The 57,671-nt window shown below is 50.8% G+C and carries 51 protein-coding genes, 2 other RNA genes, 4 pseudogenes and 1 other annotated feature (1 of these 58 only partly in view); of the genes and pseudogenes, 40 read left to right on the top strand and 17 right to left on the bottom strand.

Annotation, left to right across the window (positions count from 1 at the left end; translation table 11 throughout):
* Both F3G95_RS03285 and F3G95_RS03280 read left to right on the top strand, forming a co-directional pair.
* Window positions 1-43, top strand: partial view of a heavy metal-associated domain-containing protein gene (locus F3G95_RS03285; protein ID WP_149793795.1) — the end only. The gene continues 215 nt to the left of window position 1, outside the view; the window shows 43 of its 258 coding nt (coding positions 216-258); its start codon lies off the left edge, out of view; the stop codon is at window positions 41-43.
* A 46-nt stretch (window positions 44-89) separates the two neighbouring features.
* Window positions 90-1,064 carry a 2-dehydropantoate 2-reductase N-terminal domain-containing protein gene (locus F3G95_RS03280; RefSeq protein WP_149793794.1) on the top strand — a complete coding sequence of 325 codons (975 nt, stop codon included), beginning with the start codon at window positions 90-92 and terminating at the stop codon, window positions 1,062-1,064.
* Between the two features lie 428 nt (window positions 1,065-1,492).
* Here F3G95_RS03280 and F3G95_RS03275 read toward each other — a convergent pair whose 3' ends face one another.
* From F3G95_RS03275 to F3G95_RS03265, 3 genes are all read right to left on the bottom strand, one after another.
* Window positions 1,493-3,976: an ATP-dependent DNA helicase gene (locus F3G95_RS03275; RefSeq protein WP_149793793.1), complete on the bottom strand. Its 2,484-nt coding sequence runs from the start codon at window positions 3,974-3,976 to the stop codon at window positions 1,493-1,495.
* A gap of 251 nt (window positions 3,977-4,227) precedes the next feature.
* A complete protein-coding gene (locus F3G95_RS03270; protein ID WP_149793792.1) occupies window positions 4,228-5,319 on the bottom strand; it encodes a hypothetical protein in 1,092 nt (363 codons plus the stop codon).
* Between the two features lie 367 nt (window positions 5,320-5,686).
* Entirely contained in the window at window positions 5,687-6,253 is a 567-nt protein-coding gene (locus tag F3G95_RS03265; protein WP_015563746.1) for a uracil-DNA glycosylase, read from the bottom strand.
* A 188-nt stretch (window positions 6,254-6,441) separates the two neighbouring features.
* Here F3G95_RS03265 and pta point away from each other — a divergent pair, with 188 nt between their 5' ends.
* Window positions 6,442-7,467 carry a phosphate acetyltransferase gene (gene pta, locus F3G95_RS03260; RefSeq protein ID WP_149793791.1) on the top strand — a complete coding sequence of 342 codons (1,026 nt, stop codon included), beginning with the start codon at window positions 6,442-6,444 and terminating at the stop codon, window positions 7,465-7,467.
* Between the two features lie 128 nt (window positions 7,468-7,595).
* The gene (locus tag F3G95_RS03255) at window positions 7,596-8,192 is read left to right on the top strand and encodes a hypothetical protein (RefSeq protein ID WP_149793790.1); all 597 of its coding nucleotides are present in this window, start codon (window positions 7,596-7,598) and stop codon (window positions 8,190-8,192) included.
* A 92-nt stretch (window positions 8,193-8,284) separates the two neighbouring features.
* On the opposite strand, the gene ssrA is transcribed toward F3G95_RS03255, so the two are convergent.
* The 7 genes from ssrA to F3G95_RS03220 form a co-directional block, all read right to left on the bottom strand.
* Window positions 8,285-8,633, bottom strand: a transfer-messenger RNA (tmRNA) gene (gene ssrA / locus F3G95_RS03250).
* Between the two features lie 68 nt (window positions 8,634-8,701).
* Window positions 8,702-9,184, bottom strand: coding sequence for an SsrA-binding protein SmpB (smpB, locus tag F3G95_RS03245; protein WP_149793789.1), 483 nt, complete (start codon window positions 9,182-9,184; stop codon window positions 8,702-8,704).
* A gap of 272 nt (window positions 9,185-9,456) precedes the next feature.
* Window positions 9,457-10,056: a recombination mediator RecR gene (recR, locus tag F3G95_RS03240; RefSeq protein ID WP_015563752.1), complete on the bottom strand. Its 600-nt coding sequence runs from the start codon at window positions 10,054-10,056 to the stop codon at window positions 9,457-9,459.
* Window positions 10,057-10,071: 15 nt separating this feature from the next.
* On the bottom strand, window positions 10,072-10,410 hold the full coding sequence (locus F3G95_RS03235) for a YbaB/EbfC family nucleoid-associated protein (RefSeq protein ID WP_149793788.1): 339 nt from the start codon (window positions 10,408-10,410) through the stop codon (window positions 10,072-10,074).
* Between the two features lie 26 nt (window positions 10,411-10,436).
* On the bottom strand, window positions 10,437-12,308 hold the full coding sequence (dnaX, locus tag F3G95_RS03230) for a DNA polymerase III subunit gamma/tau (RefSeq protein ID WP_149793787.1): 1,872 nt from the start codon (window positions 12,306-12,308) through the stop codon (window positions 10,437-10,439).
* A gap of 79 nt (window positions 12,309-12,387) precedes the next feature.
* Window positions 12,388-12,487: signal recognition particle sRNA small type (gene ffs / locus F3G95_RS03225), an RNA gene on the bottom strand.
* Window positions 12,488-12,584: 97 nt separating this feature from the next.
* A complete protein-coding gene (locus tag F3G95_RS03220) occupies window positions 12,585-13,268 on the bottom strand; it encodes a sigma-70 family RNA polymerase sigma factor (protein ID WP_149793786.1) in 684 nt (227 codons plus the stop codon).
* Window positions 13,269-13,421: 153 nt separating this feature from the next.
* Between F3G95_RS03220 and F3G95_RS03215 the strand changes: the two genes are divergently transcribed.
* Window positions 13,422-14,024: a Type 1 glutamine amidotransferase-like domain-containing protein gene (locus F3G95_RS03215; protein ID WP_015563755.1), complete on the top strand. Its 603-nt coding sequence runs from the start codon at window positions 13,422-13,424 to the stop codon at window positions 14,022-14,024.
* A gap of 140 nt (window positions 14,025-14,164) precedes the next feature.
* Here the strand turns inward: F3G95_RS03215 and F3G95_RS03210 are convergent, their stop codons facing one another.
* On the bottom strand, window positions 14,165-14,830 hold the full coding sequence (locus tag F3G95_RS03210) for a Crp/Fnr family transcriptional regulator (protein WP_097772291.1): 666 nt from the start codon (window positions 14,828-14,830) through the stop codon (window positions 14,165-14,167).
* A 99-nt stretch (window positions 14,831-14,929) separates the two neighbouring features.
* Here F3G95_RS03210 and F3G95_RS03205 point away from each other — a divergent pair, with 99 nt between their 5' ends.
* Window positions 14,930-15,649: a 4Fe-4S binding protein gene (locus tag F3G95_RS03205; RefSeq protein ID WP_149793785.1), complete on the top strand. Its 720-nt coding sequence runs from the start codon at window positions 14,930-14,932 to the stop codon at window positions 15,647-15,649.
* A gap of 541 nt (window positions 15,650-16,190) precedes the next feature.
* Window positions 16,191-18,245 carry a TIM-barrel domain-containing protein gene (locus tag F3G95_RS03195; RefSeq protein ID WP_149793784.1) on the top strand — a complete coding sequence of 685 codons (2,055 nt, stop codon included), beginning with the start codon at window positions 16,191-16,193 and terminating at the stop codon, window positions 18,243-18,245.
* A gap of 134 nt (window positions 18,246-18,379) precedes the next feature.
* On the opposite strand, the gene F3G95_RS03190 is transcribed toward F3G95_RS03195, so the two are convergent.
* Window positions 18,380-19,324, bottom strand: a complete 945-nt coding sequence (locus tag F3G95_RS03190; protein ID WP_149793783.1) for a bile acid:sodium symporter family protein — start codon at window positions 19,322-19,324, stop codon at window positions 18,380-18,382.
* Between the two features lie 105 nt (window positions 19,325-19,429).
* Window positions 19,430-19,689: a binding site (T-box leader), on the bottom strand.
* A 156-nt stretch (window positions 19,690-19,845) separates the two neighbouring features.
* Here F3G95_RS03190 and F3G95_RS03185 point away from each other — a divergent pair.
* From F3G95_RS03185 to F3G95_RS03150, 8 genes and pseudogenes are all read left to right on the top strand, one after another.
* Window positions 19,846-19,983, top strand: a pseudogene (locus F3G95_RS03185) (desulfoferrodoxin family protein); the annotation flags it as partial.
* A gap of 124 nt (window positions 19,984-20,107) precedes the next feature.
* Window positions 20,108-21,091: a Gfo/Idh/MocA family oxidoreductase gene (locus tag F3G95_RS03180; RefSeq protein ID WP_149793782.1), complete on the top strand. Its 984-nt coding sequence runs from the start codon at window positions 20,108-20,110 to the stop codon at window positions 21,089-21,091.
* Between the two features lie 89 nt (window positions 21,092-21,180).
* Entirely contained in the window at window positions 21,181-21,663 is a 483-nt protein-coding gene (locus F3G95_RS03175) for a GNAT family N-acetyltransferase (RefSeq protein WP_149793781.1), read from the top strand.
* 64 nt (window positions 21,664-21,727) lie between these two features.
* Complete coding sequence (locus tag F3G95_RS03170; RefSeq protein WP_149793780.1) at window positions 21,728-22,498, top strand: EFR1 family ferrodoxin; 771 nt, start codon at window positions 21,728-21,730, stop codon at window positions 22,496-22,498.
* A 34-nt stretch (window positions 22,499-22,532) separates the two neighbouring features.
* A complete protein-coding gene (locus tag F3G95_RS03165; RefSeq protein ID WP_149793888.1) occupies window positions 22,533-23,159 on the top strand; it encodes an alpha/beta hydrolase in 627 nt (208 codons plus the stop codon).
* A 32-nt stretch (window positions 23,160-23,191) separates the two neighbouring features.
* Window positions 23,192-23,581 (top strand): C-GCAxxG-C-C family protein, encoded by a 390-nt coding sequence (locus F3G95_RS03160; protein ID WP_149793779.1) that lies wholly within the window; start codon window positions 23,192-23,194, stop codon window positions 23,579-23,581.
* A gap of 80 nt (window positions 23,582-23,661) precedes the next feature.
* Window positions 23,662-24,189: an isochorismatase family protein gene (locus tag F3G95_RS03155; protein ID WP_149793778.1), complete on the top strand. Its 528-nt coding sequence runs from the start codon at window positions 23,662-23,664 to the stop codon at window positions 24,187-24,189.
* A gap of 162 nt (window positions 24,190-24,351) precedes the next feature.
* Window positions 24,352-24,918: a CPBP family intramembrane glutamic endopeptidase gene (locus F3G95_RS03150; protein WP_117762285.1), complete on the top strand. Its 567-nt coding sequence runs from the start codon at window positions 24,352-24,354 to the stop codon at window positions 24,916-24,918.
* A gap of 99 nt (window positions 24,919-25,017) precedes the next feature.
* Here the strand turns inward: F3G95_RS03150 and F3G95_RS03145 are convergent.
* A pseudogene (locus F3G95_RS03145) lies at window positions 25,018-25,430 on the bottom strand (transcriptional regulator); the annotation flags it as partial.
* Between the two features lies 1 nt (window position 25,431).
* Here F3G95_RS03145 and F3G95_RS03140 point away from each other — a divergent pair.
* From F3G95_RS03140 to F3G95_RS03130, 3 genes and pseudogenes are all read left to right on the top strand, one after another.
* Window positions 25,432-25,686: pseudogene (locus F3G95_RS03140) on the top strand (low molecular weight phosphotyrosine protein phosphatase); the annotation flags it as partial.
* Window positions 25,687-26,060: 374 nt separating this feature from the next.
* Window positions 26,061-26,747: a cyclase family protein gene (locus F3G95_RS03135; protein ID WP_347562901.1), complete on the top strand. Its 687-nt coding sequence runs from the start codon at window positions 26,061-26,063 to the stop codon at window positions 26,745-26,747.
* An 11-nt stretch (window positions 26,748-26,758) separates the two neighbouring features.
* On the top strand, window positions 26,759-26,989 hold the full coding sequence (locus tag F3G95_RS03130; RefSeq protein WP_347562565.1) for a YbaK/EbsC family protein: 231 nt from the start codon (window positions 26,759-26,761) through the stop codon (window positions 26,987-26,989).
* Window positions 26,990-27,091: 102 nt separating this feature from the next.
* Here the strand turns inward: F3G95_RS03130 and F3G95_RS03125 are convergent, their stop codons facing one another.
* Together F3G95_RS03125 and F3G95_RS03120 are read right to left on the bottom strand one after the other, a co-directional pair.
* Window positions 27,092-28,219 carry an SLC13 family permease gene (locus F3G95_RS03125; protein WP_149793776.1) on the bottom strand — a complete coding sequence of 376 codons (1,128 nt, stop codon included), beginning with the start codon at window positions 28,217-28,219 and terminating at the stop codon, window positions 27,092-27,094.
* A gap of 65 nt (window positions 28,220-28,284) precedes the next feature.
* Window positions 28,285-29,217, bottom strand: a complete 933-nt coding sequence (locus tag F3G95_RS03120; protein ID WP_149793775.1) for an AEC family transporter — start codon at window positions 29,215-29,217, stop codon at window positions 28,285-28,287.
* A 165-nt stretch (window positions 29,218-29,382) separates the two neighbouring features.
* Between F3G95_RS03120 and F3G95_RS03115 the strand changes: the two genes are divergently transcribed.
* Window positions 29,383-29,625 (top strand): hypothetical protein, encoded by a 243-nt coding sequence (locus F3G95_RS03115; RefSeq protein WP_149793774.1) that lies wholly within the window; start codon window positions 29,383-29,385, stop codon window positions 29,623-29,625.
* Window positions 29,626-29,834: 209 nt separating this feature from the next.
* On the opposite strand, the gene F3G95_RS03110 is transcribed toward F3G95_RS03115, so the two are convergent.
* Complete coding sequence (locus F3G95_RS03110) at window positions 29,835-30,029, bottom strand: argininosuccinate synthase domain-containing protein (RefSeq protein WP_243130256.1); 195 nt, start codon at window positions 30,027-30,029, stop codon at window positions 29,835-29,837.
* A 131-nt stretch (window positions 30,030-30,160) separates the two neighbouring features.
* Between F3G95_RS03110 and F3G95_RS03105 the strand changes: the two genes are divergently transcribed.
* Window positions 30,161-30,913 carry a DUF4866 domain-containing protein gene (locus F3G95_RS03105; RefSeq protein WP_149793773.1) on the top strand — a complete coding sequence of 251 codons (753 nt, stop codon included), beginning with the start codon at window positions 30,161-30,163 and terminating at the stop codon, window positions 30,911-30,913.
* Between the two features lie 124 nt (window positions 30,914-31,037).
* Here the strand turns inward: F3G95_RS03105 and F3G95_RS03100 are convergent, their stop codons facing one another.
* Window positions 31,038-32,372, bottom strand: coding sequence for a threonine/serine exporter family protein (locus tag F3G95_RS03100; RefSeq protein ID WP_149793772.1), 1,335 nt, complete (start codon window positions 32,370-32,372; stop codon window positions 31,038-31,040).
* Window positions 32,373-32,575: 203 nt separating this feature from the next.
* Here F3G95_RS03100 and F3G95_RS03090 point away from each other — a divergent pair, with 203 nt between their 5' ends.
* The 20 genes and pseudogenes from F3G95_RS03090 (at window position 32,576) to sfsA (ending at window position 57,641) form a co-directional block, all read left to right on the top strand.
* The gene (locus F3G95_RS03090; RefSeq protein ID WP_149793771.1) at window positions 32,576-32,908 is read left to right on the top strand and encodes a type II toxin-antitoxin system PemK/MazF family toxin; all 333 of its coding nucleotides are present in this window, start codon (window positions 32,576-32,578) and stop codon (window positions 32,906-32,908) included.
* Window positions 32,909-32,968: 60 nt separating this feature from the next.
* A complete protein-coding gene (locus tag F3G95_RS03085) occupies window positions 32,969-33,235 on the top strand; it encodes a hypothetical protein (protein WP_243130255.1) in 267 nt (88 codons plus the stop codon).
* Window positions 33,166-33,861, top strand: a pseudogene (locus F3G95_RS03080) (relaxase); the annotation flags it as partial. The gene F3G95_RS03085 and the pseudogene F3G95_RS03080, both read left to right, overlap by 70 nt.
* Complete coding sequence (locus F3G95_RS03075; RefSeq protein ID WP_149793770.1) at window positions 33,854-34,090, top strand: hypothetical protein; 237 nt, start codon at window positions 33,854-33,856, stop codon at window positions 34,088-34,090. The pseudogene F3G95_RS03080 and the gene F3G95_RS03075, both read left to right, overlap by 8 nt.
* Before the next feature lie 337 nt (window positions 34,091-34,427).
* Window positions 34,428-34,655, top strand: coding sequence for a helix-turn-helix domain-containing protein (locus F3G95_RS03070; protein ID WP_149793769.1), 228 nt, complete (start codon window positions 34,428-34,430; stop codon window positions 34,653-34,655).
* Complete coding sequence (locus tag F3G95_RS03065) at window positions 34,639-36,729, top strand: DNA methyltransferase (RefSeq protein ID WP_149793768.1); 2,091 nt, start codon at window positions 34,639-34,641, stop codon at window positions 36,727-36,729. The genes F3G95_RS03070 and F3G95_RS03065 overlap by 17 nt, the downstream gene beginning before the upstream one ends.
* Before the next feature lie 2 nt (window positions 36,730-36,731).
* The gene (locus tag F3G95_RS03060; protein WP_149793767.1) at window positions 36,732-39,602 is read left to right on the top strand and encodes a DEAD/DEAH box helicase family protein; all 2,871 of its coding nucleotides are present in this window, start codon (window positions 36,732-36,734) and stop codon (window positions 39,600-39,602) included.
* A gap of 26 nt (window positions 39,603-39,628) precedes the next feature.
* Entirely contained in the window at window positions 39,629-40,930 is a 1,302-nt protein-coding gene (locus F3G95_RS03055; protein WP_149793766.1) for a DNA cytosine methyltransferase, read from the top strand.
* Entirely contained in the window at window positions 40,908-43,526 is a 2,619-nt protein-coding gene (drmD, locus tag F3G95_RS03050; protein ID WP_149793765.1) for a DISARM system SNF2-like helicase DrmD, read from the top strand. Before F3G95_RS03055 ends, drmD begins: the two co-directional genes overlap by 23 nt.
* Window positions 43,527-43,539: 13 nt before the next feature.
* A complete protein-coding gene (drmA, locus tag F3G95_RS03045) occupies window positions 43,540-46,878 on the top strand; it encodes a DISARM system helicase DrmA (protein WP_149793764.1) in 3,339 nt (1,112 codons plus the stop codon).
* Window positions 46,879-46,884: 6 nt separating this feature from the next.
* Window positions 46,885-48,630, top strand: coding sequence for a DrmB family protein (gene drmB / locus F3G95_RS03040; protein WP_149793763.1), 1,746 nt, complete (start codon window positions 46,885-46,887; stop codon window positions 48,628-48,630).
* A complete protein-coding gene (locus tag F3G95_RS03035) occupies window positions 48,612-49,268 on the top strand; it encodes a phospholipase D-like domain-containing protein (protein WP_188117502.1) in 657 nt (218 codons plus the stop codon). Before drmB ends, F3G95_RS03035 begins: the two co-directional genes overlap by 19 nt.
* A 19-nt stretch (window positions 49,269-49,287) precedes the next feature.
* On the top strand, window positions 49,288-49,887 hold the full coding sequence (locus F3G95_RS03030; protein ID WP_149793762.1) for a hypothetical protein: 600 nt from the start codon (window positions 49,288-49,290) through the stop codon (window positions 49,885-49,887).
* A complete protein-coding gene (locus F3G95_RS03025; protein WP_149793761.1) occupies window positions 49,884-50,831 on the top strand; it encodes a DUF4868 domain-containing protein in 948 nt (315 codons plus the stop codon). The genes F3G95_RS03030 and F3G95_RS03025 overlap by 4 nt, the downstream gene beginning before the upstream one ends.
* 213 nt (window positions 50,832-51,044) lie before the next feature.
* On the top strand, window positions 51,045-53,303 hold the full coding sequence (locus F3G95_RS03020; RefSeq protein ID WP_149793760.1) for a DEAD/DEAH box helicase family protein: 2,259 nt from the start codon (window positions 51,045-51,047) through the stop codon (window positions 53,301-53,303).
* Window positions 53,304-53,442: 139 nt separating this feature from the next.
* A complete protein-coding gene (locus tag F3G95_RS03015) occupies window positions 53,443-55,404 on the top strand; it encodes a phospholipase D family protein (RefSeq protein ID WP_188117501.1) in 1,962 nt (653 codons plus the stop codon).
* A gap of 89 nt (window positions 55,405-55,493) precedes the next feature.
* A complete protein-coding gene (locus F3G95_RS03010; RefSeq protein WP_097793250.1) occupies window positions 55,494-55,712 on the top strand; it encodes an HFLK protein in 219 nt (72 codons plus the stop codon).
* A gap of 113 nt (window positions 55,713-55,825) precedes the next feature.
* Window positions 55,826-56,353 (top strand): isochorismatase family protein, encoded by a 528-nt coding sequence (locus F3G95_RS03005; RefSeq protein WP_149793758.1) that lies wholly within the window; start codon window positions 55,826-55,828, stop codon window positions 56,351-56,353.
* A gap of 10 nt (window positions 56,354-56,363) precedes the next feature.
* Complete coding sequence (locus tag F3G95_RS03000) at window positions 56,364-56,927, top strand: O-acetyl-ADP-ribose deacetylase (protein WP_149793757.1); 564 nt, start codon at window positions 56,364-56,366, stop codon at window positions 56,925-56,927.
* 48 nt (window positions 56,928-56,975) lie between these two features.
* On the top strand, window positions 56,976-57,641 hold the full coding sequence (sfsA, locus tag F3G95_RS02995) for a DNA/RNA nuclease SfsA (protein WP_149793756.1): 666 nt from the start codon (window positions 56,976-56,978) through the stop codon (window positions 57,639-57,641).
* The last annotated feature ends 30 nt before the right edge of the window (window positions 57,642-57,671 follow it).

Genomic DNA, 57,671 nt, shown 5'->3' with positions numbered 1-57,671 from the left:
GCCGTATGAGAAGAAGGGCTTCTTCTCGTTTTTGAAGCACTGATGACTTCCGGCCCCGGGGTGGGGCCTATATAAGGAGGCAGGCAGAGATGAGGATACTGGTCTATGGTGCAGGCGTGCAGGGCTGTGAGCTGGCCCACCGTCTGCTGCAGAACAAAAAGAATGTCGTCACCATGCTGGCGCGGGGCGAGTGGAAGGAGAGGCTCGACCAAAGGGGCCTCGTCATCCGCCACTGGGCGCAGTGCCGCACCACGGTGGATCGGGTGGCCACCATCGACACGCTGGCCCCGGACGACTGCTACGACCTCGTTTTCGTGACGATGCAGGCCGGGCAGCTGCCCGACGTGCTGCCCATCCTCAAGCAGAACAGGAGCGAATACTTCGTCTTCGTGGGCAATGACCCCCACGCCGTGGAGATCATGCAGGCTATGCAGCGCCCGGCGGATAAGATCGCCTTCGGCTTCCAGAGCAGCGGCGGCCACCGGGATGTGGATAAGGTCGTCAGCGCCCATGTCGGCGTGGGTATGACCATCGGCGGGGCTACCGCGCCCCTTTCGGGCGTCTTCCGCTACCGGGTCAAGACGGCTTTCGAGGGCGCAAAGTACAAGCTGACCTTCGTCAGCGACATGGACGGATGGCTCAAGTGCCACCTCGCCCTCATCCTGCCGGCCTGCTATCTCTGCTACGCCTGCAGCGGCGACCTCTCCAAGGCGACAAAGGAGCAGCGTGGCCTGGTCCTCGACGCCGCGTGGGAGGCCTGCGAGATGCTGAAAGCCGCCCACATCCCCGTGGACGACAAGGAGAACACCGACTGCTACCGTGCCGGTACGCCCGGCCGCCGGAAGATGAACGCCATGGTCCTGGCGCTCTGTAAGACCCCGCTGGGCCGTCTCTGCGTCTCCGACCACGCGATGCATGCTGTGGCTGAGATGCAGTACCTCGATGAGGCTTTCGAAGGTCTGCGCACCCGGACGAGCGTCCGGATGACGGCGTGGGATACCCTGCGCAGCCAGATGCCCTCGTGGGACATCATGCGGAAAAAGACGGCGAAAGCAAAGCGATAAGTGCATGGAAAAAGAGGCAGATGCGAGTCTGCCTCTTTTTTGTGTGGGAAAAACCTCTCAGTCTGCTTCGCAGACAAGGCCGGGTTGCGGCACCCAGCATCCGCTGCGCTTTGCTTGCGTCTTGCTGGCCGCTGCCCCAACAACGACTCCCTGTTTCCGTCACTGGCGGCGGTCGTCGTTGTTGCCCCTGCCGAGGGGAGCCCTTGGCAGGCCGGGCAGCTCTGAGCTGGACGCTTGAGGCGCAATATGGCGCAAAAGGGCGGGCCTTGCTACAGAGGGCAGGCCCGTCTTAGTACAACCTCTCAGTCTCACTTCGTTCGACAGCTCCCCTAGTAGGGGAGCCTCTGGCGAAGAGGGAAAGCTTTACGGAATGCCAAAGCCTCCCCTCGGTAGGGGAGGTGGCACGGCGTCAGCCGTGACGGAGAGGTTCAGCCTTTCCAGAAATCTTCCAGCTTTTTCTTCAACTCTTCCGTATCCCTCAGATACTCCAGATGCCTCCAATGCTTCGGGAAGAGCCGGGCGTACTCGCTCTGGGCAAAGCGGTCGTCGAGGAGCAGCACCACGCCCTTATCTTCCTGCGTCCGGATGACCCGCCCGGCGGCCTGCAGGACTTTGTTCATCCCGGGCCAGCGGTAGGCGTAGTCGAAGCCCGCCCCGTTCTGGGCGTCGTAGTAGCGGCGCAGCATCTCCTGACGGGGACTCACCTGCGGCAGGCCCACGCCCACGATGGCGCAGCCGATGAGCCGGTCGCCCGCGAGGTCCACGCCCTCGCCGAAGATGCCGCCCATGACCCCGAAGCCGAGAAGCGTCTTCTCCGGGCAGGGCGAAAACCGCTCGAGGAACGCCGCCCGCCCGGCGTCGTCCAGACCGCTCTCCTGTACCAGTGTGCCGATGTCCGGGTAGCGGGCGGTGAAGTCCTCCCACACCTGCTGCAGATAGGCGTAGCTGGGGAAGAAGGCCAGATAGTTGCCCACCCGGCTGGACGCCAGCGCCGCGAGGGCGTCCGAGATGGGCCGGATGCTGGCCTCCCGCTGGCGGTAGCGGGTGGAGATGGAGGGCAGACAGTAGAGCCCGAGGTTTTCTGCCGGGAAGGGGCTTTCCAGCGCCACGGCCCGGGCCTCGGGACAGCCGAGGACGGTGCGGTAGTAGCCCGGCGGCGTCAGCGTCGCGCTGAACAGCGCCGCCGCCCGCCCTGCCGAAAGGCTTGCGTCCACGAAGGGGGACGGGTCGAGGCAGAGCAGCTGCAATTCAAGGTCACTGCCCCGGGCGGTGAGCTGGGCGGCAAAATGCTCGTCGTACCGTTCCGCCGCCCGCAGGATGTCCTGCACCTCAAAGTAGAGATCCAGCAGGGCCGCGTGGGCTTCGGCGTCGGGATCGTCTTCCAGCCAGTCCTGCAAGGGAGCCGTCAGCGCCCGCAGCGGGGCCAGCAGGGCTGAGGGAAGCTCCTTGCAGAACACCGTGCCGTCCTGAGCGTAGTCGGCGGCGGGCAGCTCGATGGCGGGCGTCTCCGCAGATCCCAGCAGGGAGGTCTGGCCGCTGTCGTCCTCTTCGGCGGCAGTGCTGCCCCGGCGGGGCGCGAGGGTCGAGACCGCTTTCCGTCCCTCTAAAAAGGCTTTGTCGGCCTTGCTCAGAGCGGTCTTGAGGGTGCTTTTGCCCCGCCCGAGTGCGCGTTTTGCCTCGGTGAGGCTGCTCTTGCAGAAGCGCGCCGAGTACATGGCCCGCGCCCGCTCGGGCAGATTGTGGGCCTCATCCACGAGGAAGAGCCAGTCGCCCGCGCTGTCGAAGAACCGCCGCAGATGCACCACGGGGTCGAAGAGGTAGTTATAGTCGCCGATGATGACGTCGCACCACTCGCTCAGATCCAGCCCCAGCTCGAAGGGGCAGACCGTGAACTGCTTTGCGGCGTCGGCCAGCGCGGCCCGGTCGAAGCGGCCGGTACCGTCGTCCAGAAGGGCTTTCAGGGCCGTGTTCACCCGGTCGTAGTAGCCGTTTGCGTAGGGGCAGAGCTCCGGCAGGCAGGCGGGATGGCCCTCGGCATCCGGGTGGAGGCAGACCTTCTCCTTGGCTGTCAGGGTCACGCTGCGCAGAGCCAGCTTGGGATCAGACGCCCGCAGCCGCGCAATGGCATCCTCGGCGGCGGACTGAGTCGTGTTGCGGGCCGTCAGATAGAACAGCTTCTCGCCGCAGCCGATGCCGATGGCCCGCAGAGCAGGGAAGAGGACGCTCATGGTCTTGCCGATGCCGGTGGGGGCCTGACAGAAGAGCCGGACGCCGCTTTTAGACGGCGCGGCAGTGCAGGCGCGGTAGACTTCGCCTGCCAGCGCCCTCTGCCCGGGCCGGTAGGCCGGGAAGGGGAAATCCAGCGCCGAAAGGCTCACGCCCCGCTGCTCCTTCCACGCCAGCTGACGCTGCGCCCAGGGGGCGTACTGCTCGAGCAGATCCTGCAAAAACGCTTCCAGCTCTTCAAGGGTGAAATGCCGCACGAAGCGGAGAATGTCGTCGGTGTCGATCTGGTAGTAGGTGAGCCGGACGTCCAGCTTTTCCAGCCCCTGCTGACGGCCATACAGCGCCCCGTAGACCATTCCCTGCGCCCAGTGGCAGGGGTTCATGTCCTCGGCGATGTCGTCGGCGGGGACGGCTGTGGTCTTTATCTCGTCGATGACCGTCACGCCCGCCTCGTCGGTGAAGATGCCGTCGGCCCGGCCTTCGATGGTGAAGGGGATGCCCGCCGCCTCCCGCTCGCCGGAGAGGAAGACTTCGGCGGCGTAGCCTTCGCCTGCGGCCTTTTGGAGCTTGCGGTGGATGCGTGCGCCCTCGTTGGCGCGGTCGAAGCCGGTAAAGCGACTGTCGATGCTGCCGGTGCGGAGCAAAAATTCCACCAGCTGGCGGACAGGCAGGCGAAAAGCAGGCATAGCGGGTCACTTCCTTTTTTATGGCATCATCTTGTATAAGGCTCCCCCTTTGGGGGAGCTGGCGCGGGAGCGCCTGAGAGGGCAAGCCCGGCACGATGGAGTCGCCGCACAGCGATAGGCACTTTCTTTGTCAGAGAGATATTATCACAACAGCTGTATTTTTGGCAGCGTGCTTGCCCTCTCCGTCATCGCAAGCGATGCCACCTCTCCCAAAGGGAGAGGCATTCGCACACGACAAACTTTCCCAAAAACTACGCCAGCCCCAGCATCCCGGCGCACTGGGCGGCAGCTTCGTCCACCTTGCCGAAGTCCACGGCGGCGCGGTAGTAAGTCTCCAGCTCGTCGTGGCAGGCTTTGGCCTGTGCCATCAGGTCGGCGGCCTGTTCCAAAAGCTCTGCTGCCGCCCGCTCGTTGAAGCGGAGACGGGCGCGGTAGCCCGCCAGATTTTCCCGGTCCACGAAACGGGTACACCGGACGGCCTGCACGCCGGGCAGCTGCACCGGGTGCCACCGGTTGTCGGTGAGGAAAGCCAGCCGGAGGGCCGGGATGAAGAGATGGTCGATCTTGTCGTCGGGGTGCATGGCGCAGGGGCAGGTGATGATGTGGTAGCCCCGGGCCAGCGCCTCGGCCCGGATGAGCTCGAGAAGCAGGCGGGAGACGGCGCCGTAGTCGTCATGGAAGACCACATACCGGTCGGCCAGCGCCTGTACGGTGCCGCGGTAGAAGACCGGCCCTTTCGGCGTGATGGCCGACAGCAGCCGCAGCTCTTCGCTGGCCGAGGCCCCCTCGGGCAGGCGGGGGAGAGTCCGGGCGCAGAGCCGCTTGACGTAGCGGCGGACTTTCTCGAAGTTGGCACTGCACGCCTCAGCCCGGCGGCTATCCAGCAGCAGGCTCCCGGCGGACGCGATATACCGCGCGGCCCGGCTGCGCAGGGCAGTGTTCTGGGCGAAGAGCCGCTTCACCTCGTCGGCGTGGGCGTGGAGGGCGTCGGCGTCCAGTGTGTGGTACAGGCTCACCACCTGCTCCTCTGCGCCCGGGGCGTCCGGCTCCATGACATGGGGTGCGGTGGCGTCCACGATGGCGGCGCGCTTGTCGAGAAAGATGACGCCGTCCAGACTGTCGGGGTCGCTGGCGCAGTGGATGCGCTGGATAGGCTCCCCCTTCTGCTCGGCCTTGACGGCCAGCCGCTTCATCAGCGTCGATTTGCCGCAGCCCGGCCCGCTTTTGATGAGATACATCTGCATCCCCGGCTCCCGCCGAAGCGGCTCAAAATAGCCCTTGAACCCGGCGGGGGTGGTGGTGCCCAGAAAGAAATCAACAGAATTGCTGCGTACAGCATTCATACTCAAACACCTCACTTTTGTTTTTAGGTTATGCAAAAGTGAAGGAAAAAGTGAGGGGTGTGATGGCAAAGGCTCCCCCTTTGGGGGCAACGGCGACGACCGCCGCCAGCGGCGGAAGCAGGGAGTCGCTGTTGGGGCAGCGGCCAGCAGGATGCAAGCGACAGCGTAGCAGACGCAGGGAGCCGCAACCCGGCCTTGGCGCGAAGCGCCTGAGAGGGCAAGGATGCTGACAAAGAAGCATGGTGCAGCGATAATATGGCTCTGACAAAGAAACTGCCCATCGCTGTGCAGAGGCCTTATCTCGCCGGGCTTGCCCTCTCCGTCACCTGCGGTGACACCTCTCCCAAGGGGAGAGGCTTAGCCCCCATCAGTAGGTATGCTCGCACACCTCGTGTATTTTATCCCGCAGGGCCACAAAGTCGCCGAAAGCCTCCGGCTTGTTCTGGGGCTGACGGAGCAGGGCGGCGGGGTGGAACGTCCCCATGAAGAGGATGCCGTTCTTCTCAATAAAGGTGCCGTGCTCCTTCGTCACCGAAAAGTCGGCGCGTATCATCCGCTGGGCGGCGATGCGGCCCAGGCAGACGACGATCTTAGGCCGCAGCAGACGGAACTGCTCTCGCAGCCAGGGCATACAGGCTTCGCTCTCGGCGGGCAGGGGGTCGCGGTTCTGGGGCGGGCGGCACTTGACGATGTTGGCGATATAGCAGTTGGAGGCACGGTCGAGGTCGATGGCGAAGAGGTATTTGTCCAGCAGCTGGCCGCTGCGTCCCACGAAGGGCAGACCCTGCTCGTCCTCGCTCTGGCCGGGGCCTTCGCCCACGAAGAGCACCTCGGCATTCTCTACGCCCTGCCCGAACACCACGTTGTGCCGGGTGGTGTGCAGCGGACAGCGCTGACAGGCGAGACAGTCGGTTTTCAGTGTTTCCCAATCCATAAGTTCGGTATCCTCTCACAAATTAAATGACATTTTCTTAACAAATTATCGCACGATTTCTTCCTTAAAATATACCACAAAATTCAAGATTTGTCTTGAAGTTTTCTGACTCTGTGCTAGAATAAAAAAGAAGGGCATATCTGTGATGCCCGGGAATAATTGCAAAGTAATTTCGGAGGTAATCAACAATGGCTGATATGTTTGCACCCCTGGTAGCCCAGCTGAAGGCAAACCCCAAGACGATCGTTTTTACCGAGGGCAATGACCCTCGCATCCTGGAGGCCGCAAGCAAGCTGCTGACTGAGGGCGTGTTGAACGTCGTTATGGTCGGCAACGAGGCAGAGTGCAAGGCTGCTGCCGCTGCTGGCAATTTTGATATTTCCGCTGCTGAGATCATCGACCCTGAGAACTACGCCGGCTTCGATGAGATGGTCAACACCATGGTCGAGCTGCGCAAGGGCAAGCAGACCGCAGAGGAGTGCACTGCTCTGCTGAAGAAGTCCAACTACTTCGGCACCATGCTGGTCAAGATGGGCAAGGCTGACTGCCTGCTGGGCGGCGCTACCTACTCCACCGCCGACACCATCCGTCCCGCTCTGCAGCTGGTCAAGACCAAGAAGGGCGCTCATCTGGTGAGCTCCTGCTTCATTCTGGACCGTGACTGCGGCGAAGAGGGCCTGAAGCGCATCGCTATGGGCGACTGCGCCGTCAACATCGACTACACCGATACCGTCGATAAGGCTACCGGCGAGGTCAAGGTCGCTGCTTCTGCCAAGCTGGCTGAGGTGGCTGTCGAGACCGCTAAGACCGCTAAGCTGTTCGGCATCGACCCGAAGGTCGCTGTCCTGAGCTTCTCCACCAAGGGTTCCGGCAAGGGCGGCACCGTCGCTCTGAGCCACGACGCTGTCATCAAGGCTCAGGAGATGGCCCCCGAGCTGGCTATTGACGGCGAGCTGCAGTTCGACGCAGCCGTTGCTCCCGAGGTCGCACAGGTCAAGTGCAAGGGCAGCAAGGTCGCCGGTCAGGCCAACACCTTCATCTTCCCCTGCATCGAGGCCGGCAACATCGGCTATAAGATCGCACAGCGTCTGGGCGGCTACGCTGCCTACGGCCCCATCCTGCAGGGCCTGAACGCTCCCATCAACGACCTGTCCCGTGGCTGCAACGCCGACGAGGTCTACAAGATGAGCCTCATCACCGCCTGCCAGTCCTGAGCTGACACCCGGCTGAACTGAAAAGCTGAAAAGAGCCGCTGCCGCATTCTGCGGGCAGCGGCTCTTTTGGCTGTAGTGCGGAGATTCTCGATTCTGGGATGAACCGCTCATAAAAAGGAGGTTTTATCATGCGAAGAAAATTTATTGCGGCGGTCACATCGGGGGTTCTGGCCCTGACGGTCATGGCAGCTCTGCCCACCCATGCGGAGGCGGTGAGCATCTGGCTTGACCTTACCCCGGGGACGGAAAGCGTCGAGACGTTCCAGTACAAGGACTATGCAGACCGCTATTCGGACGCCTACGAGCTCTATGGTTACGACGCTGAGGCACTGTTCAACCACTATGAGACGGTCGGCAAGGCCGAGAATCGGGTAGGACGCTTCAAGAAGACGCCGGAAGAAGATGACCGGCATCCCTATGTGTGGGACGCCGATGAGCCGCTGGACCCGCTGCCGCCTTTGGACTTTCACGCGCAGCCGGACTGGTTCGATGCCCGTACCCTCCCGGAGAACCTGTCCAACGTCCGTATCATAAAAGAATATGAGCAGCTGGAAGCCTTTATAGAGAAAGACGAGTGGATCGGAGACCCCGTTCTGGTGCGGAAGGAAGAGCTCCTGAATGAGATGAGCAGCCGCGTCCGGAACTATGACGGCCGGCGCGGCGGAGCTGACTATCTCCGCGCCATCAGTCAGGACATCGACGTACTGCTTGATTTCATGGGATAAGGATGCTATAAGATGAAAAGGGAAGAGCCTCACTGCAAAGCGGTGAGGCTCTTCCCTTTGGTGGAGCACAGAGGGTTCGTCTGGCTCACGTGTGGTGGAGGCGATGGGAGTCGAACCCATGTCCGAAAAGAGTTCAGCGTAGGTGTCTCCGGGTGCAGGCGATCTACAACATTCCCTCCGCGTCACGCCGGTCGTCAGGCTAACGCTTCAGTAGCTTCATGAGTTCCTGCCGGTCCGCAAAGCTTAGGTCCGTTCAGGTGCTGTGTCTAAAGGACGCCCCGGCCCCACACGACACAAGAGTGGGCGGAACGCGCAGCACTCAGGCTGCGAGCAACTGATAATTATTGTTGTCAGTTAATTTTTTGGAGGAGTTTAGAGCAGTTCCCCCACTGCTACCCGCTGCCCAGGCCTCGCTCCCCCCGTCGAAACCTTTACGCCCCCATAAAGCGCATGCTGCCATGCGCAGAAAGCTTGGTATTCTCAGGGCAGGAATGCTGCCTGAAAGAGATTTAGTAGAATTTGCCGTTGGACTTCACAGCCCGGTCGATGGAGCGCTTGGCGTCGCGCTTGGCGGCGTCGGCACGCTTGTCGTAGAGCTTTTTGCCCTTGCAGAGGCCGACTTCCATCTTGACGCGGCCATGCTTGAAGTAGAGAGAAAGGGGAACGAGAGTATAGCCCTGCAGCTTGCACTGCTGGTGCAGGCGCCGGATCTCGGTCTTGTGGGCCAGCAGACGCCGCACCCGCAGAGGGTCCTGATTGAAGATGTTGCCGTGGTCGTAGGGAGTGATGTGCATTCCCTTGACCAGAAGCTCGCCGTCCTCAATATCGACCCAGCTGTCCTTCAGGTTGACGCCGCCGGCACGCAGGCTCTTGACCTCGGTGCCTTTCAGCTCGACGCCCGTTTCCAGCGCTTCGAGCACAAAATACTCGTGACGCGCCTCGCGGTTTGTGGCGATGGTCTTTGTCGCCGGACGTTCTTTGGCAGGTGCCATGAAGCGCGCCTCCTTTCCTTTCCTCTAGAAGCCGTTTTCATAAGCATTGCACACCGTCCGAACGGCCTTTTTGCTCGCATCCTGCGTTGTTTCCCCTTGCAATCCACCAAGGATTGCTGCGGGAAACCGCCTTGTATACGGGCAAAAATTCTCGTCGTTCGGCGCACCCTGCTTATAAAAGCAGCTTCTTTGTCTTGTCATTATATCACATTTTGCTGGATTTTCAAGAGCGATTTTTGAAAGAATCGTTAAGGTTCTATAAAATCTGCTCTTTACAGCTCGTCGCGGCCGGAGAGCGCGCGGTAAAGCGTCGTCTCATCGGTGTACTCGAGGCTACCGCCCACGGGCAGGCCGTAGGCCAGACGGGTGGTCTTGATGCCCAGGGGCTTGATGAGCTTTGCCAGATACATGGCCGTGGCCTCGCCCTCGACGGTGGGGTTCATGGCCATGATGACCTCTTTCACCTCGCCGCTGCCCAGCCGGGCCAGCAGCTCCTTCACCGAGAGCTGTTCGGCGCCGATGCCGTCCATGGGGCTGATGAGGCCGTGGAGGACATGATACAGGCCGTGGTACTCCCGGGTGCGCTCAAAGGCCTGCACATCGCGGGGCGTCTCGACCACGCAGATGGTGGAGCGGTCCCGCTTGGCGCTGGAACAGATGGGGCAGAGCTCGGCCTCGGTGTAGTTCTGGCAGACGCGGCAGCGGTGGAGCCGGGTGTGGGCGTTCTGGATGGCCTCGGCCAGCGCCGCGGCGTCCGCGTCCGACATACTCAGCACCTGATAGGCCATCCGGGTCGCGCCCTTGCGGCCGATGCCCGGGAACTGGCTGAACTGCTCAATGAGCTTTTCCAGCGGCGCTGCGGTGTAACCCATGCATATCCCTCCCGCTTAGAGGCCGGGGATGTTCAGACCGCCGGTCAGCTTGCCCATCTCGGCCTCAGCAGTTTCGTCCACCTGCTTGACGGTGGCGTTGACGGCAGCGGCCACCAGGTCTTCCAGCATCTCGATGTCGTCGGGGTCAACGGCCTCGGGCTTGATGGTGATGCCAAGGACCTCGTGCTTGCCGTTCATGCGGACAGTGACCATCTCGCCGGAGGCGCTGCCGGTGTACTCGGCGGCTTCCAGCTCGGCCTGCTTGGCCTTCATGTCATCCTGCATCTTCTGAGCCTGACGCATCAGGGCGTTCATATCGGGGCGGCCAAAGCCTGCGGGCATTCTTGCTTTCATAATTGGTTCTCCTTAAAAGTTATTGTTTATCTTTTTTTCTTCGCGCTGTCCTCAATGCTCACGTCCAGACCCAGCTTTTCCAGCGCATGGAGTGACTGTTCGGCATTGGAGGTGTGCTTTGCGGCGGTGCGGGGCTCGTAGGGGCCGATCGGCACCGCGACGCCTGACACCTGCGCGATGAGCTTTTTGATGAGCCGCTGGCTGTCCTTGTTGACACGGATGAAGTCCCGGAAGGTCTTGCCGCCGTCGATGAGCACCCGTGTGCCATCGAAGTACGCCTTCGATTTGCGCAGGTAGCTGTGAAGCATCGGGTCCTTCTCCTGTAAGAGCTTGACGACCTCGCTCCACTGCTCGAAGGGATTGATACCCTCTGCGGCCACCTTGCGGGGGCGGCTGAGAGCCGGGTCGGCGGTGTATTCCGGGGCAGGTGCTGTCGGCGAGACCGTTGCAGCGGGCTCAACCGGTCTCTCTTCCGGTACGGGCGATACAGGCGCAGTGACCGGCGCAGTCGGCTCATCCCAGGGCAGGGAGGCCGACTCCGCCACCGGCGGCTCGTCGGGCGGTGGTGGAAGCTCTTCGTCTGCGGGCGCGGGGGACTCCGGAATATCCGGGACAGCGGCCTTCGGCTCTGCAGCGGGCGCGGGAGCAGGCTCCTTTTCCACTGCCGGTGCGGCCACAGGTTCCACGGGTGCAGCAGGTGTACTCATGAAAGGCTGCGGCGCAGGCTGGACCGGTGCCGCAACAAAGGGCCGGACGACCGGTGCGGCCGGAGCGACAGCCTGCACAGTCGTTGCCGCCACGGGGACAGCTGCGGCCTGCGGCGGCTCCGAGAGGGTGAAGAGGGCCAGTTCCAGCTCGATGCGCTGGTCACTGCCCCGGGTCATATGCTCAAGGGCGCTGCCCAGCGTACGGATGGCCCGGATGGCCTCCCGCTGGCCCAGCTGAGGGCCTTTTTCGAGGTACTGCTGTTCCTCTTCGGGGGAAACACCGGACAGCAGGCTCTGCCCGCCGGGCAGAGCCGCCAGCATCAGGGCGCGGTAGTGGGCGATGAGCTCTTCCGTCAGACGCTTCACATCCACCGACTGCTGCCGCAGTGCGGCCAGCTGCGCCAGCGCCGCTGCGCCGTCCTGCGCTTCCAGAGCATCCGAAATATGGAACAGGTAGCTCCGGTCGGTGACGCCCGCCATCCGGCGGACAACATCGGCATCGATTTTTGCGGTCACACCGGCGCAGGTGTCGAGGATCGAGAGGGCGTCGCGCATGGCACCGTCGGCCAGGCGGGAGATCAGCTCTGCACCACCGGTCGTCAACTCTAAGCCCTCTTGGCCGGCGATATACTCGACCCGCTGGGCGATGTCTTCCGGCCCGATGCGGGTGAAATCGTACCGCTGGCAGCGGGAGAGGATGGTGGCGGGGACTTTCTGGATCTCGGTCGTGGCGAGGATGAAGATGACGTGGGCGGGCGGCTCTTCCAGCGTTTTCAGCAGGGCGTTGAAGGCCGCTGTGGACAGCATGTGTACCTCGTCGATGATGTATACCTTATAATGACAGGCACTGGGGGTGTAGGCTGTCTCATCCCGCAGGTCGCGGATGTCGTCCACACCGTTGTTGGACGCGGCGTCCATCTCCACCACGTCGAGGATGCTGCCGTTGTCGATGCCCCTGCAGATCTCGCACTCGCCGCAGGGGTCGCCGTTATGGGGGTGAAGGCAGTTGACCGCCTTGGCGAAGATCTTCGCGCAGGTGGTCTTGCCCGTGCCGCGCACGCCGGTAAACAGGTAGGCGTGGCCTACGCGGCCCGACGCTACCTGATTGCGCAGCGCCGTGACGATGCCGTGCTGTGCGACGACATCCTCAAACCGCTGGGGTCTCCATTTGCGGTATAATGCGCGATACATCGGTGCTTCCCTCCCGTCAGTAATAAAAAATCGGACAGCGCTGACGGGGTTTGACCCCCGCCTTGCGTAACTCGGCATACGGATGCAGGCTGACTGAAACGCACGGGGCGCGCCGCTTAAGGCTGCTTGGTTCCCCACCTGACCTGGTTCACTGCGGCTCCATCGTACAGGACCCGCATCCGTATGCCGAACCACGCAGCAGGCGCTGTCCGACAAGGCACACGATTCGTGTGCCTTAGTATTGTACCACAGTTCGGTGAGGATTGCAAGAGGAAGCTAAGGCTGCTCCCATCCGGCCCGCAAAAGCTCCAGTGCGTGTGTTTCAAGCCGGGAAACGTAACTCCGGCTTATTTGGAGCAGCTTTGCCGTTTCCAGCTGGGTCAGCGGCGGCTGGCCCGCCAGACCGTACCTTAATAATATGAGTTTCCGCTCCCGGGCGGGCAGCCCCTCGATGAGGCGGCGCAGGCGCTGGGCATCGTCCTGTTTTTCGCAGCTGTCCTCCATGCAGAAGCCGTCCTGCAGCACATCGGCAAGGGTGAGGGCAGAGTCTTCCTTTCCGGCATCAAGACTCTCCTGAAGCGAGAGGGTGGGGGCGTTCTTCCGCTCCCGCCGGAAGTGCATCCGGAGCTCGTTTTCGATGCACCGGCTGGCATAAGTGGAGAAGCGCGCCCGGCGGGTGGAGTCGAAGGTGTCTACGGCTTTCATCAGGCCAATGGTGCCGATGGAAATCAAATCGTCCTGCTCAGAGGGGAGAGCATAGTATTTCTTTGCGATGTGCGCCACTAGGCGCAGATTGTGGCGGATGAGCTTTTCCCGGGCGGATGAATCGCCGGCCCGCAGATCGGCGAAGGTCCGGATCTCCTCCTGTGGGCTGAGCGGGCGGGGGAAACTGCCCGCTTCCAGATGGAGCGCAAGCACGAGAAACTTGGATGCAAAAAATTGCAGCAGGGTCAACAGCATACGATATCCCTCCCGGTACATAGTTGTTAAAGTGTATGAGCCGGAGTGCGGATAGTTGCCGGAGAGGCCTTTTGTGCGCGGTATCTTTTCCGCAGGGAAAAAGTGTGGTATACTGAGGGGGATAACTCGGAATTTATATATAAAGGAGAATATATGAAACTGTTTTTATGTTCGCACTTTTCAAGTGTAGGAAGTCTGATAAAGGAAGAAATTGAAAATAAAAAAGTCGCATTTATTCCAACAGCTTCGCTGCGTGAAGGCTACACCGGTTATGTCGGCTCAGCTCGAAAATTATTCAAAAAGTTGGGAGCAATCGTAACTGAAATTGATATTTCAACGGAGGCTTATTCAACGATACAGTCTGTTTTTGAAGATGCGGATGTGATATATTTTACCGGCGGAAATTCTTTTTTCCTTATAGACCAGCTCCGTAAAACGGGAACGGATGAGCTGTTGAAGAAAGAATTGGCAAAGGGAAAACTGATGATTGGTGAATCGGCAGGTGCGATTATATGCGCTCCAAGCATCCAATATATCGAGCAAATGGATGAAAAGCCGGAGGACTACTCACAAGAAGATGATGCAGGGCTTGATTTGATTGATTTCTATGTTCTTCCGCATTATCTTACAGCACCATTTAAGAAAGTTACCGAGAAAATAATGACTGAGTTTTCGGATTTGAATCTATGCCCAATTAACAACCGTCAGGGAATTGTAATTGATGGTGAAGGTTCAAAGGTTATTTGCAAAGACTAATTTGAAAATTCCCATTTATCGAGTGACGAAAACAATACATCCTTCAACGGATGGCCCCAAAACAGTTGTCCGTTATTTTTATACTCACGCGGCAGGGGAAAATTGCTCTACAGAGCCGCCATGGGCGGCGCATGGAACGGTCAACGGGTCAACAGCTCAAAATGATTCCGCTTTGTGACCAGCAGCCCTTCTTTTTGCAGCTTGGAAAGCTCCACCGACATGGCGGCGCGCTCCACGCAGAGAAAATCTGCCAGCTGCTGACGGTCAAAGGGAATGTCAAAGGAAAGGGAGGACTGCCGGATGGATTCGGCAGACAGGTAGGACAGCAGCTTTTCCCGGGTGGTGCGCTTGCTGACATGGGTGATCTTATCGTTAAAAAGCAGTATTTTGTTTGCCAGAACGCTGACCAGATTGCGGATGAGCTTCTGGTGATGGTCGCAGGCGGTGGGGCAGGAGGTGAGCAGCCGCTTGACGTTCAGCAGCAGGATCTCGCAATCCTCCTCCGCCACCACGCTGATGTTCAGGATGGCACCGGGGGTGGCGGCGTAAGGCTCCCCGAAAAAGTCCCCGGTGTTGCACTTGGACAGGATATTGCGGTGTCCCCAAAGATCCTCCTGGATCACAAGGGTAGAGCCGGACAGCATGAGCCCCATGACCTCTGTGGAATCTCCGGCACGGAAAATATAGGAGCCCCGGGGGCGGGTGATCTTCGCTGCACTGACGCAGTGCAGGATGGACAAGATCTCATCATCGGTAAGCCCGGTAAAGAAGGGGCAGTTCCGCAGAACAGGCAGATATTTTTGCATAAAGACTCTCCTTGTTGGAATTCAAACAGACAAGATGGCTTTAGTATACTATAATAGACCTGCAAATGCAAAAAACACCCACAACAGGAGAGTATAGATATGATTCGGAAGATCATCCATATTGACGAAGAAAAATGCAACGGCTGCGGGCTGTGTGCGACCGCCTGCCACGAGGGAGCCATCGATATTATCAACGGCAAGGCAAAGCTGGTGCGGGAAAATTTCTGCGATGGCTTTGGCGACTGTCTGCCGGGCTGCCCTACCGGTGCCATCACCTTTGAGGAGCGGGAAGCCCCTGCTTACGACGAGGCGGCGGTGCAGGAAAACAAAAAGAAAAAGGAACTGCAGGAAAAGATGAAGCACCTCCACGAGGGCGGCTGCCCCGGCTCCCGGATGCGGATGCTGGAACAGCCGGAGGCGGCCGAAAGTGCAGCTTCTGCCCCCGTGCAGCCGGTCTCCCGCCTGCGCAACTGGCCGGTGCAGATCAAGCTGGTTCCTGTCCATGCGCCCTACTTTGAGGGCGCAAAGCTCCTGATCGCGGCGGACTGCACGGCCTATGCCTACGCCAATTTCCATCAGGAGTTTATGCGCGGCAAGGTGACCCTCATCGGCTGCCCGAAGCTGGACGCTGTGGATTACAGCGAAAAGCTCACGGAGATCCTGCGCAGCAACGACATCCAGAGCGTGACCATCCTCCGCATGGAGGTGCCCTGCTGCGGCGGCTTGGAGATGGCGGCAAAAAAGGCGCTTCAAGCCAGCGGAAAGTTCATTCCGTGGCAGGTGGTCACCATCTCCATTGACGGAAAAATCCTGGATTAAAAGCACAGGGCAAAAAAGAAACCACCGAGAAAACACAGACCCGCTAAACGAATACCGCCGAGGAGCTTCCCAGTTGGGAGGCATCCTCGGCGGATTTTTTAGTTTATATAGCAGCTTTGCGGAGCAATGCGCCTGTTACCCGTATATTTTCCCCACGATCTTTCCGCATCGCAGGACGGCTGTCTATACCGATGGCCGGACTGTGGAAAAGTACAGGGAGCAACTTGCGTAAATTTTTACGCAGATCGGCCTCTCTTTTTTACACAGCCAATGCCAATTAGCGCTTGAAAACGAAACGCTGCGCAAGTATACTATACTAGATATGTTATACAAGTTTGAGCGCGAATTGATATATCAGTTTACCATAAAAGACATACCAGAATTGAAGTGTGCAGCGGAATCGAAACCCTACGAGGATGAAGAAAATGAAATTCGATAGAAGACTTACAGATGAAATCTACACTTCCGATACGGTAAAGCTGGGAAAATTGGTACGTTTTACACTGTGACGATTCAAAAAACAGAGGAGAGATATTTTACTATGATCTACAAAAAGCGATACGGTCAACCGTTTGATACCGAAAGTGTAGTGGGTTCTTTTTTGCCCATGATGGAAACGATACCCTATCTGACCAAGGAGCCGGATGGTTTCTCCTATGCCATGGAACCGCAGGATGTCCTGTATGGTCTTGGCGAAAACGTCCGTGGTATCAACAAGCGCGGGTGGGTGTACGAAAGCAAATGCTCCGATGACGGCAACCATACCGAGGGCAAATCCTCGCTGTACGGTGCTTATAATTTTATGATCGTGTCCGGCAAGGATACATTTGGCTTTTTTATCGACTACCCGGGCAAGGTCACCTTTGACTGCGGCTACACCGACATGGATACCTTACGCATCACGGTGGCCGAGGAAAATTACGATCTCTACATCATTGAGGGCGAGAGCCTGACCGATATTGTGCACCAGTTCCGCCAGTTGGTGGGGCGCAGTTATATTCCGCCCAAATGGGCTTTTGGCAACGCCCAGAGCCGCTGGAGCTACATGAACGAGGACGAGGTCCGCGAGGTGGTGGCAAATTACCGTGCCAACAATATGCCGCTGGACGCTGTGGTTCTGGATATTGATTACATGGAGCGTTACAAGGACTTTACGGTGGATGCGCAGCGCTTCCCGCATTTTGCAGACTTTGCCGCCGAGATGAAAGCGCAGGGCATCCATCTTGTCCCCATCATCGATGCAGGAGTCAAGGTCGAAGAGGGATATGATGTGTACGAGGAAGGCGTGAAAAACGGCTACTTCTGCACGAATCAGGATGGCACCCCCTTTGTAGCCGGTGTGTGGCCGGGACGGGTACACTTCCCCGATATGCTCAACCCGGAAGCCCGTGCTTGGTTTGGCAGTCAATATAAAGTTCTGCTGGATCAGGGGATCGAGGGCTTCTGGAATGATATGAACGAGCCTGCTATTTTCTATGCAGAGGAAAGACTGAAAAAGACTTTTGCCCAAATGGGGAAATACACCGAGCAAAACCTGGATATTTCCAGCTTTGGTGCTTTTACCGGCATGGTGGCAGAGCTTTCCAACAACGAAAACGATTATAAGCTGTTCTACCACAACACCAAACAGGGGCGTATGCGGCACGACATTGTACATAATCTTTTTGGTTATAACATGACCCGTGCTGCAGGCGAGGCTTTTGAGCGGCTGGAGCCGGACAAGCGCATTTTGATGTACTCCCGTTCTGCCTGCATCGGGATGCACCGGTATGGCGGCATCTGGACCGGCGACAACCATTCCTGGTGGAGCCACATTCTGCTTGCGCTGCACATGATGCCCTCCCTGAATATGTGCGGCTTCCTGTACGAAGGCCCCGACATTGGCGGCTTTGGCAGCAATACCACGGAGGATCTGGTGCTGCGCTGGTACGGCATGGGCATCTTCTCTCCGCTGCTGCGGAACCACTCTGCCAAGGACACCCGCCGGCAGGAGCCCTACCGCTTTAAGAACAAGGCTGCCTTTGCCGGTATTTTACAGCTGCGCTACCTGCTGCTGCCCTACATTTACAGCGAGTACATGAAGGCTGCCCTGCACGACGGCATGTACTGTATGCCGTTGGCGTTCGCCTTCCCGGAGGATGACTTTGCCCGCCGGGTGGAGGATGAGGTGATGATCGGTGAAAGCCTGTTGATCGCCCCGGTATATGAACAAAATGCCCGAGGTCGGTACGTTTATCTGCCGGAGGAGATGCTGCAGGTGCGGGTAAAGTGCAGCGAAAGCAACCGCATGGAAACCAGCGTGCTGCCGGCAGGCCATCATTACATTCCGGTGGAGCTGGATGAAGTGGTGTTCTTTATGCGCAAGGGACACCTTCTGCCCCTTGCCAAGGACGGCAAAAAAATCCAGAGCGTTGCCGATGTGGATTTTGCAGATCTGCGCCTGCTTGCCTATGCTCCCGATGGTGCATCCTATGAATACTATACCGATGACGGCGAGACGAAGGATTATGACAAGCCGGAACATTTTGTGCATATCACGCTGGATGCGGATGGAAACGCAAAGAGCGATCGTGCTACGGTCAAAGTAGAAGGATAATCGTAACCGCCCAGTGAAAGCACGTCCCCAGAAAGACAAGAGGCACCCGATTCGGAATCGGGTGCCTCATTTTGTCATGCAAAGTTTTCCTGAATGAGCTCACTGAACAGCCAGTTCTTTCTGCCGACAGTAACTCAGTCCTTCTTCTCGGCGGTGCGGGCAAAGAAGTTGGCGAGGACGGCACCGGAAATGTTATGCCACACAGAGAACACAGCGCCGGGGATGGTTGCCAGCGGATACTGTGCAAAGTGGGCGGCAGCCAGAGAGGTGGCCAGACCGGAGTTCTGCATTCCGACCTCGATGGAAATTGCACGGCACTTGGTGGAATCCAGCTTCAGCAGCTTACCAACGCCAAAGCCGGTGAGGTAGCCCAGCAGGTTGTGCAGGATGACCACGGCAAGGATTAGCAGGCCGCTGGTCATGATCTTGGCGGAGTTTGCAGAAACAACGGCGCAGATGATGAGCACGATGGCGGTGGTGGAGATCAGCGGCAGCACCCGGACGGCGTTCTGGGTGAAGGAATGGAAGAAGTGGTTGACCACAAAGCCCAGTGCGATGGGCACCAGCACCACCTTGACGATGGACAGGAACATATTTACAGGGTTCACATCCACCCGCTGGCCGGCATACAGCAGGGTGAGCAGCGGGGTGAGGAAGGGCGCCAGCACGGTGGAAACTGCGGTCATGCCGACGGACAGTGCAACGTCGCCCTTGGACAGATAGGTCATCACGTTAGATGAGGTGCCGCCGGGGCAGGTACCCACAAGAATGACGCCGATCGCCAGCTCGGTGGGCAGGTGGAACAGCTGCGTCAGCGCCCATGCCAGAAAGGGCATCAGGGTGAACTGCGCAATGCAGCCGATGATCACGTCTTTCGGGCGGCTGAACACTACCTTGAAGTCCTCCGGCTTCAGGGTGAGACCCATGCCGAACATGACGATGCCCAGCAGGGTGTTGACCCATGCGGTCTTTACCACACTGAAGGTGCCGGGGAACAGCAGAGCCAGTGCCGCCACCACAATGACGATGGCGGCCATGTACTTGCCCACAAAGTCGCTTACTTTTTCCAATGTTTTCATGATAATACTCCTTTTCTGAACACTTATTTTTGCGGATGCAAAGGCAATGAAACATCCGGAAAATGGCTTTCCCGCAAACAAAAACGCCTTTGTCCCTTACGGTTCGTAAGAGACAAAGGCGTATAAACTCCTCTGCGGTACCACTCTTATTGCCGGTGCAAAGCCCGGCCCCTCAGTGCGCATCCAACAATGCGCGGCCCGTGATAACGGGGGCCTGCCGTTCCCGCTTACTGGGGCGCATACACCACCCATTCAGCCGGAAAGCTCGGAGAGGATCTTCCCACGGACGCCCTGCACTGCCTTGCACCATCCGGCAGCTCTCTGCAGCATTCTTTCCGGGTACTCTTTCTCGTCATAGCCGAATATTTCACTGCCACGGAGTATACTCTTCTGCCGGGTCGAAGTCAAGAAAAACGACCCTTCTAGTTTTTCATCCGGCTCACGCCAAGAGTGAAGTTGATTCATGCAATGACTGCTTGCGTGACCCGGTCACAAAAAATCTAACTAGGAAATGTTATCATATAGTCACAGAAAACACCAACAACATTTACCTCGCCCCCGGTCAGGCACCCAAGGCGGTGTTTGAGCTGGGCAGCGAAAAGCCGGTGGTGGTCTACGCCTACTGCAACCTGCATGGTCTGTGGATGACGAAACTGTAAGAAATAAACAGGCTCCTGCCAGTGGTCAAACGCTTGCAGGAGCCTGTTTTTGCGTACGGAATCTTTTCTGTGGGGAAAAAGCGTGGTATACTGAGTTCAAAGTGATAAATCGGGAGGTACCGTTATGAAGTGGGGAATTTTAGCGACCGGCACCATTGCCAAAAAGTTTGCGTCTACGGTGGAGCAGATGGGTGCAGAAGGGGAGCAGCTTGTTGCCGTGGGGTCACGGCACATGGAAAGCGCACAGGCGTTTGCGCAGCAGTACGGCATTCCCCGCTGCTATGACTCCTACGAAGCCCTTGCCGCCGACCCGGAGGTGGAGGCCATCTATATCGCCACCCCCAACACCCTGCACTACGAAAACTGCAAGCTCTGCTTGGAGCAGGGCAAGCACGTTCTGTGCGAAAAGCCCTTTACCATCAGCCCGGAACAGGCGCAGGAGCTGTATCGTCTGGCAGAGGAAAAGCACCTCTTTCTCATGGAGGCGTTCTGGATCTGGCTGCTGCCGCTGTACGACCGCCTGCGCGAGATCCTTACGGCTGGCACCATCGGGGAGCTGAAACAGATCACCTGCCAGTACGGCTTTGTGGCCACCGGTGCCCGGAAGGACCGCAAGTTTGATTCCGGTCTGGGCGGCGGTGCGCTGCTGGATATCGGCATCTACAATCTGGGCTTTCTGCGCATCCTGACCGGACAGGACCCGGAGAAGGTGGAGACCAAAGAGGTCCACATCAACGAGTACGGCACCGACGATTACAGCCGCCTTGCGCTGACCTACCCCGGCGGCTGCAAGGCGGAGTCTGTCCAGACCATCGGGCAGGAGCTGGAGCGCAATGCCCGCATCGTTGGCACCAAGGGCAGTATTTTCCTGCCGGATTTCCAGCACGCCGAGACCATGACGCTGGAAGTGGAGGGCAAAGAGCCGGAGGTCATCCGCTGCCCGGTGGACATCAACGGCTTTGAGTATGAGATCCGGGAAGCAAGCCGCTGCGTCAAGCTGGGGCGCACCGGCAGCGACCGCTACACCCCGCAGGACAGCCTTGCCCTGACCCGCCTGATGTACGACACCCGCATGAGCTGGGGCATGAAGTTTGCGGGCGAGGTGTAAGCACACACCCTGCCGCAAAGGGCTTTTTTGCGTGCGGAGACTATGGCATACGGAGAGCGACAACTCGGAATTTAGCGAGGTAAAGATATATGCTTCATTTAGAAAAAGTAAATGGTAATAATGTCTGGGATATCCTGAAACTGACGGTATCGGAATCGCAGAAGAACTTCGTTGCCACCAATGAGATCAGCATCATTGAAGCGTATACTGCAATTACGGGAAACGGTCATGCATTCCCGTTTGGTATATATGATAAGGATAAGCCTGTAGGCTTCCTGATGATTGGTTTTGATGTTGATGATTATTGGACGGATGCACCTGAAATTGCAAAGGGAAACTATAATCTGTGGCGTCTTATGATCGATAAGGCATATCAAAACAGAGGGTACGGGAAAGAAGCGGTCAGCCTTGCATTAGAGTTCATAAAATCTATGCCTTGTGGAGAAGCGGAATACTGTTGGCTATCATATGAACCCGATAATGCAGTTGCCCGTCAGATGTATCGCTCTTTCGGTTTCGAAGAAACCGGTGAAATGGACGGCGAAGAACTGATCGCTGTTCTGAGACTGTAATTAACAACTTCCAGTTTGCCGGGCAGACAGGCATCTGAAAAACACAAAAAACGAGGGAGCAGCCATGGTACTTTATTTTACGGGAACCGGCAACAGCCGGTATCTGGCACGGCGCATTGCCGAAGGGCTGGAGATGCCGCTTTACGACCTGAACGCCTGCATCAAGGCAGGGGATACTGCCCCGGTGCAGACTGGCCGGGATGTGGTGCTGGTGACGCCTACCTACGCATGGCGCATCCCCCGGGTGGTGTCGGAGTGGCTGGGCAAGACCGCGCTGACCGGGGCAGAGCGCATCTGGTTTGTGATGGACTGCGGCAGCGAGATCGGCAATGCGGCAAAATACAACCGGCAGCTTGCAGCGCAAAAGCGGCTGCAGTATATGGGGACTGCCCAGATCATCATGCCGGAAAACTACATTGCCATGTTCAATGCACCCCAAAAGGAGCAGGCACGGAGCATCGTGGAGCAGGCAGAGCCTGCGCTTCAGAAGGTGCTGGCCCAGCTCAAGGCCGGGCAGGAATTTCCTCCGCCGAGAGAGACCCTCTACGACCGCTTTATGAGCGGCCCAGTGAACCCGGTGTTCTATCGCTTCTTTGTAAAAGCCGATGCCTTCCGGGCAACGGATGCCTGCATCGGCTGCGGCAGGTGCGTGGAGCTATGTCCCCTGAACAACGTCCATCTGGAAAACGGAAAGCCGGTCTGGGGCAAAAACTGCACCCACTGCATGGCGTGCATCTGCCACTGCCCCAAAGAGGCCATCGAGTACGGCGAAAAGAGCAAAGGCAAGCCCCGGTATCACTTTGAAGCACTGGAAAAGCAGCAGCAGGACGTATGAGGGAAAAAGGAAAACCGACGATGGTGAAAAACAGATGAAGTATTTATACTTGCATGGATTAGGACAAAAGCCAGACAGTTGGGATAGAGTGATAAAAGAAACGACGGTCTCGGATAGAAGCGTCAGCTTGAGTCTGGCAGAGATGCTGGAAGGAAAAGCGGCCACCTATAAGGAGCTGTATACTGCATTCTCAGAAGAGTGCGACAAGGAAAATGACGAAATCGTCTTATGTGGGCTCTCTCTGGGTGCTGTTTTGGCACTTAATTATGCGATAGACCATCCGAATAAAGTAAAGGCACTGGTGCTAATTGCAGCACAATATAAAATGCCTGAAAAGCTATTGAAGTTCCAGAATATGCTGTTCCGTTTTATGCCAAATGCAACGTTCAAGCAATTTGGCTTCAAAAAAGCAGATGTGATCAGCTTGTGCGACACGATGGCAGAATTGGATTTCAGAGATTCGTTATGTAAGGTGTCTTGTCCTGTATTGATCGTTTGTGGGGAAAAGGACAACGCAAACAAAAAAGCCTCAAAGGAACTTGCCGGTTATTTGAGCAATTCCTGCTACCGTGAACTTTTGAAAGCAGGTCATGAAGCAAACATAGAAGCTCCGGAGGAATTGGCAGCAGTGTTACAGAGATTTTATGATAATGTCGAATAAACTACGATTCATCAAAGAAAGAGGACTGTAAAATGAACATCGAAGAACGGGCGGCACAGGCTGCCGCATGGAAAGCTACTGGACAGTGCAACTGTGCACAGGCGGTGCTGAAGGCATTTGAGGACAAGCTGCCGGTGGATGCCGACACCCTGATGAAGCTGGGCGCAGGCTATGCCGCCGGCATGGGCTGCATGGAGAGCACCTGCGGCGCACTGATCGGCGCTGTGATGGTGGCGGGCATCGTCACCGACGGCAAGGGCACACCCTGCATTTCCAAGGAGCTGCTGCAAAACTTTCAGGAAAAGTGCGGTGCTACCATCTGCAAGGATCTGAAGGGGATAGAGAACGGCGCACCGCTGTGCCCGTGCCCGGAGTGCGTCCGCAACGCTGTTCTGGCACTGGGCGAGGTGCTGGGAGAGTAAGCAGAAGTTACGCTCTATTATAATATACGAATTTAGTTTATTTGAATCAAAGCAAAAAGCTCAAAAAGGAGAGATTATTCATGGTTTTATTGGTTGTAGATGCACAGAATGGTATCGTGGATGAACGCTTATATGAGTTCAGAAAGTTTGTTGGTAATATCAAAAAGCTGATTGGAGCAGCTCGAGAACAAGGCATAGAAGTTATTTATGTACAGCATGATGATGGACCTGATACCGGATTCTCTATCGGGGATGATGAGTTTGAGGTTTGTTCCGAGTTTCAACCGATGCCTGATGAAAAACGGTTTATCAAGTCCGTATGCAGTGCGTTCAAAAAAGAGAGTGGTCTGCTTGAGTATCTGACTGCAAAGGAAGAAAAAGACGTGATGATTTGTGGCATTATGACTGATTTCTGTATCAATGCCACGGTAGAGGCTGGTTTTGAGCATGGCTTACACATGATTGTTCCTGCCTATGCAAATTCTACGCAGGACAATGAGTACATGACCAGGGAACAGGCTTACCATTACTATAATGAATTTCTCTGGCCTGAACGATATGCAGACTGCGTACCAATGGACAAGGCATTGGAATTACTAAAAAAATGATATAGCGTAAACGGTCTTTGCTGAATACCTTTGTTACCGAAATACATTACATAAACTTCAAGATTATGTTGTGGTAAATTCAATAAATCAGTATCATGAGATAATTTATTCATAATAGTATGGTGTCAGGATTATGACAAATCAGAGGTTAAAAGGTGTGTTATGCTAAAAAGCATAGGGTTATATTTTAGAAAAATAGATTTTCTGAATTTTGCAGTTGGAGCTATAATGCCAATCATTGTATTGTTTATAGTTTATTCATCAGTCAAATCAAATATAATTCTTCAAGACACTGATTTTTTATCACTGTTGATGAATCATAAAGGGAAATTCATATTTTACTTTTTCGTGTCCTTTATTGAAGAAGTTATTTTTAGAGGAATTATTTTTGGGCTGTTGCTGCAAAAATGTAAAAATAAGTATTTGAGTTGCGTAATAGCTGCACTTATTTTTACACTACCACATATTTTTAATACCGATAATATTTCTGTTCTGGTAATGTTTATTTTTCCTTTTCTATATGGAATATTTGCCAATGAAATGTTTTACACTACAAAGAGTATTTGGATGCCCACAGGATTTCATTGGTTATGGAATTATACAATAACAAGTTTGTTTCTTGTTACAGGAACACAAAGTTTCATATATGTACATATCATAGCAGCAATGATTATAATGATACCGTTGTTTTACATTGTTATTGGGAAAACACGCCTAAGTGGCGATTGATAGCTTACAGTTTATCGCTTTATACAATATCAACTGAATAACCACAGCACAAACCGCTGCCACATGGAAGCCAACAAACCATGCAACAGCGGTTTTTCTTTATCGTTTTTTCCTCTGGCTGATAGGCGTTCCCATTTTCTTTGATTTTTGAGAATCCGAATCAGCCAGCGAAATTCTTCGTCTGACAGATTTTTATAGTTGATACCGAGCTGCTTGCAGTAAAGAACAACCAGCTTTTCATTCCGGCTGCCCTTGAAATTTTCGACCGCTTCCAGATTTTCTTTCAGTTCATCAGCAACGGTGGTCTGGGGCGCACTCTCACTGTCCTTTTTATGGGCTTCCCGAATATCCCGGATAATGAGGTTGAGGTCATCCCGTACCACCTGATTGAAATATTCATCATCGCTGATATGGGCGGCTTGCAGCACCTTCAAATAGGGGTCATCTTCGCCGAGGCGATACCGTTCAATGATTTCATGCCGGACGGTATCGACAAGGGCGTTGAGGTTTTGCTGTGCAGGCAAGACCGCCCGGCAGATGACCCGGCGGGACTATGAGACCTACGATTATCTCATCGCCATGGACCGCAACAACCTGAGGAATATGGTGCGGTTTGTGGGCAGTGACCCGGAGCATAATGTCTCATTGCTGATGGATCACACCAGTCGCCCCGGCGATGTGGCAGACCCGTGGTACACCGGGGAGTTTGAAGCCACATGGCAGGAAGTGCTGGAGGGCTGCACCGCCCTGCTGGAAGAGCTGCGATAAAAGGGAAAGGGGATGACGAAACGTTATTGCAAGGGCGAACGGTTTGCTGACCTGTCGTTTGCCGGGGAAGTCTTTGATAGAATAAACCTATTGACATGGTGCGAAAATGGGCTTATACTATCCCCAACACAAGGAAGGGAGCACAGGCAGATGAAACATACAGCAGATGCCCGGCACATACTACCCGGGCGAATGCGCTGCTCCCAGACAAATTTCCGGCAGACAGACTGAAAAAACAGGAAGATGCCGTTGTCTGGGAGAAGTGCCCGAACATACATCGTCACAACAAAAGGAGAATCGACAATGGCTGATTATAAACTGTGGAACGCACTGAAGGATGCTAAAAATATCGCTGGGTGGAACTTTCTCACTCGATGAACAACGAAAGCCCCTACTGGTCCGGCATCCCGGAAGGCTCTGTGGAGCTGGCAAAGACCGTGTGGGACTGGGGCAAGCCGGAACTGGAATGCCTGATCCAGACCTTCAAATTCCCCGGACAGTTTGGTACCCATATCGACTTCCCGGGTCACTTCATCAAGGGCAAAGCGCTGTCCGAAAAGTATGATGTGAACGACCTGATCTTCCCGCTGGTGGTCATCGATATTTCCCAGCAGGCCAAGAAAGACCCCCGCTACGCTGTGACAGTGGAGGACATCAAGGCCTATGAAGCAAAGTACGGTCCCATCCCGGATGGTGCGTTGGTGGCTCTGCGCAGCGACTGGTATAAGAAGTGGCCGGATATGGATGCGCTGTCCGGCATCGACGCAGAGGGTAAAGAAAATGCCCCCGGCTGGTCGCTGGAAGCATTGGAGTATATCTACAAGGTGCGCAACGCCGCCGCCAACGGCCACGAAACGCTGGATACCGATTCCTCTGCGGTGGCGGAGGAAAAGGGCGACCTTGCCTGCGAGCGCTATGTTCTGGACAACGACAAGCTGCAGGTGGAGGTGCTTGCAAATCTGGATAAAGTTCAGCCTGCCGGTGCGGTGGTCGTCGTTTCTTACCCCCGCATTGAAGGTGCAACCGGTCTGCCCGCACGGGTCTGGGCCATTACCGAATAAGAGTGGGGAAGTTGGAAGATGAGGCGGAGGCCTATGTGGGTCATGCCCCCGGCGGTGTGTGCCCCTTTGGGGTGAACGAGGGCGTGGCGGTCTATCTGGACGAGAGCCTGCGCAAGTTCGACACCGTCTACCCGGCAGCGGGCAACGGTCACACCGCCGTCAAGCTGACCTTGCAGGAGCTGGAAGCAGCCGCCGGAGCCGAGGGCTGGGTGGATGTCTGCAAGGAGCCGGAAGGCGAATAAGGCATTATACAATAAACGCAAAGGGAGCTCTGCACGGACCTTCGTCCGTGACAGAACTCCCTTTTTTAGCTTTATAGAAAAACCATAAGTCATCTGCCACGCTCAACGGAGCAAAAACCACACGCCCAGCAGGAGCGCAAGGAAGATCAGGTTGGACAGGGTGAACAGCCCAAAATACTGCTTCTTCCCCTGTGGCAGCTCCCGTGCGATCTGCCGGTAGGAAATAAGACTGGCCATGGATGCGATCAAAGTGCCAAGACCTCCCAGATTGGTGCCGATGATGAGGGCTTGTGTCTCTGCCGTGAACCCGGACAGCAGCAGGGCGGCGGGAACATTACTGGTGACCTGCGAAGCAAGAACCGCCACCAGAACTTCCCGGCCGGTCAAAAACTCCTGGAGCCAGCCGGAAAAAGCCGGAATGCGCCCCAGATTGCCAATGAAGATGAAAAAAGCCACAAAGGTCAGAAGCAGGGAATAGTCCACCGCCCGTAAGGTGTGCGGGTCTGCAAAAAGAACGCAGACGAGTACAGCGGCAAAGGCGATGCCATAGGGCAGCACCCGGATCACGGACAGCAGGCAAACGACAAACAGAATCAGATACAGCAGGATAATTTTCTGATCCCCCTGAGAGGCAAAAGAAACAAGCTCGTCCACGGAGAGGGAGGCAGAGGCTTTCCGGCAGACCAGCGCTGCCCAAGCCAGCAGCAGGAGCAGAGAGACTAGGGTGTAGGGCAGCATAAGAAGCACAAATCCCCCGATGCTCATGCCGCTTTTTCCGTAAAGATAGAGGTTCTGCGGGTTGCCGATGGGGGTCAGCATACTGCCAAGGTTTGCCGCAATGGTCTGCATACAGACCACCGGGATCAGAAGAGCGCGGCGGACATCCGCTCCCAGACGGCTCAGGACCACGAACGTAAAGGGAACGAAGGTCAGCAGGGAAACATCGTTGGTGATGAACATACTTCCGAAAAAGCACAGCCCGACCAGTACCAGCGTCAGCTGAAAGGTGCTGTGGGTGCGGGACAACAATGCCCGGCCCAGTCCATCAAAAAAGCCCTGCCGCCGCAGCCCGGCCATGACCGTCATCAGGGAAAACAGGATCGCCAGCGTGCGCAGGTCGATGTAGCCGAGATACTGCGCATCTGGCGGAACAAAGAAGGCGGAGACAACGGCCAGCACAGCGGCTGCGGTGAGGACCGTTTCCTGCTGAATGAATTGTTTGAGTTTCATAGAGACACATCCTTGTAGTTGTAAAGGCTGCCCTGCTGCGATGCCGGGCGGCCTTTTTTCGTATTTCAGAGCAACAGCTCAAACGCCCCGATCATCAGCGGCATGGTCAGGATGGAAAGCAGCGTGCTCAGGACATAGATCGCGCTGGAATGAGAAGCATCCCGGTCATAGAGCTGTGCCATGGAGGTGACTGTTGCACAGGCGGGGGTAATGGCAGAAAGGTAGACCGTCATCAGGATGGGCTTGCCGTCCGGGATCCAAAGGGATGCGTGAACTGCCCAAAGCAGCAAGACAATGACCAGCGGAACACCCAGCAGACGCAGAAATACCGGCAGATAGTTGCGCGGGGTGCAGAAAACCTTTTTGAAGGGGACTTCCGCAATGGCCATGCCTGCCAGCAGCATTCCCATGGGGCCGATCATATTGCCGACACTGCTCAGTGTGCTGGTGATCGGGGTAGGCAGCGAGACGTGCAGCAGGTACAGCAGCGCACCGGCTGCAATGGCGATCAGGTTGACATTGGTAAGGAGCTTGCGCCATTCCAGCCGGGCAGACCCCTGCAGGCAGGCGCTTGCATGGGTCCAGAGCAGCACCAGCTGTACAATGACAAAGGCGCAGGAGTAGACAACATATTCCTCCCCCAGCAGGGCCTGCACGATGGGGATGACCAGCGCGGCGGCATTGCTGTAAATGATATTGACCTGCTCCACGGCGTCCAGCTTGAGAGCTTTGCGGAACAGCGCATTCAGAAGCAGAAATACAACGTGCATTCCAACGGCGATGCCCATGGAATAAAGCAGCCCGGTGCGGATCTCCGGTGTATCCTTGATCTGAAAGGCGTTCAGAACGACACAGGGCATGACCAGATAGACGAAGACCACAGACAACACCTTACTGTCCGATGCCTTCAACAGGCCGGTTTTTACAACGGCATATCCCATCAGCAGAACCAGAAATAGCTGTGCGATCTGCTGCATCAATAAAAGGCTGATTTGCATTTGGATCTCCTCTTTTGCAATTCATTTTTGCAGCACCATCCTACTCCATTGGCGGGGCATCGTCAAGAGAAAACAGGGAAAAAACGTGTTTCAGAAGGATGGCATAGAGCAATTTTATGCTCAAAGAAAAAACCTATTGACATAATATGTAAGTGAGCATATTATATGGACAAACCATTCACCAACGGGAAAGGAAGGGGTTACAATGCCCAGAATCTGCTCAAGAAGAACGGCATCGACTTTGAGCATTTTGCCTTTACGCCCAAGGAGGAGATCCTGATCGAGTATGGTCAGGCCATTGCGGAGGATCCCAAGCATGTGCCGGAGGAACTTTTTGAAAAGTTGAAAGCGAATTTTACGGAGGAAGAGATCGTGGTCATCACAGCCATCCATCATAATGTTCGCTAAAGGCAAAGGGAGTTCTGCCCGGACATTTGTCCGCGACAGAACTCCCTTTTTGATTCGCAGAGTAAACCACAAGCGATGCTTGTGCATTATAGCAATTCAACTTTTTAATGCAACAGCAACAGCGTTGAATTGCATATCGCAAATATGCTGTTTAAATGTTGCACTAATTTCTTGACTTGTGATAAAAACACAAACTGCTATAAACTACTTCATTCCCCTTCTTTTTCGCTGCTTACGATAGCCTGCACCTTGGTGGGCAGACCATAGATGCTGATGAAGCCGGTGGCATCGCTCTGCTTGTAGTCGCCGCCTGCGGCAAAGGTGGCGATGTCTTCACGATACAGAGAGAACGGCGACCAGACCCCTGCATTGATGAGGTTGCCCTTGTACAGTTCCAGACGCACTTTTATACGGGCACTTGGAAAATGTGTAAAAAGTGTTCTGCATATAGCAGCAATATGAAAGCAGTATTTCACAGCGGGGCATTATGAATCTATAATAGTAGTTGGAAATAAACAGAAAGAGGGTCTTTTTGATGGCAACAATATTTCCAAGAGAAGAAAAGGCAGAGGCACTGTTCGGAGAGATCCTGAAAAATCCAGAAGCCTGCCGCCGCCTGATGGATACCTTCAACGACTCGCTGGACATGGCAGACGTACTGGATGCGCCGACCGTGAGTGCACAACAGTTTGCCGCAGCGCTGTTCAATGCCTACGCGAACAAGGATCTGTCTGCCTTTCTGATGGCGATCTGCCAGCACAGTATGTTTGACCTGCTACGGAACGCTGCCCTGATCCCGTTCAAATTCAACGCCGATGGTCAGCCGAACCCGGTGATCCTGACGGATGATGCCGGCGTTCTTTTGCCGAACAACAAATTTGCCGTGAGCAGCAAAGTATACGACCGGTTCATCCGGGTGTTCCAGAAGCAGGAAAAGGTAAAAATGTACCTTGCCAGCGGCTACTGCAAGTATCACGGCTACGACGAAGGCTCGATGGATGTGGTGGAGTACCACTACAACCAGCATTTGGGGCTGCTGCTGATCTACGAACTGCCGGACACCGTGAAGCAGAAGGTAACGGAAGCGGAGGCCTACTCCACCGTCTGGGATATCCAGATGAAGCTGCAGCACGCACTGCCCCGTTCCGTGGTCTACTATGGACAGGATACGCTCAAGGACGGCGGAACCCGCTACGATGAACTTGGCGTTTTTCTGCCGCTGGAACACTTTGCCGACCGGCTGGAACGCCATGTGGAAACTGCTACCAGGATCGTTTACGGCGAGTAAACGCCCTGTAAACGCCCTGTAAACGAACTCCCTTTATAGGTGCATCACAGCAAAACAAAACGCAGCGAACCGTTAAAAGATTCGCTGCGTTTTGCCTTATAAGGGAGAATGGAAATGCTGCACATCAGGTGCAATAACGGAAAGTCTTGTCAGTGATAATACGGGCGAAGATCAGCCCTAACGGCAGTGCTACGATGATGAGAATGGCATCTGCAAACCATGTGGCGGAGTCCATCAGAGACAGGATGCCCAGATTATAGATGGCACGGTAGAAATACAGTCCCGGTACCATGATAACGATGGACGGCACGGTGACGGAGATGCGGGGATAACCGGCGGCGCTCTTCAGGCAGGAGGCCAGCAGTCCGGACAGCAGTGCGCCCAGAAACGCTGCAACAGCGGGCGGAAAGCCCGCAAGGCTCACCAGCTCCAGTCGGAACGTGTTCGTTACCGCACCGATAAGGGCGGCGCAGACTGCCAGGTTCCGGGGACTGTTGAACATGAGCGAAAAGCCGAACACACCGCCAAAACTTGCCAGCAGCCGGAACACGATCTCTTCCGGGAGTGTCAGGCTCAGGGCAGGGAACTGCACCGGCTGCAAATGCAATAGCAGTGCCATGATCCAAGCCGTCATGGTTGCCACCAGAATGATGAGGACGGCGTAGGCCAGACGTTCCAGCCCGGAGCGCATATCCAGCTTGGCAAGGTCGATGCCGCTGGTAATGAACGGAAAGCCCGGAATGATGAAGAGCATGGAGCAGATATACCCCGCCTCGTGCTGCGCCGATACGGCAAACAGCACCTCTGCCAGCTTCAGCAGGATGGCATACACGAGGCTTGCTGAACAGACCGACGCCGTAATGCCCAGAAACAGGGTGAAATGGTGTTTTGTCAGCTTGCACCGTACAAAGTTGCCGATGCCTGCACCGCAGAAGGCACACAGCATTTCCACAATGCCGCCGCCCAGCAGAAAGGTGAAGCAGCCGCAGGCCAGTGCAGCTGCAAAGCCCAGTGCGATGGGCGAATACAAGCCGTGGATGCGCTCGATCTCATCAAGGTGGCTGTGCAGTTCTTCGCCGGTCATAAATTTTCCTTCCCGGTCGAAGTCGTTGACGAAATGCTCCAGCCGGTTCAGCCGGGAGGTATTCACGCCCGTGTTTGTCAGACAGAGTGACTGGGTATAACACTGGTCACCGTCAAAGCAGGTGAACTCAATGGATAACAGGCCGATGTCCGCTGTTGTTGTGACTCCCAGCTCCCGCGAAAGGGTGTTCATGGAGCTTCGGACACGCCATGCGCCGGTGCCGCATTCCAGCAGCATCAGCCCGGTGCGTCCAATGACGGAGGCTTTTTCCACAAGCCCCGCCTCGGTAATGGGGACGCCCTTGCTGGCCGACGCATAGTCGTGCCAGTAGACTTCCATGTGATTTTTGATGATCTCACTTTGCCGTTGTCCCATACCGGAAAGCCTCCTTTGTGATATGGGAATGCTGCAGCCGTTTCAAGACTGCGGTGCTATTATAAGGGAAATTGCAGGGCGGGTAAAACGTATCTTGGATATGCCGGCAATGTTCGTTTGGTATTTCAAAGAAGAAAATACGTTGCGTTTTTGGCGGCTCTGCGGCACGGTTGAAGGTATCGGTGGACAGCCGGTATGCAGACATGGAGCCGCATATCGGCTCGGAACAGGGCGGGAAACGCCCTGTGGTAGTTCTGCAGAACAACATTGGAAACCGTCATTCGCCTACATTGATCGTTGCAACTGTTACCACCCGGACGGAAAAGAAGAAAAACCAGCCCACCCATGTGCTGGTGGATTCCAACCCGGCCTTTGAAGAACCGTCCATGATTCTTCTGGAGCAGATCTTCACGATCGATAAATCCCGCATAGAACGTTTTATGGACTACGCTGCCAAGACTGAGATGCTTCGTATCGATATGGTGTTGCTGGTCAGCTTGGCGTTGAACCTTCTCGCCGGGAGCCGCAGCGAATAGCGGACAACCAGTAACCCGTAAAAATGAGGTGATAGCGATGTGACCGGAGGTGAGTGAGCCATGCGAAAGAGTGCTCCCATTGAAGTGGTGGTGCATTACCCCAAAACCGAGGAAGGCTGGGAAGAGTTGGGCAAGGGTGTCGCAACCGCCCACGCCAACTATGTGATTGAAAAAATCGAGCGGCTGAACTGTCCCACATGGCAGAAGCTGGAACTGTATCAGGCGGTCATTGACACCACCAAGGGTACTTATAAGCCAAAGGTGTACGGCAAAAACGATTCATCCGGTTTCGGACTTTGGGGGCGGGATACAGTGAGAAAGAATTAAAAGCGGTCCTCGCCGGAGAAGCAGAGCATTGCCCGCGGAAAAAACATCCGGTGCAGGAACAAAAATTTCAGATGTTGGTGGATATTCAGGCAAAATTGGCTGAAGGAAAGGGAGACGGCTATGCGCGATGGGCGAAGCGGTACAACCTGAAGGAGATGTCCAAGACGCTGATTTTTCTGCAGGAAAACAAAATCGGGAGCATGGATGAAATGGAAGAACAGGTGCGTGCTGCAACGATGTGCTATCACGAACTGGGCGACTCCATCAAAGCTGCGGAAGCGCGGATGGCAGAAATTGCGGTAATGAAAACGCACATTATCAACTATACCAAAACAAGGTCCATCTATGAGGCCTATCGGAAAGCAGGATACAGCAAGCGATTCTTGGAAGCAAATCGGGAGAGCATTGCGTTGCACAAGGCGGCCAAAGCGGCTTTCGATGAGGCTGGGCTGAAAAAACTTCCGAAGGTAAAAGAACTGAGCATCGAATATGTTGAGCTTCTGAAAAAGAAAAAAGCAGAATATCCGAGCTATCGGAAAGCACGAGAGAGGATGCAGGAACTGATGAAGGCGCAGAAAAACGTAGAAATGTTTTTTGCAGACAACAGGAGCGAACTATGTGGGTGATTTGGAACGTGGGGTGAAGACGCCAAGTCTGGACGCTTTCATCCGGATCGTTGAAGCATTGGATGTTCCAGCGGATACGCTGATCCGTGACACCGCAGCCCCAGCATCTTATGTGGCAGATGATGAGCTGAACCGGAAGCTGAGCCGTCTTACACCGGGGCAGAAGAAAGCCGCAACCGATATTTTGAACGCATATATCGATAACATACCGTACATCAAAGAGAAGTAAATAGGTTACAGTGGGTGCTGACAAAATCATTGTCGGCACTTTTTTAAGTGGGTCTGTGCCCAGCGGATATATCACTGAACCATGAACTCCATCAAAAAAGCGTTCGGAACGAACGCGCAGCCTGCAGCGGTACGATGCAGATCACAAAGGGTTTGGGAATTCCCAACAAGCATTTTGCGAAGCAAAAATGGCGTTTGTATAGACAAACGCCCTGCTTGCAGAAAGTGGATTTAAAGATTACTGAGAGAGAAAATAGACGGGTTGATTTTGTTCGAGGTTGAGATTATACTATAATAGAGTATTGTTTAGCTTTCACTTATAGATGGAGAGATAACTTATGGAATATTTATCAATCAGTCAGGTGGCTGAAAAATGGAAGCTTTCCACAAGAAGAATTAATGTCTTGTGCTCAGAAGGACGAATTCCAGGAGCAATGAAAATAGGATCATATTGGGCAATTCCGGAAGATGCGGAAAAGCCAGCTGACGCAAGAATCAAGAGTGGTCGCTACGTGAAGACAAAAGAAAACGAAGAAAGGGGTCGTACCAATGGCTGCAATCAATGATTTAATTAGCCAGATCCAAGATGAGACTCTTCGAAATAGAATCCAGGAAGAAGTGAGTAAAATGGCCAAGCAGAAGAAATTCGGCTTGGTCTTTGAAGAACATATGCCGGAAAGCACGCCTCTCTATGATATGCCAATCAAAAGAGGCTGTAATGTTATGCGCCGTGACAGCAAGGACGACAAATCCATCTATGTTGTACTGAAGGTTGAAGGCGATACCGCTGTCTGCGTTAAGCCGGAACAGAAAGATGAAGCGGTCACCTTTGAGCTGAAGGATATCGTTCGTGTTGCGGAATTTGGAAAACCAATCTATCCCTATCTGAAACCGTTGGATTCAGTTTGCAATGCACCGGATAGCGATCTTTGGCACACGCTGATTGAAGCGGACAACTATCATGCCTTGCAGCTTCTGGAATATTTGTATGCGGGTAAGGTGGACTGCATCTATATCGACCCGCCCTACAATACCGGCGCAAAGGACTGGAAATATAACAACGACTATGTGGACGGCAATGATGCTTACCGCCACAGCAAGTGGCTTTCCTTCATGCAGCGCCGTTTGCAGTTGGCAAAGAAACTACTGAATCCCAAGGATTCCGTTTTAATCGTGACCATCGATGAAAAGGAATATCTGCATCTTGGTTGTTTGCTGGAAGAAATGTTTCCCAATGCAACAACAACCATGGCTACTGACGTGATAAATCCACGTGCAGGAGTCGCAAGACCAAATTCTTTTACAAGATCACAAGAATACGTATACTTCATACAAATTGGATCGTCGAGTATTGCATCTGAACTTTTGGTAGATGATACAAAGAAAAATCCAATATGGTTTTCTCTTATGCGCACGGGATCAAACAGTTCCCGTAGCGACAGACCTAATTTATTTTATCCAGTATGGGCAACACACGAAGGTCGTTTGGCTTACATCGGAGATAATATACCTGTTGATAAAGATAAAAGCACCGTTCTTGCACCCAAAGACGGTTTAATTGCAATTTGGCCTTTACGTCCAGACGGGAGAGAAAACACCTGGCAGTTGGGACGCGATTCACTAAAAAAAGCTTTCGATGAGGGAACAGCAAAAATTAATGTTCACGGAAGCAGGCTTACCATTAACTATCTCCGAAATGCAGAAAAGGAGAGAATAAGTAATGGCGAAATAATTGTTGAAGGTAGAGAAGATACAGGGGCATTGATTCTTAGGCACAATGAAAAAATTGGAAAGACAAAATCCCCCGATTCTGTTTGGCAGAAAGCATCTCATGATGCGGGTATATATGGCTCAAGCTTAATAAGCGCTATATTCCTCGAAAGAAGATTTTCATTTCCTAAATCATTGTATGCGACAGAGGATGCCTTGAGATATGTCGTTGCCAACAAGCCCAATGCTCTCATCGTTGACTTCTTCGCAGGAAGCGGCACGACTATGCACGCAGTGAACCTGCTCAACGCTGAGGATGGCGGGCACAGACGTTGCATTATGGTGACAAACAATGAGGTATCTGCAGATGAAGCGAAGATGTTGAAAGACAAAGGCTATCAGCCCGGTGATGAGGAATGGGAAAAACTCGGCATCGCCCACTATGTTACTTGGCCGCGCACGGTCTGCTCCATTAAGGGACAAGATGTAAATGGCAATCCTCTAAAGGGAGATTATCTTGGCAGTGAGCCGCCGATGCATATGGCAGATGGTTTCAAAGCAAATGCAGCATTCTTCAAACTTGGCTTCTTGGATCCGACGGCGGTTTCTCTCGGTATGCGCTTTTCGGAAATGCTGCCTACGTTGTGGTTGAAAACTGGTGCAAAAGGAAAATGCCCGGAATTGACCGGGAAGCAAGTCCCGGACATGATGATCTTGCCGGAAAATCAATTTGCAGTCTTGATCAACGAGAATACATTTGCCGATTTCGCAGAAAAGCTTGCGGAGCATCCAGAAATCCAAACCGTATTCTTGGCAACCGATTATGAAGTGAATTATCAATCTATGGTAAAAAATCTGAATGTCACAGAGGCGTATCAGCTTTACCGGGATTACTTGGATCACTTCCGTGTGAACAGAGGGAGAAACTAAGAATGATTTGTGAATTATTCCCATTTCAAAAACAGGCGGTCAATGAAATGCGCCTCCGCGTGGCGATGGCGCTGAATAACTATCGCATGCTGAAGATTCCTCAGGTGGTTTCGCTCCAGGCACCAACAGGTTCTGGCAAAACGATTATCATGTCTGCCCTGATTGAAGATATCTTTTACGGCTCAGAGCAGTTTACTGAACAGCCGGAGGCCATTTTTGTATGGCTCTCGGATTCTCCGCAGCTGAATGAACAGTCCAAGCAGAAGATCGAGCTGAAGGCAGATAAGGTCCGTATGGATCAGTGCGTAGTGATTTCAGATGAATCTTTCGACAGAGAGATTCTGGAGGACGGTCATATCTATTTCCTGAATACGCAAAAGCTTGGCAAGGCCGGTAATCTGAGCCGTCATTCGGATACGCGACAGTATACGATTTGGGAGACCATTGAAAATACGGCAAGAGAAAAAGCTGACCGTCTGTATTTCATTATTGATGAGGCACACCGCGGTATGCAGGGACGCCAAGCAGGAACGGCAACCACCATCATGCAGCGTTTTATCAAGGGCAGCAGCGAGCAGAATCTGTCGCCCATTCCGGTTGTTATCGGAATGAGTGCAACTGCCGAGCGTTTTAATTCCCTTGTCGGGCAGGCAACAAACTCTACATTGCATAAGGTTGTTATTTCCCCGGCTCAAGTTCGCCAATCTGGATTGCTCAAAGATCGTATTGTAATCACTTATCCGGAAGATCCAATCAAACACGGTGACATGGCCGTTCTCCAGGCTGCAACAGACGAATGGCAGGATAAGTGCAAGCACTGGTATCAGTATACCTATGAGCAGCATTATCCCAATGTAAACCCTGTGTTTGTTATCCAAGTCTGCGCTGGTTCCGGTACGAAAGTATCTGACACTGATCTGGACGATGTAATTGCGAAAATTGAAGAACGTATGGGCGATAGCTTCAAGGAAAACGAGGTTGTACACACCTTTGGTTCCACGGGCACATTGTCGATTCACGGATTGACCGTGCCGCATATCGAGCCATCCGAGATCGCAGAAGATCGCCGCATTCGTGTTGTTCTTTTTAAGGAAAATCTGTCCACTGGCTGGGACTGCCCTCGTGCAGAAACTATGATGTCCTTCCGACGTGCAGAAGACGCAACCTATATTGCGCAGCTGCTTGGACGTATGGTTCGCACACCGCTTCAGTGTCATGTTCTCGTGGATGATTCCTTAAATGATGTGCGTCTGTTCCTTCCGTATTTCAACCAGGATACCGTTCAAAAGGTCATTGATGAATTGCAGGCAACCGAAGGCGGAGAAATCCCGACAGTTGTCGATGGTGAATCTCTGGAAGATCAGACCTATGATACATGGTCGGTTCACACCCAGCGAAAGAAAACGCAAAAACAGACGGTTGGTCAGCTGAGTATCTTTGATTACCCGAATGGCTTCCAAGAAGAGCCTGCTGCGGCACCTTCCACAGCAGTTGGAGATATGTCAAATTCTGGAGCTGTGGCAGCGAATCAAGGTGGAGCAGATTCAGAAATTCCCGCAGAAGGACAACACCAGACGATTCCGCTGGAAACCGTGTCTGGAAACGATGTACATGCAGGTCAAGAAACTGAGAGAACCAGTGGAGGCAATCAATCTGTGAATAAAGAGCAGCCAGTGCTGACACCGGCTATATCGCAGATGTCGATGCTTCCAACAATAGATCGTGAAGGAATCACAAAGTTCATCAATGAACAGGGATATCTGACTTATATCGTCCGTACGGTAAAAATCAACAGCTATTTGAAGTCTTTGATGAGCTTGGCAGGGCTGTTATCGCAGTTCAATATCTGTATTACGGCGGCTGAGGATGTGAAAAACGATGTTGCTGAACTTATCCACAACTATGTGAACGGTCTGCATGATGCTGGAAAATATGACGAGCTTACAAAGCAAGTCATGAAGATGAAACTGTCTGTTCAGATATTCGATGTTTTCGGTGAGAAAATACAAAGCGATAACCGGATAGATATGTTTACTGCATCCGAGTCTGACCTTGATCGTCAGCTAAGAGTAGCAGACGCAAAAATGGGTGGATGCGGTTTCCACTTGGCATATGGGCGTAAATATATCGACTTCGACAATCCGAACGCCTTTAAGGTGGATTGTATTCTGTTCGCATTCGACAGCGAGTGTATTGCGGAATTAAATAAATACGCTGAGAAGAAGTTCCATGAATTGAACGATCAGTATCGTAAATATATTGTGGCCAAACCGGAGAAGTGTCAAAAGCAGTATAGCGATATTGTTGCTAACGGCGATGAAATCAGTAAGCACAACTTTACTCTTCCGGAGACAATCAGTGCCAAGGTCGAAGCAGATGGAATAAAGTACACGGATCATCTTTTTGCCAATGCAGATGGAATAGCAAAAATTAAGTTGAATGGCTGGGAACAGGCTGTTTTGGCAGAAGAGCAAAAACGTGAGGATTATGTTTGCTGGCTGCGGAATCCGTCCAGACAGTCTTGGTCACTGCGGATGCCCTATGAGATGGACGGGAAATGCAAGGAGCTTTATCCGGATTTCATCATTGTGCGCCAAGATCCAATTCTAAAGTATATCGTTGATATTTTGGAGCCGCACAATCCGGATTTCAAGGATAACTTGGGCAAAGCTAAGGGGCTTGCAAACTATGCTGCAAATGAACCAAGAATTGGCAGAGTGCAGCTGATACGTATTGGAAAAGACGCAGCAGGAGAAAATCGCTTTAAGCGGTTAGATCTTGCAAAAGGCAGTATCCGCAATAAGGTGCTTGCCGCAATCAATACGGATGAGTTAGACCATATTTTTGACACAGACGGTGTGTTTGAAGACTAAATTTATTATACGGATAGGGGTTCATCATGGAACGTATCAACGCCACAACAGGCTCTTACAATTTTATAGATTTATTTGCAGGAGCTGGTGGATTGTCCGAAGGCTTCATCCAAGCGGGCTTTTCACCTGTAGCGCATGTGGAGATGAACCCATATGCTGCTCAAACATTGGAAACGCGAACGGGATACTATTATCTCAAAGCACAAGGGAAGCTTGATATCTACAAGGATTATATTAGAGGAAAAATCACCCGCGACGAATTTCTGCAACATATTCCAGAGGAGCAGCTACAATCCGTATTTTGCGAAACGATGTCAAATGAAACCCTTCCAAGGTTATTTGAAAATATAGATAGGATCCTTATGCAAAGAGGCATCAAACAAGTAGATGTCATTATTGGTGGACCGCCTTGCCAGGCATATTCTTTGGTGGGAAGGGCGCAAAGCAAGCATATGGAAACGCCGATGTCAGCGGATCCTAGAAATGATCTCTATAAGCTGTATGCGAGATTCCTTCAGAAATATCAGCCAAAGATGTTCGTTTTTGAGAATGTTATGGGAATCAAGTCGGCAAACGGTGGTGCAACTTGGCTGAAAGTCCAGGAAGCGCTGCGTTCCGTTGGCTATGAGATTGAATGTCATGAGCAAAATGCAAAGAATTTTGGTGTGCTGCAAAACCGAAGAAGAATGATCATTGTCGGGTGGCTGAAGAATAGTGGGCTTTCTTATCCGCAGTTTGAGCAGACAATAGCGGATGCTACGGTTAACGATATTCTCAGAGATCTGCCAGCGTTGCAGCCAGGAGGAAAATCGGGTGAATACAGATCAGATGATTTCAGCGATTATTTAAGAAACACTGGAATCCGCAAGGATTCTGACATTCTGACGCATCATTGCGCAAGACCCAATAAAGACAGGGATATTGAGATTTATCGGCGTACAATTGAACTCTGGAATGATGGGCACAAACGGCTGAACTATAATGATCTGCCAGATGAGCTGAAGACACATAAAAACCGGAAGTCGTTTCTGGATCGATTTAAAGTTGTAGAGGGCGATGAGGCGTACTGCCACACCATGTTGGCTCATATCTCAAAAGATGGACATTACTTTATTCATCCGGATATTGAGCAACACCGTTCCATTACTGTCCGGGAGGCTGCTCGCATCCAATCGTTTCCGGATGATTATTTCTTTGAAGGCCCGAGAACGGCTCAATTTGTACAGATAGGCAATGCCGTTCCTACGTTAATGGCTAAAGGCATCGCAGAAGGAATCGCCGATGAATTAAGTAAGGAGGGTATCGATGGAAAGCAATCTCCTACTTGAACAATATAGCTGGTATAAGAAGCAACAATTGGCCAAGTCCCCATTTAAATGTCTGCTGAATGCAGATATTGAGCCAAATCCCCATCAGGTCAATGCCTTTTGTGCGGCCATTCAAGCATTAAAGACAGGCGGCATCATTCTGGCAGATGAGGTTGGTCTGGGCAAAACAATCGAAGCTGGGTTGGTGCTTAATTATGTTCTGGACAACGGAGCAAAAAAAGTACTGATTTCGCTTCCTGCTACTTTGAGAAAACAATGGGAAGTAGAGCTTTTGGAGAAGTTTGGTCGCCAAGCTGTTATTCTGGATCGGTACACGGTTGAGCATGACCTTGCCAATGTGCAAACTCACCTTGGAAACGCAGATGAGGTTAGTATTGTCATTGCTTCTTATGATTATTCATCGAAACTAATTAAGCGTTTTCCCCATGTCAAATGGGACTTCCTGATTATTGATGAGGCTCATAATCTGCGGAATGTTTTTCATGGCACAAAGCGGGCGAAGAATCTTTATGATTTGACACACGGAATTCCTAAAATTCTTTTAACTGCTACGCCGCTACAGAATTCCCTCACTGATCTTCATGGACTGGTTTCTTTTATCGATCCTCGTATTTTCGGATCAGAAAAGGTTTTCAATCGTCGATTTGTAGATGGCTGTGATTATGAGGAATTGAAACAGGAACTTCTTCCGGTGTTATATCGCACCCTTCGACGCGATGTCGGAAAATACATGGCCTTCAGCAAGAGAACCTGTATTACGGTCGATTTCCATTTGAGCGCAGAAGAAAAAGAACTCTATGATGTGACCAATGATTTTCTGCGTCGTGATTCGCTGTATTCTATTCCGAATGCGAATCGTGGGCTGATTATTCTTGTTATTCGAAAGTTGCTTGCATCTTCCAGCTTTGCTTTGATAGAGACCTTTGAAGTATTAGAAAAACGTCTTGAAAAACTCTATGAAGGCACAAAATCTGCGTATGCTCAAGAAGGTTTCGATTTATTCTGGGGGTTTGTAGAAGATGAAATCGACGAGGAAGGGTTCAACGAATACGATGATGAAGAAACAGCAGAGAAGAAACAGGCTATTCAGGCTGAGCTCAAGATTGTAAGACATATTCTTGAAATGGCAAGGGCTATAAAGACGAATGCAAAGATTATTGCGTTGAGGGAAGCATTGAAATCCGCATTTGACCACCAGATTTCTGAGGAATTGAATCAGAAGGCTGTCGTCTTTACAGAGTCTAAGCGAACACAAAAATATATAGCCGCGGAACTAAGAAAATCTGGTTATGGCGAGGAAGATATCCTTCTCTTTAATGGTGACTTTGATGATGCCATGACGAAGGAAATCTTTCGAACATGGCAGGTCAAGAATTTTGGTAAAACAAACTATGGCAGAAGTGTGGAATATAAGCACGCAATTGTCGATTATTTCAAGAGTCATGCCAAGATTTTGATTGTTACAGATGCTGGTTCAGAAGGTCTAAATCTACAATTTTGCAATACAATCATTAACTATGACTTGCCTTGGAATCCGCAGAAAATTGAGCAGAGAATTGGCCGTTGTCATCGCTATGGACAAACTCACGATGTGGTAGCAATCAATCTGTTGAATACGGATAATGAAGCAGATCGCAGAGTATATGATATTCTTTCTAAAAAGTTTGAACTGTTCGAGGGCGTGTTTGGTGCATCGGATGTTGCGCTAGGCGCACTTGAATCTGGTGTGAGTTTTGAAAAGCGTATTCTGGACATTTACCAGAATTGCAAGAATATCACTGCGGTAAGGAAAGCATTTGCAGCTTTGAACAGGCAGCTAGATGCAAGGAAGAATGCTCATGCAGCAGAACTTCGCTCAATTCTGCTTACAGAAAGTAGAGAGGCGAAAGGGCAAGCGTTGGAAAAGACCAAGGCTGATATCGATAAATATCTATGTGATGTTGAATATTGGAACCAGTTTAAAGAACCAGAAGTGGATCACAAGCTACATTACTGGAAAATCGACAACTGGGGTGAAAAGATATTTGGTTCACATGGCGTTTTGTTTCTTGGAGCATTCATGGACAATACAAAACTCCTCTTCCCAGTTTTACTACTTTGTAATGAAAATGGTGAGTATATCAATTTTACTGAAGATGAGATTGTCTCCGCATTGGAGGAGGCTAATGATTCGGATGTTCGCTATTTTAAACCGACAGAAGAAGAACAATCTTATTTTCACCGGATTTATGCTCGCTTGATTTCAGAAGTTCAGGATCAGCATGATAAAACTGTAGCCCCTACTATCGCATATAACAAGAAGAAGATTGAAAACTGGGTCAATATTCAACAAGAACAGCTTCATGTTCAGCTTACTGATGCTCAAAAAGAAGTTGAGGAGTACATACTTGCTGAAATGGCGGCTACTGATACGCTGGAAAAAAAGGATATCCGAAAAAAAGCAGCTGAAGCGAAGAAAAAAATGGATAAGCTGCAACACGACCTGCCTAAGCGCAGAAAAGAGATTCAAGACGAGGCGCAGGCTGAAATTAATCGATTTAATCAGTCTCAGGAAATCAATCCATTGCTTCTGATTAACATTGTCCTTAAATTTTAACAGGAGGCATCACATGGCAGATAGATTTAAGTTTGCTGAGGTTCGCCAAGAAGTCATAGAAATGTTAAAGAAAGACTTGTTGGGACCGAATAGTGAAAATGAAATACTGAATCAAAACCCGCGCTTTGAATATATCGTGGGTATGCTTGCGCCACAAACCAGTGAAAATGATTCGAATGAGCAGGAAGTCGATGGAGATGCTTCTTTCGAAGGGGATGCAGATTATACTGCGGGCGAAGACGATGATAATGAGCCGGTCTTTACAAATCGATTTAAAACACCGTCTTCCATTGGCATCAGCTTTTACCTAGAAAGTAGTACAAAATCTTTCAATGTGGATGTGACTTGGGGCGATTACACCAAAGCTTCTGATAAAACCACTAACAAAGAGGGAAAAAAAGTTGATGTAAGCACGTATACACGTCATCCACAGAAAGAGACAGTTGTTATTGATCTGCAAGAGTTTAGTAAGACCAAAGAATACCCTTTGGTCTGTGATTCAAATGTTATTTTATATATTTCTAAAATCGGCCTCAAGCAGGGGTATACCTTGGTAACAGCATATGTTATCAACAAGCGCAAAAATCCTGAGAGTGATATTGCTGGAATGATGTTCCAAGTCAACTTGCGTGCCTATTCCCAAGACAAAATGGATATCTTCGTGGCAGAACACATATGCAGAAAAATTCTTGCCGTCGATGAATTTTACTTTGCCCAGCGACCTATTTTAGGGAGGGGGCGTGGTTGCGCAGCAACTTGGAAAGCCAATAAAAATGGACGTGCTTCTGAAATTGTATCGACATTTATTCCAGAGTACGAATTTCCAGGTGTTAGCGCTGCTTTGGAAGGATTTGACCCGTTCTTCTTCTCTATGAGAACTCTTTCTGTTGCAAAGAAAAAAGATGATATCATTACTCGACTGAATGTCTTGGCGGACTCCTATGAGAATTGGATTCAGAAAAAATTGGTTCATGATTCAAAAATGGATGATGCTAAGTTCAAGAAAGAAATTGGCGACACAGTAATAAATAAATGTATAGAAGCTCTTGGAAGAATCCGCGCGGGCATTCAGCTACTTGTAGAGGATGATATTTCGTTTGATGCCTTTTGCTTTATGAATCGTTCCATGATTCTTCAGAGAAATATTATGAATTTCTCTAAGAAGCATGGAGCCGGTATTGAGTGCGCCTTTAGGGATTTTGTAGATCCTCGCAATCCTTCCAATAATTTTGGCTGGAGACCTTTCCAGATTGCTTTTATTCTCATGAATCTGAAAGGTATTGTAGATCCGGAGCATGATAACCGTGAAGTTGTGGATCTTCTATACTTTCCCACTGGTGGAGGTAAAACCGAGGCATATCTGGGTCTTATGGCATTTGTTATTGCGAATAGAAGGCTGCGTGCTGACGAGAACGATGAATACAATCGTGACGGCGGTGTAACTGCAATTTTGCGATATACTTTGCGCCTGCTCACTACACAGCAGAGAGACCGTATCACCAAGATGGTTTTGGCCGCGGAACTGATCCGGCAAAAAGAATATCCGAAATACGGAAAAGAACCCATCAGTATTGGTTTCTGGGTTGGTGGTACTGTGACTCCGAACACCTTTAAAGAATTGGAAGAAGATCCGGAGGATCCAGCTAAAACAAGAAAAGCAAGAAGCAAGAAAAACTCTATCTACAAACAGCTGCTTACATGTCCATTCTGTGGGAAGCCACTTACAGAGGAAAATTTTTATATAGATATTCCTACAAAATCGGTTAGCATCTATTGTTCGGATGATAAATGCATGTTCTATAGGTATAAACCCAGCAATAAGATGAAAATCCCGGTTTATCTGGTAGATGAAGAAATTTATGCTAAGTGCCCGACCATTATTCTGTCAACAGTTGATAAGTTTGCCCGCCTTCCATGGGATGTGAATACAAATGCTCTGTTTGGCCGCGTTGATAGAATTTGCAGTCGCGATGGCTATGTTGCTATTGGAGCAGACCATGCTCGGCATAATCGTACAGAAGAGTTACCCACATCTACGCTTAGATCGATTAAACCATTCCTTCCGCCGGAGCTGATTATCCAAGATGAGCTGCATCTTATCACAGGACCTCTGGGAACCGTATATGGTGCATATGAAACAGTTATTGAAGATCTGTGTTCCTATACGATAGGAGAAAAGAAAATAAAGCCAAAGTATGTTGTTTCTACGGCAACTATCAAAAATGCTGCTGAGCAGACAAAATGCCTATATGGCAGAAAAGTAACTGCGCAATTTCCACCAAATGGGTTTGAAATCGGTGACAGTTTCTATATTCGTGAGGTACCGGTCGAACAAGATCCGTTTAGAAGATACGTTGGTGTCTGCGCACCTGGACAGTCTGTAAAGACAGCTTTGCTGCGTGTATATTCGATTATCCTTCAAAGTGCTTATAATCTTTCGCTGGATGATGAGTACAAGGATGTTATTGACCCTTACTATACCCTTGTTGGATATTATAACAGTATTCGAGAACTCGGCGGTGCCGTTCGATTGCTACAGGATGATATTCCTGACAGAATTCAACGTATTAAGAAAAAATATGGAATGAGTAGGCAGCGTTTCCTTAATCATAAGGTTGAAATTACTTCTCGCATGTCTTCTTATGACATTCCGAAGAAACTAAGTCAGTTGGAAACTCCATATACAGATGGAAATTGCCTAGATACGGCAATTGCAACTAATATGATTGCTGTTGGTATGGATGTGGATCGGCTTGGTCTCATGGTGGTAACTGGTCAACCGAAGCAGAACTCCGAATATATTCAGGCAACTAGCCGTATTGGACGTTCTTATCCAGGCTTAGTAGTCACTTTATATAACCCTTATCGCCCCCGCGACTTGTCGCATTATGAGAATTTTACCGGTTATCATGCTCAGCTATATCGTTTTGTTGAAGGCACAACAGCGACACCGTTTTCTGCACGTGCAAGAGATCGCGTGCTGCATGCGCTGGTTATTTCTGCAATTCGTTTGCATTATCCGGAATTTGCAAGCAATGATGGAGCAGCAGCTATTGATAAGCTAACCGATGAGCAGCTTAATGAAGTGAAGGCTCTTATCATGAATCGATTGAACATTATCAAGCCTTCTGCTAAGGCAGATACCGAACATGAGATTGATGATTTTATAAGCAATTGGAAACTGCTGGCAACTCAATCCAAGGAACTTAGATACTATGTCTATACAACTAAAACGTATAATCGCCTAATGAACACTTATGGCGAAGTTTGTACTGATCTTGAAAAGCCGACTCTTCGTTCTATGCGTGATGTTGAGAGTGCAGCAAATATGTTCTATTACACGGAGGACTAAAAACCTATGTTTGATAATAATAAATTAGGTGAGATTCGTCCTAATCAGTTGATAACTACATTTGGTCCAGGTTCTATTGTGGATGCCGTGAAAGATTCCGTCACGGTTCTGGACTTGAACTATTGGAAGGAAAAAGGAAAGAAAATTATAGATGGCAGATTGGCCTCATATCTGGGCGTTGACTGCTTTTATATGCCACGGACTTCTTATAGTGGAGATATTCCTGTGGTCTCATTCCCTTATATGCATGTTTGTTCCAATGTGAAATGTGGGAGAATATTTGATTTAAGAGAGAATTTTGACCTAGATCGATATCTGAAGTTTGGTGTAACTTGTCCGGAATGTCATAGACAGGCTTATCCTTCTCGTTTTATTACTATTTGTGAGAACGGCCATATGGATGATTTCCCTTGGAGCTGGTGGGTTCACGGTGGTAATACAACCTGCAAAGGTACGATGAGGATGTATTCAACTGGCAATACATCAACGCTTGCAGATATGTGGGTTGAATGTTCCTGTGGGGCACGACGGAGTATGAGCGGCGCAACGCAGCATGAGAATTTCGAAGGTATGAAATGTTCCGGACATCATCCGTTCCGGCCAAATCATAAAAATGAAAAATGCGATAAGGAAATGATTCCTTCTCAGCGTGGCGCGTCGAATGTGTATTTTCCAGTAATGAGAAGTGCCATATCCATTCCACCTTGGATCAATCCGCTTTATAACTTGATTGATGAGCATTTGCGAGATATTGAACTGGCTAAGACTCTAATGGGTGACGATGGCGTGGCTAAAATTTACGAGCTCTATTTCGGTGCTTATGCCAAAGATGAATTCGATGCAGCGTTAGAACGCAGGCAACAGAACATCAAGGAATTTACTGAGATTAAGCAGATGGAATATAACGCCATTACGCATCATGCAGATCCAGTTTATGCTTCGAACAAAAAGCACTTCAAGGCTGAAGAGGATCCTCTTCCGGATTATCTGCTCCCGTATTTTAAGAGAGTCATTCGCATTACACGATTAAGAGAAGTGAGAGTGCTGCTTGGCTTCACCCGTGTAGATGCTCCGGATCCAGATGCCGATGAGCAGACAAATATCGTTTATCTAAATAAGGGTAAGACTGAAAAATGGCTTCCTGCTGCAGAAGTGCACGGTGAAGGTGTCTTTATTGAATTTAATAGGGATAGTATTGATGCGTGGTTAAGAGATCCAGAACTGGGAGCACTTTCTCAGAAATATGCGCAGTGTTATAAGGAATTCTGTGAATCTAAAGAATGGACTGTTACCACATTACGAGATGCAAGGTATGTCCTGATGCATACATTCGCACATTTGTTGATTAAGCAGATGTCAATGTCCTCGGGGTACTCTTCATCCGCTATTCGTGAGCGTATTTATTTTGGGGATGATATGTCTGGTGTGTTGCTCTATACTGGAAGTGCCGATAAAGAAGGCTCACTTGGTGGACTTGTAGAATTGGGAAATATTGATCAGCTTATTGTTTTAATGAAAGACGCTTTCCAGGAAGCACTGGTTTGCACAAATGATCCGGAATGCCTTAACAATGTGCCTGCTGGTAATAATTCAAATGGCGCGGCATGCCATTCCTGCTGCATGATCTCAGAAACAGCTTGCGAGAATGGAAATCGCATGTTGGATCGCGGACTAATTGTGCCTATTGACGGAAGAGAAAATCAGTCTTATTTTAAAACTTTGGTGGAAGAACTATGTCAACTGGAAGTATAAGCTTAGATATTTTGTTAAACAAAATTCTCACAGATGCTATATCTGGTGGAAATGAGTCTATTAGAGCCATTCAGAAGAGATATCCATCTCTTTCTGAAAAAGAAGCTCATGAAATTCTTGCTATGGTTTCAGCGACTGCCCAAAGTAACGATGATAGCGCTGAATTAGTTGTTACAGCGCCACCTTCTTTTGCGTTGAAAACAAAACCGACAAAGGTTACCGTAAGAGAAATGCTTATGGGAGCTAGGAAGAGCATTCTGATTACCGGGTATTCCCTCTCGGATTATTTTGCCGAGTTAGTCAATTGTGTAATTCAAAAGAGCCAAGAAGGCGTTCTCGTGAAATTTTTTGTGAATGACATTGAGAGTCAGAAGGCCTTTGACCGTTTATGCTGCTATAAGGGAAAATTTCTGCGAATTTATAACTATCCAAAACAGGAAGATAAAATGTCTGCTCTTCATGCAAAGGTAATTTCTGTTGATCAAACGGATACGCTGATTACATCCGCAAACCTTTCATATCATGGACAGGAAGGAAATATCGAGCTGGGGGCACGAATCCATTCGAAAGAATTGGCTAAACAAGTAGAGGATATATTTACTTCACTGGTATTCAAAAGGATATTTGTTGAACTGTAAGCTTTATGGAGGTGCGTCAATGAATTTAAGCTTGAAACATAAGCTAATGCTGCAATCATTGAGCCCATTGGCTTTTTTGACTATTGTACGCAATTTCAAATTTACCCTCGTCAGCGAACTTGCTGAAAATCAGTCATATTGGGGAGAGTTTATTCGCCTTAATAATGTGCTGATTGTTGTGTTTTTGTTATGTGCTACATGGATTTTAGCAGCAATCATATCTTTTATTTCTTTTACAGTCTTTAGATGGACTGATAAGAAACAAGGGTATCAGCTTTCTTCCTTCGTAGAAAAAGAGGACGCAAGTTTGAATTTTTTTATGACAATGATTATACCGCTTTTGATTGATGATGTGGGAACGATTCAGGGAGCGGTAACATTTCTTATCATTGTGGTTATGATGTGTGCGCTGCTAAGCAAAACACATTTGTACTATGCGAATCCTGTGTTGGCAATTTTAGGATACCGAGTCTATGAGGTTACCTTTAAAAGTAACCCTGACTTTAATAATGAAGTTTGCTTGGCTGTAGTAAAAGGTGGATTTCTAAAAAATCCGAGCACAGTAGAATATAAAGTGATTAATGATACAGTCCTCTACATGAAGGAGATGAACAAATGACCAAGGAAGAAATTCAGGCATCGATTAAGTCGATAATGTTTTCTGGTTCAGTCTGCGGGATTGAAATATATGCCTGCCTGCGCGATGAAAGTGGATATCAAACTAAAAAAATCAGGGCAACAGATAAGTTGCTTTCTAGTACGAAAGATAAGGTGGCGGGCTTTATCAATTGTACCTATCTTGCAGATGATGCAGAATTTGACACATCAGAAAATATTGCAGACAATAAGAAAGAATTTTATGAGATTAGTCTGACAGAGAGTTATAGCCCCTTTGCTTTCCTTGATGATGCTGAAAAGCGTACAGAGTACTACTCGGAAAGTGATAGAAATAAATTGTCTGGATTTCTTTTTAAAATCAATTTGAATGACCAGTACTTTTGGGTTTATCAACATATATACTCTGTATCAAGAATTGATCGAAGTAAAAATGTGATAGCCCTATTTATTGGAGATACATACGATGAAGTCGATAGCGATATTGTGCAGATAGATTCACGAGCAGATATAATAATCTTTTCTTCAAGTGCTGTTACGGCGAAAATGGATCTTATGCAGAGATTCTTTGGATTTGAGCAATACATTCGAGCGGGGGCACAGAAGACGATTGAGATTATTCGCAATCTGGATATTGTAGATAGCCTTGAAAAGTTTGTTGCGTTTGAAAATAAAAGTAAGTTGACAAATGCAAAGAAGTTATTAAAGGCAAAGAATTCGCCTGTTTTGCAGATGAAAAAGAACGATTTGTTAGAGAATCTGAAAAAGCATTCTCGCTACAAAACTATGTTCAAGTTTGAAGAAGATCATATTGTGATTTCTTCACAAAAAGAAGCAGCGGCATTTATTAAAATGTTGAACGATGATATTGTTCGGTCTGAACTTACAGGAAAAGAATATGACAGTTCCAGCAAAATGCTTTTGGGTCCAGTGGGAGCAAGTCAATGACTGACCAATGACAGGAAAATATAGATGAGCGACATAAGAAAGAAGGTTTCTATGTTACAGGTAATGGCAGATATAAAGCCCTATATTATCAACATGACCGCGATGATGACGAAGCGATTTGTAGAGAATGTTCTCAAAAAGGGACAGAAAAATTGAACGGCCGTTTATTGATTTAGGTATGATTAAGCTTAAAATGTAAAAAGGAGGGCCATCATGGAGCTATCAAAAGCAACCAGTGTCAACAGCCGTGCGGAAGAACTGTTTGTTCAGTTGTTCTGTGAGGCGTTCGGTCCAGAAAAGACTGAAAATCTGCAGCTCCAGTATCCCTGCGTGGACATCTATGGACGGCATCGCTATATCGACTTTGCGCTGGAATCTCCCGAATCCAAAATTGCAATTGAGATTGACGGCGAAACCTACCATAACCCAAGCAAGGTGTCTGAGAACAAGTATGCGGATGATCTCCTGAAGCAGAATAGCTTGATTTACGATAACTGGAAAGTATACCGATGGATTTATAGCCAGCTTGAAAAACAACCGGAAAAGGTCAAGGATGAGCTGATTACCTTTTTGGGCAGCAGTCCCATGTTCAAGGCTTTTGAAGCAGATCTTCCGGTTCAGATGGGGCAGACAATGGAGCTGCGGGATTACCAACAGGAGGCTATCGACAACCTGAAGAAGATGCGTGAGGACGGCAAAACCATTGCGCTGCTGTACCATGCAACCGGCGTAGGTAAAACTATCACAGCAGCAACGGATGCCAAGGCAGTGGGCGGACGCACGCTGTTTCTGGTCAACGCCCTGAAGCTGGCATCTCAGGCGAAAGAGACTTTCGCCAAGGTCTGGCCGGAAGCAAGCTTGGGAGAGTACACCGGAAGCCAGAAGGATATGACCCAGACGGTCATTTTTGCCACGGTGCAGAGCATCTCCAAGGATTTGGAAAAATTCTCCCTGACAGATTTTGATTATTTGATCGTGGATGAATGCCACCATGCAGCGGCTAATACTTATCAAAAAATCTTCACCTACTTCCATCCGAAGTTTATTCTGGGCTTGACTGCAACACCGGAGCGCAGTGATGGCGAGGATATGCTGGAGTTGTTCCAGAATGTTGCCCACAAAATGGACCTGAAGACTGCAGTGGAGCGTGGCGTACTGGTGCCGATTCGCTGCATCCGGGTCAAAACCAACATTGATCTAACCGATGTGCGGATCAATGGTATCAAATACAACTCGCAGGATCTGGAAAGTAAGCTGTTCATTCCGGAGCGCAATCAGTTGATTGTTGATACCTATCTGAAGTACGTGAATGGCAAGAAGACTGTGATTTTTTGCGCAAGTGTAGATCATGCGGCGGAGATTGCGAAGTTGCTGCGCGACAATGGTGTGAAAGCAGAGGCTGTTTCCGGGCGTGACCGGGTAGAAATCCGGGATAAGATCCTGAAAGATTACGAAACCGGTTCTACGAATGTTCTTTGTGCCTGTGACTTGCTGAATGAGGGCTGGGATAGTCCTCATACCACAGTGCTGTTCATGGCACGGCCCACAATGTCTAAAACAATCTATATGCAGCAGCTTGGGCGAGGTACCCGCCGCTGTCCGGGAAAAGATGACCTGCCGGTGATTGATTTTGTAGACAACGCCAATATGTTCAATATGCCCTACAGTCTGCATCGGGTGCTGGATATTTCAAAATATCAGCCCATGGCCTATGTGCTGGCCCCGGAGAACAAGCGGAAGCTGGATCAGGACATGCTGTTCAAGGGAGAAAAGCCGGAAGCGTGGCTGGATGTGCCGATTGATGTAGACGACTACGAAATCATCGACCTTTTCAACTGGCAGAACAGCGTCAAGGATATGATCTCGCAGATCGAGTTTGTTCGGATGGTAGATGTGCAATCCGAAACGGTAGATCGTTATATCAAGGATGGAAAAATCAAGCCGGATCTTTCTGTCCCGTTTGGCGACAAGCGGATGTTCCACTATTTCCGCGAAGAAAGTGTCCGAAACATTGCCAAGCAGTACGGCTGGGATCTCATCACGCCGCAAAATATGGCAGATAAGTTCATGAAATTCATTGAAACGATGGATATGAGCTTCTCCTATAAGCCGGTCCTGCTCAAAGCAATTTATGAGTACATGGACAGCAATGGCAGAGTTGCCCTGCCGGATGTGGTGGATTACTTCATTGACTTTTATGAAGACCGCAAGGCGCATGGGATGATTGCGGAAAAGCCCAACAGTATCTACCAAAAGGGTGGCTACACTAAGAAGGATGTGGAGAAGAACATTCTGTCCAATCCGTTCAAGCGTTTTGAAGACATGCGCTTTCTGATGCGCTGCTGCAAAGATGTAGAGACCGTTGAAGTGAATCCCATCATCTTCCGCAAACTGACACGGAAAGACCGGCTGCATATTGTGGATGTCTGCGACAAGAGCCTTGAAAAATATTATGCACGATTCCAAAAGTGACTAAAAAGGGAAGATTATAGTACACATATAGGTGTAAAATGTGAATAAGAGCAGCATTCAAACTGAATTGTGCTGAAAAAACCAATGAAAGGAATGAATCTGAATGGAGAATTTGTCCTTTTTCGATGAGCAGCAAACTATGGAAAACTTGAACGGTGTAAAAGACTCAAAGCACTTGGATGTTGTTAAACTGAATTATGAGTCATGCGAGTCTCTGACATGGCAGGAGCTTTTTTTCGGATATAATAATCTTTGCGCAATCACCTATTCTTCCGGTATTGGTTTTGTGTGTGAACTTTTGGATCGGTTTGAACAGGCAGAGATTATTTTCGGTTGCGAAGATGTTATGGATTACTCCATGCAAAGTGTGATGGCGTACCAGTGCAAGCTGATTGAACGAATGAGAAATAAAGCGTATAAAAAGCTTGCCGAGCGTGTGGAAAATGGAACGTTGCATCTTTTCGTTGCAAGGGATATTCTTTCTCATGAAAAGATCTATTTGCTTTCAGCCAAGGATGGTAGAAAACGCGTGATAATGGGTTCGGCAAATATGTCAGCAGCCGCATTTGAAGGAAGGCAGCGCGAGAATATCTGCTATATGGATGGAGATGAAGCATTTGACTGGTATATGGAGTGTTACCAGACGTTAAAAGAAAAAAGCACGGACGAAATTGGAAAAGATTCGCTTTTGTGTGCCGATGACGGTGAAAATCTGGAAGAACTTCCGATTGCAAAGACAGTTCGAGTAAAAAAGGCTGTTGTGATTCAGCCTGTCTCAGAAGATCAGAAAGAGGAAGTGCGCTTTGCACTTGATGTAAAGGGACTTGCAGCAAAATTCAAACCATGCGTCCCGAAACCGGATAAAAAAGGAAAAATTCTGCTGTCGCCAGATAAAATCAAAATCATCCGAAAGCATGTGATTGAGGCAAAAACATTGGAAAAAGAACAACGCAGTGAGTACCCGCAGCTTGATGTTGAGCCGGATGAAAAGTACGTGACGTTAAATGAACAAAAACTCGATTTGAACCCTCCGAAGGCCGAAGTTGAGAAAGATGTGGAATTGTTCCTGCGTTATATGGATGGATATGAAAAATTCCATGGAGATCATGTTGGAATGCAGTTCCGATACTATGAATTTGCAAACTGGTTTTTCTGCTCTCCATTCATGGCCTGTATGAGGGATATGGCAGTTCGATATAATCAGAACACATTACCTTATCCGGTGTTCGGGCTTGTTTATGGACAAAGCAAAGCAGGAAAAACAAGTTTTCTGGAAACGCTTCTAAAAATGATGATCGGCCAAAAGACAAAGATTTCTGCACCTGATTTTACGCGATCAAGCATTGATAGCCTTAAACAAACGGTGCATGGAGCACCGATTATTGTGGACGATCTGACAAATACAAGATTCAGTCAACATGCGATCGAAACAATCAAGAATGATGATTTTGGGATTGCAGAGCATTTGGTAAACTATCCGGCTGTTGTGATCAGTGCAAATGAAGATGTCAAAGCTGTTGCACCGGAAGTGATTCGCCGGACAGTGATCTGTCGTGTTCAGGCAGGACTGACCAACACAGAAGTGATGAGCAGCAATATTGTGCGTACGGTTCAGCGGGAGGTTGGGACGGCACTTTATCGGGAATATCTGCGACAGATGCTTGAAATTGTTCCGGAATTGCTGGAATTGATGAAAGATGATGAACAGGATGAAGCGCCTGATATTCTGAAAGCATCGTCACAGGTCCTTATGGATATTTTCAAAGAGTATGGGCCGGAAACGCTGCCAGAATATATTCGAGTTTTGAGTCTTGAGGATTATTTCAGTGAGAAAGTAACGGGAAGCTACGCAATAAAAACAATTCAAAATGCATGGAAAACCAGCAAGGATTCATTTGAAATTTATCCCCGAACAAATGAACTCTGCTATAATGCGGGTGCGACATATGAGGCCGACAGAATTTTGAAAGAATTGCCAGAGACATTGGAAGTACGTAAGTCCAGAGACTGCCTGATGATGAATCTGGAAGAGGCGCAGAAGTTCTTTGGTATCACTTTTAAGAAACCGTTATTTCCATGGTTTTCAAAGATTTTTGCATAAAATGCTTTGAAAGAGATGCTTGTTGAACATCACTTTCGATAAAATGAACCTCAGAAGGGAAAAAATATATTTCTGAGGAGGACAAAACAATGTCAAACGGTGATTATGGTTACTTCGGCAAAGGCGATACGGGCTATGCCCAGTACATGACGGCGTTCAACCGCAACTTCGGCGGCTCGTCCGGCGGCGGTGGTGGTGGCGGAAACCACAACAACAATGGCGGTGGCGGCGGGGACGGCAGCGGATGCGGCTGCCTGATCGCTATTGCAGTGGTCGTGGTGCTGATCCTGATCGTCCTGGGTGGCTGAATCAACCCCTGCAGGTGAAACACAGGTTTTGTCTGTGTGGATTTTTGAAGCCGCTTGTAGAAAACGGCGGTCTATGGTAGAATGAAACCAAAGAAAAACAGGAGGGCTTACACATGGTTTTACTGGTTGTGGATACACAGAAAGGTATCGTGGATGAACGCCTGTATGCGTTTGAAAAGTTTGTCAGCAACATCAGGGAAGTGATCCGGACTGCCCGCGAACAGGGAATCGAGGTCGTCTATGTCCAGCATGACGATGGGCCCGGTACAGGCTTTTCCATCGGGGACGATGAATTTGAGGTCTATTCCGAATTTGCACCGCTGCTGACTGAAAGACGGTTCGTCAAAACCGTATGCAGCGCGTTCAAAAAAGAGAGCGGCCTGCTGGAATATCTGACGGAAAAGGGCGAAAAAGATGTGATGGTCTGCGGTATCATGACCGACTTCTGCATCAATGCAACGGTGGAGGCGGGCTTTGAGCATGGCCTGCACATGATCGTTCCTGCCTATGCAAATTCCACGAAGGACAACGAGTATATGACAGGGGAGCAGAGCTACCGCTATTACAATGAATTCCTCTGGCCAGATTGTTATGCCGATTGCGTGCCTATGGAGAAAGCGTTGGAACTGCTCAAAAAGTGAGGAGTTTACAATGATTTCTGAAAAAGTAAAAAATCAGATTCAAGTGGTGCAGGGTGATATTACCAAACTGGACTGTGACGGCATCGTGAATGCGGCCAACCGCAGTCTGCTGGGTGGCGGCGGTGTGGATGGTGCCATCCACCGGGCAGCAGGGCCGGAACTGTTGGCGGAGTGCCGCACGCTGCACGGCTGCCGCACCGGAGAAGCAAAAATCACTAAGGGCTACCGGTTGAAAGCAAAGTATATCATTCATACAGTAGGGCCGATTTATTCCGGCACAGCAGAGGACGCCACGCAGCTGGCGGACTGCTACCGCAATTCGCTGAACCTTGCCAAAGAGCATGACGTCCACAGCATTGCGTTCCCGGCAATTTCGACTGGCGTGTATGGTTACCCGCTGGAAGATGCCACGGAGATTGCAGTCAAAACAGTGGCACAGTGGCTGGAAGCACATGCGGATTACGCAATGCAGGTGATTTTCTGCTGCTTCGATGCCCGGACGGAGCGGGTGTATCAGGCAAGAACTCTGCAACAGCGAAAGCGGCAGGATGGTCGTGGAACTGTATCTTGGTAAACAGGATGGGCATGGCTCCCGAATCCTGTACTGAAAATGGAGTAAAGATTGAAATACAGAGAAATCGCAGATGGCATTTTTGTTGACCGTCCCAACCGCTTTATTGCCCATGTGGAAGTGAATGGAGCGGTGGAAACCGTCCATGTCAAGAACACCGGGCGGTGCAGGGAACTGCTGCTGCCCGGCACGGCGGTTCGGCTGGAAGTGTCGGACAACCCGAAACGCAAAACAAAATACGACCTTGTGGCGGTACACAAGCAAGGTCTTGGCTGGATCAATATGGACAGTCAGGCACCCAATAAGGTGGTAGGGGAGTGGCTTGCAAAACAGGGCTACGACTATATCAAGCCGGAATTCACCTATGGGAAGTCCCGCATCGACTTTTACATGGAAAAGGGTGAGCAAAAGTATCTGATGGAAGTCAAGGGCTGCACACTGGAAGTGGACGGTATCGGCTATTTCCCGGATGCACCCACCGAGCGGGGTGTGAAGCACCTGCACGAGCTGGCACAGGCACAACGGAAGGGATATCAATGCGCTGTGGCCTTTGTGATTCAGATGGAAGGCATCACCGAGGTGCGGCCAAATGTCAGCACACAGCCGGAGTTTGGCACGGCACTGGCCGAAGCAAAGGCTGCAGGTGTGCAAGTGCTGTTTTTGCTCTGCCGTGTGGGGCGTGACAGCTTGGAAATCGTGGAGCAGAGGGAAGGCTGAAAAAATTTTCAGAAAACCTCTTGACCCTGA

The organism is Faecalibacterium sp. Marseille-P9312 (genome assembly GCF_902497445.1).
GTDB classification, from domain to species: Bacteria; Bacillota; Clostridia; order Oscillospirales; family Ruminococcaceae; genus Faecalibacterium; species Faecalibacterium longum.
Note: the sequence above shows the minus strand (reverse complement) of the source record. Positions and strands in the feature narration are given on the sequence as shown.

Bases quoted from the DNA above. Each gene is read 5' to 3' on its own strand.
- F3G95_RS03010 (WP_097793250.1), top strand. From the start codon at position 55,494: ATGTCAAACGGTGATTATGGTTACTTCGGCAAAGGCGATACGGGCTAT.
- F3G95_RS03060 (WP_149793767.1), top strand. From the start codon at position 36,732: ATGATTTGTGAATTATTCCCATTTCAAAAACAGGCGGTCAATGAAATG.
- F3G95_RS03015 (WP_188117501.1), top strand. From the start codon at position 53,443: ATGGAAAACTTGAACGGTGTAAAAGACTCAAAGCACTTGGATGTTGTT.
- F3G95_RS03090 (WP_149793771.1), top strand. From the start codon at position 32,576: ATGGAGCCGCATATCGGCTCGGAACAGGGCGGGAAACGCCCTGTGGTA.
- F3G95_RS03020 (WP_149793760.1), top strand. From the start codon at position 51,045: ATGGAGCTATCAAAAGCAACCAGTGTCAACAGCCGTGCGGAAGAACTG.
- F3G95_RS03210 (WP_097772291.1), bottom strand. From the start codon at position 14,830: ATGCAAAAATATCTGCCTGTTCTGCGGAACTGCCCCTTCTTTACCGGG.
- F3G95_RS03125 (WP_149793776.1), bottom strand. From the start codon at position 28,219: ATGAAACTCAAACAATTCATTCAGCAGGAAACGGTCCTCACCGCAGCC.
- F3G95_RS03035 (WP_188117502.1), top strand. From the start codon at position 48,612: ATGTCAACTGGAAGTATAAGCTTAGATATTTTGTTAAACAAAATTCTC.
- recR (WP_015563752.1), bottom strand. From the start codon at position 10,056: ATGGGTTACACCGCAGCGCCGCTGGAAAAGCTCATTGAGCAGTTCAGC.
- F3G95_RS03165 (WP_149793888.1), top strand. From the start codon at position 22,533: ATGAAGTATTTATACTTGCATGGATTAGGACAAAAGCCAGACAGTTGG.
- smpB (WP_149793789.1), bottom strand. From the start codon at position 9,184: ATGGCACCTGCCAAAGAACGTCCGGCGACAAAGACCATCGCCACAAAC.
- drmD (WP_149793765.1), top strand. From the start codon at position 40,908: ATGGAAAGCAATCTCCTACTTGAACAATATAGCTGGTATAAGAAGCAA.
- F3G95_RS03135 (WP_347562901.1), top strand. From the start codon at position 26,061: ATGAACAACGAAAGCCCCTACTGGTCCGGCATCCCGGAAGGCTCTGTG.
- F3G95_RS03160 (WP_149793779.1), top strand. From the start codon at position 23,192: ATGAACATCGAAGAACGGGCGGCACAGGCTGCCGCATGGAAAGCTACT.
- F3G95_RS03265 (WP_015563746.1), bottom strand. From the start codon at position 6,253: ATGGATTGGGAAACACTGAAAACCGACTGTCTCGCCTGTCAGCGCTGT.
- F3G95_RS03030 (WP_149793762.1), top strand. From the start codon at position 49,288: ATGAATTTAAGCTTGAAACATAAGCTAATGCTGCAATCATTGAGCCCA.
- F3G95_RS03055 (WP_149793766.1), top strand. From the start codon at position 39,629: ATGGAACGTATCAACGCCACAACAGGCTCTTACAATTTTATAGATTTA.
- F3G95_RS03175 (WP_149793781.1), top strand. From the start codon at position 21,181: ATGCTTCATTTAGAAAAAGTAAATGGTAATAATGTCTGGGATATCCTG.
- F3G95_RS03070 (WP_149793769.1), top strand. From the start codon at position 34,428: ATGGAATATTTATCAATCAGTCAGGTGGCTGAAAAATGGAAGCTTTCC.
- F3G95_RS03215 (WP_015563755.1), top strand. From the start codon at position 13,422: ATGAAACTGTTTTTATGTTCGCACTTTTCAAGTGTAGGAAGTCTGATA.
- F3G95_RS03205 (WP_149793785.1), top strand. From the start codon at position 14,930: ATGATTCGGAAGATCATCCATATTGACGAAGAAAAATGCAACGGCTGC.
- F3G95_RS03025 (WP_149793761.1), top strand. From the start codon at position 49,884: ATGACCAAGGAAGAAATTCAGGCATCGATTAAGTCGATAATGTTTTCT.
- F3G95_RS03190 (WP_149793783.1), bottom strand. From the start codon at position 19,324: ATGAAAACATTGGAAAAAGTAAGCGACTTTGTGGGCAAGTACATGGCC.
- F3G95_RS03005 (WP_149793758.1), top strand. From the start codon at position 55,826: ATGGTTTTACTGGTTGTGGATACACAGAAAGGTATCGTGGATGAACGC.
- F3G95_RS03280 (WP_149793794.1), top strand. From the start codon at position 90: ATGAGGATACTGGTCTATGGTGCAGGCGTGCAGGGCTGTGAGCTGGCC.
- F3G95_RS03195 (WP_149793784.1), top strand. From the start codon at position 16,191: ATGATCTACAAAAAGCGATACGGTCAACCGTTTGATACCGAAAGTGTA.
- dnaX (WP_149793787.1), bottom strand. From the start codon at position 12,308: ATGTATCGCGCATTATACCGCAAATGGAGACCCCAGCGGTTTGAGGAT.
- F3G95_RS03270 (WP_149793792.1), bottom strand. From the start codon at position 5,319: ATGAATGCTGTACGCAGCAATTCTGTTGATTTCTTTCTGGGCACCACC.
- F3G95_RS03100 (WP_149793772.1), bottom strand. From the start codon at position 32,372: ATGGGACAACGGCAAAGTGAGATCATCAAAAATCACATGGAAGTCTAC.
- F3G95_RS03065 (WP_149793768.1), top strand. From the start codon at position 34,639: ATGGCTGCAATCAATGATTTAATTAGCCAGATCCAAGATGAGACTCTT.
- F3G95_RS03220 (WP_149793786.1), bottom strand. From the start codon at position 13,268: ATGCTGTTGACCCTGCTGCAATTTTTTGCATCCAAGTTTCTCGTGCTT.
- F3G95_RS03150 (WP_117762285.1), top strand. From the start codon at position 24,352: ATGCTAAAAAGCATAGGGTTATATTTTAGAAAAATAGATTTTCTGAAT.
- F3G95_RS03255 (WP_149793790.1), top strand. From the start codon at position 7,596: ATGCGAAGAAAATTTATTGCGGCGGTCACATCGGGGGTTCTGGCCCTG.
- drmB (WP_149793763.1), top strand. From the start codon at position 46,885: ATGTTTGATAATAATAAATTAGGTGAGATTCGTCCTAATCAGTTGATA.
- F3G95_RS03085 (WP_243130255.1), top strand. From the start codon at position 32,969: ATGCGAAAGAGTGCTCCCATTGAAGTGGTGGTGCATTACCCCAAAACC.
- F3G95_RS03235 (WP_149793788.1), bottom strand. From the start codon at position 10,410: ATGAAAGCAAGAATGCCCGCAGGCTTTGGCCGCCCCGATATGAACGCC.
- pta (WP_149793791.1), top strand. From the start codon at position 6,442: ATGGCTGATATGTTTGCACCCCTGGTAGCCCAGCTGAAGGCAAACCCC.
- F3G95_RS03120 (WP_149793775.1), bottom strand. From the start codon at position 29,217: ATGCAAATCAGCCTTTTATTGATGCAGCAGATCGCACAGCTATTTCTG.
- F3G95_RS03170 (WP_149793780.1), top strand. From the start codon at position 21,728: ATGGTACTTTATTTTACGGGAACCGGCAACAGCCGGTATCTGGCACGG.
- F3G95_RS03105 (WP_149793773.1), top strand. From the start codon at position 30,161: ATGGCAACAATATTTCCAAGAGAAGAAAAGGCAGAGGCACTGTTCGGA.
- F3G95_RS03155 (WP_149793778.1), top strand. From the start codon at position 23,662: ATGGTTTTATTGGTTGTAGATGCACAGAATGGTATCGTGGATGAACGC.
- F3G95_RS03180 (WP_149793782.1), top strand. From the start codon at position 20,108: ATGAAGTGGGGAATTTTAGCGACCGGCACCATTGCCAAAAAGTTTGCG.
- drmA (WP_149793764.1), top strand. From the start codon at position 43,540: ATGGCAGATAGATTTAAGTTTGCTGAGGTTCGCCAAGAAGTCATAGAA.
- F3G95_RS03115 (WP_149793774.1), top strand. From the start codon at position 29,383: ATGGACAAACCATTCACCAACGGGAAAGGAAGGGGTTACAATGCCCAG.
- F3G95_RS03000 (WP_149793757.1), top strand. From the start codon at position 56,364: ATGATTTCTGAAAAAGTAAAAAATCAGATTCAAGTGGTGCAGGGTGAT.
- F3G95_RS03275 (WP_149793793.1), bottom strand. From the start codon at position 3,976: ATGCCTGCTTTTCGCCTGCCTGTCCGCCAGCTGGTGGAATTTTTGCTC.